The following is a 57,671-nucleotide window of genomic DNA, read 5'->3' as shown; positions in this document are numbered from 1 at the left end:
GGGGATGTGACATGGCACCGAGGCCGTCAGGTGTGGCAATCAAGGACGCGAAGGAGTCGCTCTACGGAGCCGCTGACAGCTGGGACGACGTGAAAGACGTCCTCACCGAGGGCAAGAAGATGATCGCGTCCGTTCAGCTGCCCGAAGCGCAGATGCGATGGTTCTCCACTCTGCGCGACAACTACATCAACGTCCCTCCCCATGTTGAAGAGCTGCTCAAAGACGGGGTGGACAGTGCGGAAGGAATGTCGATTGCGCTGAGGAACGCATACAATAGCTATCAGCGCGAGGAAGAGTCGGGGCGGCACGCTTTCGAGGGATTGTACTAGGGGGAATCAATGACTAGCGATACAGGTAGTGAGCTTCAAAAGCAGGTAGACAAGATTTTCTCGAAGGAGCCCGAATTCGATTCGCTTGATAGCAAGGTGGACGATAAATTCAATGGTCTCATCCTTGCCATCAAAATCGGTGAAGTTGACCCATTCGGGTGGAGAACGGCTGGACTTCTCGAAGATAATCGAGATGAGATCAAAAAATGGGTAAAGCACGCGCTGTATGGTGACGGTGAAAAGCCTGGCATCGTCGACTTCTTGGAAGGCATCGATCTGCCCAAAACACTCGTTGATGTAGCCAATTCGTGGAGATCGATCCAGGGAAAGATCGATAATGGAACCTTTCATCATAACGAGGCGAATCTAACGGCTCAGTGGCAGAGCCCCGGTCACGACTCTTACGAGGTAACAAGGCAGGCCCAGGGACGTGCACTGGCCGGGGCCAGCGCAGTCTGTCTAACGATTGCGCAGTCACTCGAAGACATGGCGAAGCAAATCCTCGTCTACTATGGGGAGCTGGCATCAGCTGTTGTCGACCTTGTGGTTGCGATCGTGACTGACCTCGCGGGATTGGCCAGTATGAAACTGTTCGACGGCTGCGACAACATCAAAGATTCTGTGAAGAACGCAGCAAACACAATCGTGACCGCCATCAACTCCACCAGGGAAGTTACCCAAAATATTCAGATCAATGTAAATATCATCAATCAAAACTTCACTCAGCCTGGTCTGAATGCCACCAATGATTGGCCCGTGCCTGCGTGCGCAAAATTCGACGATGCATCCATAGTCACCGATGAGAACGGCCTCGCCGGCCTGCCTTGGTCGGTTAAGACAGACAGGGCCTCCCAACCATCATGAAGCTGAGACATATCCTCGTACTAACTCTTGCTGTTTCCGGCATAGCTGCGTGTGGAACGGTATCGAATAGCGCAGATACGGGCGCGGACTCTGAACCTTCGAGCTATCCGCGGCGAGAATTTTGCGAGCGCTTCAAGAATTTCGTCAGCAATGACTTAGGGGTGCTCGACGCAAAATTCGACGACCCTTCGGAGCCTGGTAGGCAAATCGAATGGAATACCACGTGTCAGGTGACCCGCACTCCGGACAGTAGAGGTATAGGAATACTTTCCATCCATAACCCGCGCATGGATGGAACGGTAGAGCCTACCCTGTCCAGCTACCAACCCCACGAAGGGTTCGGGGAAAAGGTTTGGATGACGAATGATGATCAGTTTCGAACTCAGGTAGGCCCATGGATCGCGGAGCTGTCTTTCCGGAAGAGTAATATTCGTACGTCGAACGGTGATCTGACGTTCGGAAACGAGGAGATTCGAAAAACAGTCGAATTCCTCATACAGGTAACGCGCGCAGTCCAAGAGTGAGCGAGTAGTCATTGTGCCTTCCCGGCTGAATTCAGTGCCGGGAAGGGCCCGGTCTCAACGGTGCGTACCGGGCATCGGCTGGCTTCGTGTGCCCATCGCTGGTACGCCGGCCACGAGGGTCGTCGCCCGTGCGGAGTTGTTCGGTCGGCAATGTGCTGTGCCGCACATTCGCCTGAACCCGAATGTGGGTCACCTGTTTCATCGTACGGGCCGGGGTGATGTGGTCTGGGCTCGATCCGGGAACTGCAGGATGTTCGCGGGTTTGGGGCCGAAGTCGTCGTGGAGGCGGGCCGCGGCCGCGCGGGAGCGGGGGCAGGGGGGATCGCAGTCGCGGTGGTGGACGCGGGCCTCGATCGCTTCGGTTTGGGTCATTTCGGGTTCGGAGTCGGGGACGGCGTGTTGTTCGAGGCGTGGGATCGGCGAATCGGTGGGGCTCGGGATGGCGGGATCGGTGGGGTTGGAGTTCAGGATTCGTTTTGCCCAGTGCCAGTTGTTGCGGTCGGCGATCTCGAGGAGTTGGCGTAGGCGGGCGCAGCTGGTGGCGTGGTGGCCGGGGCCGGGGAGGCAGTTGCGGTGGGGGTGGAGGAGGGCGCGGAGGCCTTCGGGGTAGCGCAGGTCCGTGCGGTAGGACGAGACCGGGCGGTGGTCGAGGCGGGAGGAGGTGGCGGTCATCGCCGGCGCCGGGGTGCGGGGGTGGTGGCGCGGTGGCGGCCGGGGGCGGGCCTGGTCAGCATGGGATAGCTGCTGCCGGTGGACAATTCGAAGCGGAGGGTGGCCGGGCGGGGTGGGTAGGCGCCGGTGCCGCGCAGGTCCGCGGCGAGTGCGGTGATCACGGTGATGAAGCCGGGGAGGAAGAGGATGAGTAGAACCCAGGATTCCCAAAGCATTTGAGTGTCCTTTTTGTCGGGGGTGCTCTGGAGGGTGGGTGGCGGCGGCTTGGCCTTGGTCGTCGCCGGAACGTATGAGTCAAGTAGACAACGGAATTGACTTCCGTAATACGACCACGGCGAAAGTGTTGCGAACTACGATGGAAGTCCGCGACGATAGCTCCCCGGATTGTGAGGCTAACGAAATGGCCGGAGTGACAGTTTCCAGCAGGGCATTTGGCGGATTCTTGCGGCGGCTCCGCGACGACGCGCGAGTCACCAGGCTTACCGCGGGACTGGAAATCGAAGTCTCACCGCAGGTTCTGCTACGGCTGGAGCGTGGCCAGCCTACGAAGGTGACGACACTTCAACTCAAGCAGCTACTGGACACCTACGGCACATCCGAAGATCAGCGAGCTGAAGCGTTGAGGCTCTGGCAGGGAGTTCGGGAGCAGGAGAAGAGTGCTCGGCTGCAAGGGAATTCGAAAGCGTTCTGGCAGTCGTACGCAGACCAGGTAGCTCCGCACTTCCCGCACTACCTTCGCCTGGAAGGGACGGCGAATCGCCTTACCGCGCACCAACTCGTACTGGTCCCCGGGCTACTGCAAACGGCTGACTACCGGCGGGCGCTCGCTCGCCTGGATGTTCCCGGACTGTCGGCCGTCAATGTCGAGCGGCGGATCGAGCTGGCCGAACGACGGCAAGCCAGGCTGAATGACAGCGGGTTCCGAACCGACGCTCTCTTGTCGGAAGCGGTGCTGCGGCACCGCCCCGGTACGCCTGCGGTTATGGCGGACCAAATGCGCTGGCTGGCGGAGGTCGGCAAGCGTGACAACGTCAGCGTGCGGGTGGTGCCCTTCGGGGTCGGACCGCACCAGGGGCTGTCGATCCAGTCGTTCCACATGCTCGAATTCCCGCGCCTGGAGGGCGGTTTGGTGGAGCCGACTGTCGTCTACCTCGAAGGAGCGGTCGGCGCGCTGTATCACGAGCAAGCTGACATCGTGGCCCGGTATCAGGAAGCGATCTCGGCGTTGCGAGCGGTAGCGTTGTCAGAAGATGACACCCGGGATCTGGTGTTGCAAGTTGCGAAGGAGTACGAGGCGTGAAGACTCAACCGCCTGTTCGGCAGTGGTACAAGTCCAGCCGATCTTCGAATGCCGCCGATTGTGTTGAGGTGTACCAGGGGCACGAGCGGGTCGGAGTTCGCGACTCGAAGGATCCCGGTGGTCCGGAGCTGTGGTTCTCGGGTGAGGCGTGGGATGTGTTCCTGACCAGTGGGGTCTGGGAATCCTGATGGTTGTCTCTCGGTGCCCCTGACAGCGAAAGGTCAGGGGCACCGGGCCGGTCGCATCATGGCGGCGGTGTTTGGCGAGGGGAGGGTATCTGTCGTCAGGCCGATGAGCCCGTGCGCTGTTTCTCGGCCAGCAGGGCGGAGAAGTGCTCGTGGGCGAGCTTCATGTCGCGCTCGCGATCGACGCCGACGAACGGCTCCTGGTAGGTCACGCCGTCGACGGTGAGTTCGGTCGGTGGGATGGAGCCCTCCTTTCGGAACTCGGAAGCGAGTCTTGTTGGAAGCTGGCGGCCGTTGGCATCGTAGAGCGCTTCGCGTTCGTGCTTTTGGAGTACCGGGAACTGGGTCTGGTATACGGCCGCCAGCTCCTCGGAAGTGATATTCAACATGACGGCAATCAATGCATCGATTTCAACAAGTGCGCAGCGGCGTTCAAGAGCGCGGCGAAGCGGGGTGTTCCGGTCCCACTTGAATTGTACTTCACCGAGCGGAGTGGCATCGGGACTGCCTATTTTGACGGGCAGCGCCCATGAGTCATGTCGCCATGCAGGCACATACAGTTCTTCCCACAGCGGCGAGTATGCTTTGGTCAGACAATTCAAGCGCAGGGTGCGTAAGATTAGATGCTCGCTCAATGGGTGTTTCTTCGGAAAGGGTAGCCGCTGCCACGTCGAGGCTTTGATGTGTAGACTGCCGATCACCTTGATCATGAAATCGGCGATCAGTGAGTGACTTACTCCGGCAAGTAGCGTGAGGTCTCGGTTGCCAGCGCCTAGGGTCAGCGAATGCACGGCGTGGATGTGCGTTGCCCCTGGCGGAATTATCGCAGAGTGAAGTGTTCGAAGATTTGTTGAAACACACATCTCGCGCCATGCCAGGCGAAAAAATGATGAGCTCGGCTCTCCGTTCCATTTCGAATACGATGCCCGATACTCGGGGAGTGGTTTGGCGATTTGATAGCTGGTTCGCGGTATGAAGCTGTCCGATATCAACTCATGATTGATTGCAGTATTATCTTTATTGCTTCGCATTGTGGGGTTAAGTTGCTGATACAGCGGGCAAGCGACCGAGATGTGTGGGCCTTGAAGGATTACCTCCTCCCAGCTGTCGGGAACAGCAGAGCGAGACTCAAAATAGCCGAGCTTTCGATCTCCGGACTCGTGCCAACCACCTGTCCATTCGAACCCAACATCCCCCAGTCGCGGCGACGCCGCGATCTTCTCCAGCACTTCGGCACTTGCTCGATTGACCGGATACAGCATTCGAGCCTCGGCAGCGGGTGTACCGGGTTCATCGATGAGCGCTGCCCAGCCAGCCAGTTCTGCTTCGGTTACCGTGATGATGCGTTCGGGATGGGGACGAACGTCCCAGTTGCCGTCCGGGTCTTTGATGCCGGGGGCCGAACCGGCACCTGATGAGCGTTTCAACGAACGTGTGGGCACGTCGGGGTGGTACAGCGACGAAGCCTGAAGGAATTGGACTTCACTGTCGCTCCCGTACACGTGCACGCCGTATACGACGCCATTGTCGACTTCGAAGAGTTTGAAGGCGTTTCGGAACTGCCAGTGTCGACGGAGCCTAAGGTATGTTGCACGCCGCAGTCCGCTCGCTCGTGCCTCGGTGAAATGGCTTTCCGGATGGATGAGCGACACAATTCCTCGGGGCGCCGCAGACCGCCAGGTTCGCTCCATGAAGCAGCGATACAGGTCCGGCTGGAGCCCAGTCAAGACCGGCCGATCGATAGCGGACCCGAGGTGTGTATTCTGCCCAGCCTGGTCGGCTCGTTCGTCGAGAAGGGCCGAACGGACTTCAGCTGTCGCAAGCAGTTCAGTCGCCTTCGCACGCTTGATTGTCTCGGCCGGTTTGTTCGTCAGCTGCCACCAGGGATCGAACTCCGCGAGCACCCCCGCCTCATCCCAATCCGGCCGTACCCATGGCGGATTACCCACCTGAAGGTCGAAACCGCCTCGTGCGAACTCCGGTGCGAAATCCAACTCCCAGTGGAAGAATCCGGCTCGATCAGAGATCTGCCGTGCGGTCACCAGCCACGGGAAAGATTGCTCGGCGCGATCGACCGGGGCGGACTGGGACAGCACCCGGTCGGTCTCCTCCGCGTAATCGAGTTCCTGCCAGCTGGTGTCGCGACCGATGCTCAATTGCCCCCGTCGTTCGGCTGCGGTCTCCTTCGGTGCGATACCGAGTACTGCCTCAAGCCCGTCGACCCACATATCCCAGTCCGGAGGCACCTGGTCCGTTGTCAGAGGCCACGACCACAGCGCACACCACGCGTCCATCACCCGCCGCAAACGCTGGTACGCGCCATTGGGATTGGTGAGAACCGCCTCGATCTCCTCCCGGGTCACCGCCGGGGTGTGCTCGACTGGCTCGGACCCCCACAGGTGGATATCGCGGCGAATCTCTGATTCGGCGATGGTGAGCCGACGCAGAGTGAAGTCCCAGAGCGTTTCCACGCGCGAAGCCAGTGCCGCGAGACGCTTCACAATCGTCTTACTCGGTGACTTGCGAATCTCGTTGCGCCACAGCCGGATTTCCTCACGCTTGTTCGGCGCGTAGGTCTTGGCCTCGGCGGTATCCACCACCGCGCCCCAGCCCTGCGCGGGCAGCAGGAAGTGGTGGATGCCCGTACCGACCTCCGTCCCAAGCGGCACATCCTTCGGAACCGTGGTCAACCACGCCTTCTTAGCCAGCTCACCCGGCATATACACCGCCCGCCGAGCCCCGATCAGCGAATTCCCCCGCCGCAGATGCAACCCGAACCAAGGCGCCTGCAACCCCGCCACCATCGTGTCCAACCACAGCGAGATTTCCGCCAGCTCCACCGCGGTGGCGTTGAGGTCCACCCCGTACACCTGGTGCAGCGCGATGTGCGCCTTCACCTTCTGCAACTCGACCGGGTACTTGTCCGCGTCGATGAGCTCGCCGAGATCCTCCTGCTTGCGCTTGAGGTATTCGGCGGCGAGCTGGCGCACCGCCTCCACGGCGAACGCGCCCGAGCCGAGGGCGGGCTCGCAGATGGTGAGCTGGAGGATGTCTTCGGGGCTGGTGCGGACGCCGTTCTGGTCGAGGAGTTCTTCCAGGGCCTGGGAGACAACGAATTTCGTCAGTACCTCGGGGGTGTAGTACGAGGCCGACTGCTGGCGTTCGCGGCCGGCGAGGCGGAAGACGAACGTGCCCTTCCGGTGGATGACCGGTTCGTTCTCGTGGGTGTCGGGGTTCTCGGAGCGGACGAAATCGGTCTTGGCGAGGTGGTCGGCGCGGGTCACCGGGACCACCCAGGATCCCTTGTCGGGGTTGCCATCCTTGGCCACCTCGTACAGGTCCTCCTCGGCGAAGAACCCGGTGTACGACATCAGGCCCTCGTACACCGCGCCCAGCTGGTTGATGCCGAGTTCGGCGTAGCTGATGAAGCCGCGGTCGGCTCCCTTGTGGCCTTTGCTCTCCTTGGTGAGCAGCAGGTGTTCCAGGACCCGCTGGACGGCCCGATTGCCCAGGCCGACATCATCGATGAGTTTCGTTGCGGCGCTGGAGAACAGGTCCGCGCGCAGCGGGTTGAACTCCAGGCCGGGGGCCGGATCGGCGGCGTTCTCGCGTGGTCGCGGGGTGTGGCCGGTGTCGACAAGGTCGAAGAGCTTCTTGAGCGACTCGTACAGGTGGGTGCCGTTCATGGCGCGCTCGGTCGCCAGTTCGGTGAGTGTCAGCTCGCGCAGGCGGTCCAGGCCGTAGCCCTCGGTGTATTCGGGTACGCCGGTGGGCAGCACCTGCATCTCGGGGGAGGCTTCGGCGAAGAGCAGGAACAGGATTCGGTACAGGAAGCGCAGGGAGTGCTTCGCGAGTTCGTTGCCGTCGATGCCCTCGATCGGCAGCTCGGCGGCGGTGCGGCGGCGCACCACCTCGTTCGCGATGATCTCGATGGACAGGCGGATGCCTTCGCGCAGATCCTTGGAGACGCCGACCGTGTGCTTGACCGAATCCTCCAGGACGCCGGTCCACCAGATATTGCCGTCGGCATCTTGTTTCAGCGCCTGCGCGCCGAATATCGCCGCGGCACGGTCGATTTCGCCGCCGCGCGCCTCATGTTTGCGTTCGGCGACGACCAGCAGGTCCAGCGCCAGGTAGCGGCCCTCCGCCCAGCGTTCGGCCTCGGCCAGCAGCAGCCACCGGCCGGCCTGCACCACGATGAAGGCGGGTGCGCTGTCGCTGTCGGTGCGGAACGCCTCCGATACCGCCTTGCGGAGCGAGGGGATCGGCCTACCGTCCTCGGTGGCGGGGGCGATGAGCCTGCCGATATCGGGGTTGAGCAGATCCTCGAGGGTGCCGGTGGGTTCGGCCTGCAGGAACAGGACTTTCGCGAACTTCGGCAACTCGGCGTCGGGGATCTCGAGGGTCGCGCCGGCGCGTTCGCCGGTGAAGATGCTCAGCTCGCCCTCGAAGCCGAGGGCGGCGCGCACCACGGCGTGCGCCTTGGGGGCCGTCTCGGGGTTCTCGGCCAGGCCCGCCAGCAGGGACTGGAGGTCACGGCAGGCCGCGAGCAGCGAGGCGCGTACCGTGCCGCGGCCTTCCTTCGCCTCGGCGTCCCAGGTCTTGCGCAGTTCCATGACCTTGCCGTGGAAGGACTCCTTCACCGAATCGGTGGTGAAGTAGTGCTCGCTGATCCAATCCTCGCCTACGACGATGGAATCGAAAGAGGCCATGGTTACTGATCCTTCTCGGGAACGATCACGAGCAACGGGCGCACCAGCTGCTGGGTGGGGGCGAGGGATTCGGCCAGGCGCTGCTCCTCGGCGATGCGCCGGGAGAGCTTGTCCACCTTGGACTTCTGGCTGCCGAACAGTTCGAGCTGTTCCGCGCCCGAGTGCCAGCGGTCGGCGCGCGCTCGCCAGCGGTCCAGGCGCTCGTTCGCCGAGACCTTCTGCTGATCCAGCACCAGGTTCATCGCCTCGCTGGCCTGGTGGACCGCGGTGGGGATCAATGCCTGGAACCGTTCCGGGTCCGGCACCGCGCCGGGATTGGCCGTGCCAGGCTTCAAACCTGTTTCGGTGGTGAGGAATTCGAGATCCTCGTGCGTTTCCACCAGGCAGAAGGAGGGGTTCGCCGAGTTCGGGAAGGTCGCGGTCGAGAACACCCGCGAGACCAGTTGCCCGCGGCGGTTCATCAGGGTGCCCATGAGCAGCACCGTCGGCGCGTCGACCGCGCCGCGAATGAGGAAGATCTGATTGCGGCCCAGCGCGCTCAACGCCCGGTCGCTCGCCCAGTCCAGGACGGGATGCTGCGGGCCGAGGAAGTGGGCCTCGGGCCAGGTCGTCTCGTTGACGCCCCGGCCCTGGCGGGCCGCCTGGAGCTGCGCGTCACCTACCGCCTTGGTAGTGGCCAGCATGAGCCGCTTGTCCACGCCCTGTTGCACATAGGACTGCGGCAGCTGGGCGAGCCGCTGGCGCAGATCGCGGGGCGGAATCAGTTCGGCGATACCGTGATTGGGGTGGATCTGCCAGCCGATGCCGCCCTTCCCGTGCTGGCCCGGGGGTGCGTGCGGGGCGTCGTGGAAGGCCGCGCGCAGGGCTTCGTCGAGAAAGCTGATGTCGTCCGGGTAGAGGCTGTGGCGCGGCTCCTCCGGCAGCTCGGCCACCGGGTCCTGGTCGTCGGTGTCGAACTGGGCGAAGAAGGCGTCCAGGTCGTCGCCGCCCAGGACGTCGTCGATGGCGCGCACTTCTTCCTCGAGCTGCGACTTACCGCTGAGGACCTTCAGGATCGCCGACTCCTCCTCGGTCACACTGTGTTTGCCCATGAGCGAGGCGACATCGCCGAGCGTGCCGTGTGCCTGGTTCTCGCGCTCGAGCAGGCGGGACAGCACCCGCAGATCGCCGGAGAACCGCGCATCGGACGGTTGCAGGATCAGCGAGGAGATGACGGGCGGGAACTTCTGCCCGTAGCGGTCGACGCGGCCGTTGCGCTGTTCGATGCGGATGAGCGACCAGGGGATGTCGTAGTGAATCAGGTTGTGGCACTGCGAGTGCAGGTTCACGCCCTCGGAGGCGACGTCGCCGGTGACCAGAACGCGAATCGGCGAGGTCGCCAGCTTGAAACTGTCGACGATCGTCTGCTGGTCCTGGTCGGAGAGTCCGCCGTGCAGCATGACGACGTTCTCGGGCTTCAGTCCGAGCGCGCCCGGCAGCAGTTCAACGAGCCATTTGAGGGTGGCGATGCGCTCGCCGAACACCACCGCGCGGGTGGCCGACTTCGGGCCGACGCCGATCTCGCGCAACCGGTGTACGAGCGCGGCCTGCTTGCCGGCCGATTCGCTGAATGCCTTGTCGTTCAACTCTTCCAGGGCCTCGAGCGCGGACAGTTCGGTGTGCTGCTCGGGGGTGTGTGGTCCGCCGTTCTCCCGCAGCCTGCCGCGGCGCTGGGAGATCGACTCCGCGAGGGCGGCGGGGGAGGACAGGAACGCCTTGGCCAGGGTCCATGGGAACAGCGCCTTGGTCTCGCCCGAATAGGGGGAGCGCCCGGACTCCGGATGCAGCCAGACCTGCGAGAGTTCGCGCGCCACAGCGTCTTCGGCCGGCGACGGGGTCACGAGGGTGTGGACCGGCTCGGCTCGCTCGGCCCAGTCGCTGCCCACCTCCGCGGCCACCTCGGAGTGGTGGCGATGCCGCCTGATCAGCAGCGTGGACACGTCCTCTTTCGTGAACGAGCCATCGGCGGCGACGGCGGTGGGGTCCAGCAACCGCAGCAGCTCGGCGAAGGACTCCTCCTTGCCGTTGTGCGGGGTCGCGGACGCAAGGATCAGCGCCTCGGTGTTCGGGGCGAGCACGCGCGCCAATTCGTTGTTCTGCGTACCGACATTGGTGAGGTTGTGCGATTCGTCGATCACCACCGCGTCCCAGGTGTGGCGCTCGAGATGCGCCTTGTAGCGCGGGCTCTTCAGGGTGTCGATCGAGATGATCGCGCGCTTGTAGTAGGTGAACGGGTTGCGCGTGGCGGGCAGCTTCTGGCGCACCTTCTGGATGCCCGCCGAGTCCAGGCGCACGAACGGCAGCGCGAACCGGCACCAGAGCTCGTGCTGCATCTGTTCGAGCACGTGCTTGGGGGTGACGATGAGGATGCGCTCGCCGCGCCCGCGCCGCACGAGCTCGGACAGGATCATCCCGATTTCCAGGGTCTTGCCGAGCCCGACGGCGTCCGCCAGCAAGATGCGCGGCCGAATGTGCTGCGGGTCAAGTGCTTTCGCGACCGCGGCGCGCTGGTAGCCGAGCGGGTCGGCCAGGATGCGGGTCGATACCGTCAGCGTCTGATCGCCGTACGGGAAAGGCGTCTTGCGCAGCAGGGATTCCAGCCACAGCCGCGACAGCCGGTAGCCCGAGGAGCCGTCGGCGACTACCTCGGCCCGCGCCGGATCGAGTACCACGATGTCGTCGAGGCTCGAATAGAACTTCGCGGTGGTGTCCGCGACCAACTCCGACAGTCCGCGTACGTGGAGCAACCAGCCGTCCGAGCCGTACTCGGCCGAAGTGACCAGCCACTCCTCGTCGCGAACCACGACTATCGAGCCGGGTGCGACATTGAGGTCGCGCTCATCGACAACGGTCATGTGCTGGTGCTCCCTGTACGTGGACGTTTTCCGGTCCAAACTTAGTACCGGCGTCGCTCGGGTTCGTGTTTCCGCTGGTGTTGGCACGATCTGTCAGCGGTGGTCACCGGGCTGACGCGGGCGGTCGGTCAGTCGCTGTGTCGGGGGCAGTAGGCGTCGATGGCGGCGTCCAGGGAGATGTACGGGTACTGCACCGTGCCGCGCGAACGCTCGGCCAGGGTGATGTGGTTACGGGCGGTGTTGCCGTTCGCGTCGAGGTAGCGGCACTGGGCCTGGGCGAGCTGAATCACGGTGTCCTGCTTGGCACAGCTCTTGTCGTCCTGGTGGGACTCGCGCAGGTACTGGCGGTCGGCGGAGGTGCGCGGCCCGCAGCCGCCGCTGCCGGACGAGCCGCTGCCGGAATCGGACGAGCCGCCGGAACCGGTGTTCGGGGCGGCGAAGGCGGCCGGTGCGGCGGCGGTGAGAGCGGCGGCGGTGGCTGCGGTGGCGATGATGGTGGAGAGGGTGCGCATGGGTGGTCCTTGGTGGTTGGGCGTGTTTGTGAACCGCGGGCCGATGTGGTCGGGCGCGGTGAAATGCGTTGAGTGATAGAACTTTCCCGGAGGCGGTCGTCAGCGATCAGCGAGCCCCGGAGGCAATGTCAAAAGTAGAACATGTTGAAAACATTGGCAATACGTTTTAGGGAATCTCTTGATTGCCGCCCGGGCCGCACGCGACACCGGCTGATGGCGGGGACCGCACGGCCTCGATCGGGCGCACTCGAACGTGATCGGTGGCGAGACGACCGTCTATCGGCAAGGTGGAGTCAGTAGTGTTGCAGGAGAACTGAATTCGTACGACACTGCAGAGCGCTTGCCAATCATTCCGCTCCGGAGGTACACATGATCGAACTCGCCGACTTCATCCAGGACCTCCGGAAGGAGCTCAGTCAGGCGATCGCGACCGGCTCGGGTCAGGATTTGAGGTTCGAGCTCGGGCCCATCGAGCTGGAGACGTCGGTGGCGGTCACCCGGGAAGCCGGAGGAGGCGGCAAGATTCGATTCTTGGTTGTCGACGCGGATGCGCAAGGCAAACTCGGTGATGCCAAGACGCAGACGGTGCGCCTGACTCTGAACCCGGTGTTGAACTCGACCGGGGCCAGTCCCTACGTGTCGGGTGGCGAGGCCCCCGGCGAGCGCTGACGGTAGATGTTCTCGGTGCGGACGGGAGGACTCGATGCCGACCGGGTAGCCCAGATCGTCAACAAGGCACGGGGGTCGGGGTATCGGATCACGACCGACCATGTCCTGACCGCGGATCACGTCGTTGCCGAACTGGAGCGAACGCTGGTCCGGTTCTGTCCCGATCAGCCGGGGGAGTGGGAAGCGGAGGGGGTGGTGATCTGGCGTAATCGTCGAATCGACGTCGCCATCCTCCGGCTGGACCTGACGGGACGGGAATCGGAGATATTGCCACCGGTCCGGTTCGGTCGGCTGCCTGAGCTGGATGTTCATCTGGAATGCAGTCTCATGGGTTATCCCCGGTTCAAGCTGCGGGAGTATCCGCGGGTCCCGGGCGCGGACAACGCCGCCTACCGGGACTCCGCACATGTACGCGGGCGCACGACCCCGTGGTCCAATCGGCGAGAGGGCACCCTCGCCGTGGTCGGGCTTCCCGAGCCGGCCGAGTCCCCGACTCGTCCCGATGGCTCACGCCCCTCCCCATGGGAAGGGATCTCCGGATCTGCGCTCTGGTCGGATGGTCTGCTGATCGGTGTAGTTCAATCACACCATCGCACTGACGGTTTGGGGCAACTGGCCGCCAGCCGTGTGGATCAGTGGCATGTGAGACTGGCCACGGACGACGCGACCGAACTGTGCAAGATCCTGGATTTGCGGTGCTTGGACGAGTTGCCGACGGTCGCCGCGCCGCGCCCCGATCACAGCCGCCTACCCGCCGAGCCAGGTCGATTGGGGGAGATGATCCTGGAATACAGGTTGGACGCCTCGATCACCAGCCTGTGCTTCGGGCCGGACCGAAGCCTGTTCGCGGCGACAAACAAGGGGCCGATTCGGCAATGGCACAGCGACACCGGTGTCGAGCTGGGTTCGGCGCTCCCGCGAACCTGGATCGGTACGCACGACGGTGTCCGTGTGGCGGCCACGGAGGAGGTCGGTTTACCGGTGCTCTACCGCTCCGGGAATTCGGTAGTGGTGGAGGAGGGGAACGGATTCCGCGAGATCGTCCGATTATTGCCTCTCGGGTTCCTCGATCGCCAGAGCAATGGCCGTTACATAATCACCAACTTGATGTGGCATTACGAGGTGCACACCGCAACGGGGCAATTCGTCGCCGGCTTCGACAACGCGGTGGCGATCGCGCTGTCCGGAGATGGCACTACACTGGCGGTGGCCAGCGGTATCTTGCGCGGCGGCAAAACGATTCGGGTGTATCAGCTGCCGGATTTGTCCGTGCGCGCGGTGGTCGAACCTGACCAGGCGGTGTGGCGCTCGATACAAATCGCGCTGTCGTACGACGGCAGCCGTCTGGGCTATGTCACCGCGCGCGCAGCGGGAGTCATCGACGTAGAGAGTGGAAATCCGATCATGCCGCGCGCCGGCGGCGGCGATCTTCTGACCCAAACCTTCCCCGCCGCCATGGGTTTGATTTGTACTCCTGGCAGCCGTCTATTGTGGCTGGGCAACGGAAAAGTGTGGCAACTGCGCGGCAATCGTAGAGACGATCGGCCCGTCCTGCCCCGCAGCTCCGGGTACGTTCGGATCGCCATCAATCGGGACGGCACCCGGATCGCGGCGAGCGATCGTGATGGCTGGGTCCGAGTGTGGGAATGGATCGACTAGCGCCGGCGGCCTCGGCCGCTACATCTCCTCGCATCACGATGTCGGGTGGCAGTTCGGTCGCCACAGCGGAGGCTGCGTGAGAAGCTTTCTCTCGCAGCGCATGTGATGCGGTGCGGATGATCAGGATGGGGAGTCACGTGGTAGCGGAGACAGGGCCCGCCGCGGCCGAGGGCGAGGAACAGGCCGGTCGTGACAGTGCGGGGTTGATGAAGCTCTTCGACAAGTCGCTTCTCGCTGCCGACAACCTCGTCGCCGTCCGGGTCGACAGGATTCGGGAGCGGCATCCCAAGGCCACCAACGAACAGCTCGTGAAGAAGCTGGAGACGAGCTTTCTCTCCGGCGTCGTCGCCTCGGGAGCCGCGACCGGTGGCGTCGCCGCCGTACCCGGCGCCGGGACCGTCGCCGCCCTCGCGACGGTGGGTGCGGACACCTCGTGGTTCCTGACCGCTTCGATCGCCCACGTGCTGTCGGTGCTGCGGGTGCACGGAATTCACCTGACCGATCTCGAACATCAGAAGGCGGTGGTGCTGACCGTTCTCGCGGGCGGCAGCGGATCCACCTTCGTCGGCAAGGCGGCGGGCAGGACGGGTGCGCATCTGGGAAGTCTGCTCACCAAGTCGGTTCCCAACTCGACCATTCAAGCCGTCAACAAGGTCCTGGGCAGGCACTTCGTCACCAAGATGGGAACCAAGTCCGGGGTTCTGGTGATCGGTAAGGCCGCCCCGTTCGGGATCGGGATGGCGATCGGCGCGGGTGGCAATCTGGTGATGGCCAAGGGGGTCATCAAGACCACGCGTATCGCCGTCGAGACGGCGATAGCGGAACTCGGTCCCGACTGTTCATTCATCACCGTCGTCACGGAGTGACGACGAGAAGATTGCCGCGGCACCGAGGCGGTAGCCGTACCGCACATGACCTTCCGCATGGCCTGCGCCGGGTGGAGCGCCGTGTCGTGTGCCGTTGGGTAGGGCCCCTTCTCTGGCCTTCATGCGCTGAATTGCTCTGAACCGCAATATTATTGCGTACAATGGTGTGTTCTCGCACTGGGGAGAGGATGCGGTGATGGGGGACTCCGACGACCGGGCCCGGATTCTGCGGTACTGGCGTGCGGTCGAGTACTTCAGCCCGGCGCGGGTGGATTCGGTGGATCACACCAAGGGGGTGCGCAGGGTTGAACGAGGGCGGCCGCTGCCGTGGGACATCCGGGCGAAACCACACGAGAAGCTGAAGAAGAACCATGTGTGGCGGCACACGGTGTACCTGGGCGTCTATGAGCTGCGCAGGATGCGGGAGGTGCTCGACGCTGTCCTGCGCTCCCCGGAAGAAGAGACGGACTTCGACGCTCGCGCCGGCGGCCAGTCGGCGATCTTGAGTTTGACGGTCAGCGAGTCCGGGCTCCTGGTTCGGGACTCGGTCAGCCTGTCCTCCTGCGCGTGGGCGATCGGGCGGACGGTGGATCCGGGGCCGGGCAGCGATCAATGGCTGGTGGGGCTCGACACGGCGCAGCGGGCGATCATGGCGGTGGCGGTCGGTATCGGTGACGGAGTTGTGCGGGTCGTCGAACCGGCGAACGAGTCGCCGTCGGCACTGGACCGGATCGTGGGCGCCGCGGCCCGGATCGGATCCGAAATTTCGCTGGGAGCGCTGGAATCCGCGCTCGAGGGCGCGCTGACACCGGTGGTAGGTTCGCTGGTCGCTCAACTGCTGGCGGGGATCGGTGTGAAGGCGACACGTGATGCCGCGCCGGGTGCGGCCGACGCCGATCTCGATGCCGAGACGCGAGACGAACCCCCGGTGCTGGGTACCAAACCCCTGGGAGCCGAGGATCTGGTGGCTCTGACGGAGTGGCTAATCGATGCCCTCGGGGTGCGAGAAGCACTGTGCCCAGCGGTGATTCGAGTGAAGAGCCGCCAGGTTCATCGTGACCACGCCGATGACGCCAGTGGTGACGAGTTCCTCAACAGCTTCTACGCCGATGATCTGTCGGCCATCGCGACGGCAGCCGAGGCCGGTGACATCGGATCGGCGCTGGCTGGATACCTGAAGGCGGACGCGGCGATCGACGTCGGCGACCGGGTCGACGTTCGCGCCGCTCCGCGTGCAGTACTGCGCGCGCTCGGCCCGACGGCGATGCCGCCGGGCCGCTGGCCCGCGGATCCTGGCAAGCCGCTGACGCTCAGCCAGCAGTTCGCGGTCAACGAGATCCATCGCACGCTGGGCGATTCAGGTGCGCGCGGACTCTTCGCGGTGAACGGGCCGCCCGGAACCGGTAAGACGACGCTGCTGCGGGACCTGATCGCCGGCATCGTGGTCGAAAGGGCGACCCGGCTGGCCGAGCTGGAGCACCCGCGAAAGGCTTTCGAAGACAAGGCTCGAACGTGGCGGACCGGGGATACCGGTGGCTATTCACGAACCCTCACGCCGCTGATCGCTGATCTGTGCGGCTTCGAGATGGTTGTGGCGTCGTCGAACAACGGTGCGGTGGAGAACATCACGCTCGAAGTTCCCTCGATCGACGCGATCGACGCCGAGGCCTTTCCCGAGGCCGAATACCTGTCCGCGCAGGCGAGTTTGCTGACCGGTGCGCCCGCCTGGGCGGGGATCGCGGCCCGTTTGGGACGGCGGAGTTTCCGGTCCGATTTCGTCAGCCGACTGTGGTGGGGCGATACCGATTCCGGCGAACCCAGTGAGGACGGTCTCAAGGACCTCCTCCAGGGATTCGCCGAATACGCGGCTGCCGGTGAGCAGCTCGAGGGCCTCCTCACCTGGGAGGAGGCAGTTGCCGAATTCGACGCGGCGCGTGCCGAGGTGGGACGGCTCGCACAAGAACGCCAGCGAATCGCCGATCTACTCGCCCGTCGTGAACAACCGGATCCGGACCTTGTGCGGCTGCGGCGGCAGATCAGCGATCGGCATGAACTCGGACAGCAGATGGCACGGCACCGTGCGAGTGTGCTAGCCCTGGCCGAGGCGGGCGCCCGGGAACACGCGCGGACACTGCGGGATCTGGCAGCGGCGCAGGATCGGCTCGGCGAGGCCGTCACCCACATCGAAAGGGCAGGGCGATGGGTGACCGCCGCGGAGCACGACCTTCGCGTATACGACCGGACCAGGCCGGGTTTCTTCAAGCGGCTGTTCAGCCGGGGATCGGACACCGAGTGGGAAGCGGAGCGGTCGCCACTGCTGGCAAAGCGTCGGGAAGCAGATGAGGCACTGCTGGCCGCCGACCGGTTCTGGTCCGGCTGCCGTGCCGCCGTGCACGAGTGTCAGCGGGCGGTCGACGAGGCTGTTCAAGCACTGCGTACCGCGCATGCGAAGTTGGCGGCGGTCGACCGTGATCTCCGGGAGGCGACCCTCGCGCTCAGCCGAGACGACAACGCCGTTCGTGCTCGCGAAGCGGTTCTGCGCCGGGAGGACGAGGAGCTGGCCGCCGCACGAGAACGGTGGACTCGCATGGTGCCCGGGCCGGAGTGGGACGCCGATCCCGGGGAACGGGCCGCCATGGAGCTCCGGGAGAAGTCTTCGCCGTGGATGGACGAGGAATTCGCCGCTGCCCGCAGCAGACTCTTTCTCGCTGCCTTGGAGCTGCACTACGCGGTGCTGACATCCGAGCCGAAACTGTTGCGCAATAGTCTTTTCGGTGTCATGGATGTAGTTCGGGGTGACGCTCCGTCCGGGCTGCCCGCCGAGACCGTGCGCGCGGCATGGCAACTGCTGTTCTTCGTCGTGCCGGTGATATCGACGACCTTCGCGTCGTTGGCGCGCATGTTCGGCAATCTGGGCCGGGAATCGCTCGGGTGGCTCTTCATCGATGAAGCCGGGCAGGCCGCTCCCCAGGAAGCGGTCGGCGCGTTGTGGCGAACCCAGCGGGCGGTCGTGGTCGGCGACCCGCGCCAGCTCGAACCCGTGGTGGCGCTGCCGTGGTCGGGTCAGCAACGATTGTGCCGGCAATTCGGGGTCGACCCGCGATGGGCGCCCACCGGTTCCTCGGTGCAGTCGATCGCCGACCGGCTCAACACCTTCGGTACCTGGCTGCCTGATCCACAGGGCCTCGGTCAGCTGTGGGTCGGTTCACCGTTGCGTGTGCATCGGCGGTGCGACCGGCTGATGTTCGAGGTCAGCAATGACATCGCTTACGACGGGCTTATGGTGTACGGCGTATCGCCACGTCATGACTTCGCCCTGCTGAACACGAACACGTGGTTGGATGTGCCCGCGCAAATGTCGGGCGAGAAGTGGAACCCCGCCGAAGGACAGTACGTCCTGGCGACGCTCAACCTCGTGCGCGGGCGGATCCGGGAGATCATGGACCAGGAACTCGCCGACTCGTTCTCGGAGGAGCCGGACTGGGCCGAATCGGACCAGAGTCGAGCCGCCGAACTGAGTAGGCGAGTGGCGGAGGCGGTGTTCATCGTCAGCCCGTTCCGGGACGTGGTCTACGGCCTGCAGAGCGCGCTCGGTTCGCGTCTCCCGCCGAAACCGAAGCGGGTCGGCACCGTGCACACCACCCAGGGAAAAGAGGCCGACATCGTCATCCTGGTGCTGGGCACCGCCACCGCCCAGGGCGGATCCAGGGATTGGGCGGCCCAGACTCCGAATCTGCTCAACGTGGCGGTCACCAGGGCCAAACAACGTCTGGTTGTTGTCGGCGACTATCGAAACTGGTCGGGGCGCAGGCATTTTCGGTCGCTCGCCCAACGCGGTGTCAAAACCGGCGACGGTCTGCTCAAGATTGTCGATGCGGCCGAGTGGTCCGTGCGCAATGCGAGCGGGGTCGATTGGAAGAGATACGACGGTTGAGAGTGCAGTTCCGTGATGGTCGAGCCTCTGGAGACGCTTGTCGGTTCCCTCCAAAGTCTGGTTTCGGGCAACGGCGATCCTGATGATGCTAGCCGGTCAGGCCAAATTCGTCCGCGAGCCCAGGCCATTTCCGCAGTAAGGCTTCTAATTCGCTGCCGGAAAAGAGGTCGATCATGGGGCGTTTTCCCGATCGGTTGTGATCATCGACCCATCTGACCGCATCCTGGGTGAAGGTACCGCTAGTTGCGAAGATCAGGCGGCGTACGGGTTCACCTTCCCAGAGGGGGAGCTTCGCATGCACCAGATCGGCTATTTCGGACGCGTTCACGCCGCGTTTGGTCCAATGTTTGGCTTGAACTATCGTTCGCTCGTACTGCTCTGGGAGGATGGCGTCTTCGATTCGACGGTATGCTTGAATGTCTCGTCCCGAGTCAGCTGCGTTCAATCGCATCGGGCGCGAGATGTTCACGTATGACGTTGATGATTCCAGTAGGCGCATTAGCAGGCGCTCGAATCCCTCTGCGTCGAGTCGGTCCCAGTGAACTATCGAATCCCTCGCTGATCCCACTTCAGCTGAAGGTGCAGCAGGAGCGCAAGCGTAGGACGGATTCATCCACGAATCTGGCATCCTAGCCGGTGGATCGAGACCGGGGGTTGCAAGAAACCCAACCGACTCCCAGGGAGAGCTCACGTGCTGGTTTTTCTGTCGCTGGCGGTGACGGCGAATGATCAAGCGAACCCAGGCGGGAACAATTCCGAATGCTGTAGAGAAAAACATGGCTGCAAGTAGGCCGTCTAGCCAAGGCGGAATCTCTCTATTCGGGCTGTCTGAGGTGGAAATCGCGAAATAGGCCAACATGGCTTGAGCAAGCGTCCACCAAAACAGCCAGTCGGCGTATATCGGCCCGTCGAACAGTCTGAGAACCCGGTTCCGGCGCCTCGGAATCGGAGGTGGCACTTCAGGTGGCACGCCGTGGACAACATTGCCCATGAAGCAACGGTAGCTGGCCGCCACGGCTTTGTGAATATCTGGGATGTCGCAGTTGTGATGTCGTCGTTGTCGCGTTCTCGGGTGAGTTGTCAGGAAGTCTTGTGTGCATCATTGCGGAGATGGTCTTTGCGTGTGCGTAACGCGATGAGAGCCTCGCCCGAGCCGACCGCTGTCCATGAACTGACAACGAGACTGTGTTCTGTAACAATAACTTTCGAGCGATTGGCGTGAGAGACGAGAGCGGGCAACAGGATTGGGATCTGTAAGCGGTGGGGGAGCGGCCCTTGACCGGGACGCGCTGGCGGGGGTTCTCGAGAAATGGCGGGAACTGCTGATCGACCTCAGTGCCCGGAACAAGTTGCTGAACTTCAAGCACACCGCCGCAGCCACGTTGGAGCTCGAGCACCCGTCGATCGATGAGCTGCTGGGCGGGCTCGGGCGGGGGATGGGGTTCGTGGCACTGCCCGAGGGCGAGCCCGGTGCGGACGCCGGCGCGCGACGGGCCCTCGCGGCCCGGAATCCGCGGGCGATTCTCACCCAGAAGACGACGGGACCGGCGTTGAACCGTGCCTTGAAGATGTTGCGTACCAAGGCGACCCAGGCGTTCAACGACTACGGCATGTGGACGTTGCAGATCGGTGTGGGAATGCTGACCTGGCGGGACGAACAGAGCGCCGGTGACCTGCACGCACCACTCGTCCTCGTGCCCGCGCTGATCGAAGTGACAGACAAGGGCGAGTACCGGCTGCGGATCAACTCCGATGACGAGCCCAGGCACAATCCCGCGTTGAGCGTGAAGCTCGAGCGGCTGCAGGTGAATTGGGCCGAGGTCGTGGCGACGGACCCGATGGACGTGTCCGCCGTCCTGGCCGCCGCCAGGAGAGCGGTCGGCCGCCGTCCGGGGTGGTCGGTCTCGGAACGAAAGGTGCTGGCGCAGTTCGCATCGCACAAGGAAGCGATGTATCAGGACCTGCTGGACAATCGGGACGCGATGGTGCGGAGCGATCTGGTGCGTGCCGTCGCGCTGGGGCCGTACGCGAACCTGGCCCCGGATCACTTCGACTTCGACGCCCTGGACCTGGACCGTATCGACGAGCTCAGCCCGCCCGAGCAGACGCCGCTGGTGCTCGACGCCGACGCGTCCCAGCACCAAGCGGTCGCGGCGGCCGTGGCGGGGCGATCCTTCGTGCTGGACGGGCCGCCGGGAACCGGTAAGAGCCAGACGATCACGAACATGATCGCGGGACTGCTGCATGCCGGGCGGACGGTGCTGTTCGTATCCGAGAAGGCCGCGGCGTTGGATGTGGTGCTGGATCGGTTGCGCGCCACCGGGCTCGATTCGTACGCGCTCGCGCTGCACAGTCACAACACCAGCCGTAAGGCGGTGGCGTACGAGCTCGGCGAGGCGCTTGTCAAAGAACCTTCCGCGCCCGAGCTCGCGGCCGAGGAGCTGTCGCAGTCGCGTGCGCGGCGCACGGCACTCAACGAGTACAGCGCCGCCATGAACGAGGTGCGCGCACCGCTGGGTGCGAGTCTGCACGATGTGATCGGCATGGTCGGGCGGTTGTCGTCACTGCCCTTCACCGGCGATCTGCTGTCCGCCGCTGGGGTGTCGAAGTCGAGCGCCGCCAACAGCTTCCGGCCGGATGAGCTGACCTCGGCGCAGGTGCGTTCGATCGTGGACGCGGCCGAGACGACAGCCACCGTATGGCCGGCCATGGTCGATCCGACGTATGTGTGGCGGGAACTGCGTCCCGACGTGCGCAATCCGCGACTCGTCGTCGAACGCGCACGGGGCGTACTCGGCGACTTGCTCGGCACGGCAGCCGAGTATCGAGAACTCACGGGCGGCAGACCCGCCGCGGACGACACCGCGCTGGAGCGGCTGGCGCAGCTGCTCGCGTTGGTGCGAACGCGTCCGATGACGCCCGAATCATGGTTGACCAGCACGGATTTCGCCGACATCGGCAAGCGCGTCGCGGGGTTCGAGCGGCGTTTGCGGGAGGTTGGCCGCCTACGGGACGTCGCACGTACCGCCGGCGGAAAGCGTTTCGACGAGATGCCCGGCCATGTGTCGGCAACGGTACCGCTCACCGAACGGTCACTGGCGAAGCTGGTTCCGGCCGGTGCGAATCCCGCGGGGCGCACCGAGCCCGGGCTGCGCAAGCTGAGCGCGGAATTCGCCGAGGCCGCCGATCGGCTCGATGACCTGCACACTGCCGTCCTCGACGCCGGACGCGCGGTCGGGAAGCAGGCGCCGGCTACCGCGGACGACGTCCGTAATCTGTGTTCACTTCTGCGGCTGACGCTGGAGCCGCACCGGCCCCTCGGCACGTGGCTGGACCCCAAGGGAATCGACGCGGTGACGACGGCGGCGAGTCGATTGCTGGCGGACCGACTAGACGAATTCTGCGCCCGGCGTGACGAAGTGCGACTCGCCCGAGATCTGGCCGTGGAACTCACGGGGACCGGCTGGTCGGCGCTGTCGCCAGAACTGAGCGGCGAGGTTCCACCCTCGGAAACGGAACTCTGCAGCTTGTCACCCGCGGGACTCGACATCTCGGGGTGGAGCCGGGACCGGATCGGCGAGATCGGGGTTCGCCTGGATGTCCTGCACCGCACCGTGAGCGGAGCCGCCGATGCGGCCGCCGAGATCGCGACCGCGCTGGGGTGCGATGAGCCGAGTACCACCGAGCAAGCCGAGGACCTGATCACACTGGTCCGTTCGGCCGCGGTGGAACATCGCGCGCTCGCCGAGTGGTTCGAACCCGGGACGTTGCTCGTGGTTCGCGACCTCATCGACGAAATCGCCGACGCGACAGCCGCATTGGATGCGGCCGAGCGAGCGGCGGAAGCGGTGTTCCGTGCCGAATCGGTGACCGGTCCCGAGATACCGGCAGCGATCGCCACGCTGGAGGCGGGGCCGCGCGGACTCGGTGGCCTTTTCACGCAGCGGGTGCGGGCGGCGCGCCGGGCCGTCGGCTCCAGCACGGTATCGGGAACCTGGCGGCGTGATCTCTACGAGCAGCTGCCGCTGGCATCGACCTGGCATGCCGCACACGACCGTTTGCAGACATTGCTGGCTGCCAACGCCGATCTGCTCGGCCATTACGTACGCGACGGACGGCCGGATATCGGCGCGCTGTACGGGGCGCGTGCACAGGGCGAGTTGATCGGACGGCTTGCCCCGCGAACGCTCGCGGACCCACTGCGCAGAGCCCGGATCGCGGGAGTGCTCGCGGCGGGGCGCGAGGTACCGGCGGAGCTGCGGCGGCGCACGGTCGAATTGGCTGACGGCGTGGCCATTTGGCGCACCGAGGCGGGCAACCCGCCGTTGGCGGACCACGCCGGCGCACTGTTGAAGCAACCGCTCACCGACGTTGCTCTGTGGCTGTGGGCCCACCTGGAACCACTGCGCCTGGCACGTGACGTGCTGGACAGGGTCGGCCTCGAACGCGGGCTGTCAGGCTCCGCCGCAGCCGCGCAAACCCCGGCACAGGCGCGCACCGCGATCCACGCGGCGCATTCGGCGCAACGGCTCGATCGCGAGTTCGATGCCCAACGTGGCGACGACCGGCGCCTGCTCGGGCCTTGGTATCGCGGTGTCGACACCGAACTGGACGAATTGACGCGGACCAAGCAACCGATCGACCCGAGCTATCGCGCGACGGAATTGCTGCGCGGCGGCATGATCGCGCGGCGCAGACCTCGTCCGTACACCGAGTACGCCGCAGTGCTCGGCCGCTACGCCACCGATCTCGATACCGACGCGCTCTGGCGCGCGGTGGACACCGCGCGGACGGCGATCCGGCTCGCTCCCGAAGCAGCGCGCGCGAATTCCGCGCAGCACGAGCATCTCGCGGCCGTCGTGGCCGACGGCGGGCAGCCGCGCACCGACCTCGTCCGGGTCGCCACCGAGATCGAGGACGGTCTGCAGTACTGGGAACGGCGGGCGTCCGCCAAGGATTTCGCGGATTTCGGCGGTGACAACCTCGCGCGGCTGGCTCCGGGAGCGGCTGCCCGCTGGCTCCGCGCGCACCTCGAACCCTTCGAGGACGCCGCCGATATGGTGCGCGATTGCGCCGGAGTTCTCGGCGCCGACCGTACCGTGGGCAAGGTACGCAAGGCGATCGTCGCGGTGACGGCCGCCCGGCACGCACGATCGGCGTTCGAGGAGCAGGAGGCCGAATGGCGAGATCTGCTCGGTCCGCTCTACGCGGGGATCGACACCGATGCCGCCGCGCTGAAAACCGCGCTGGAGTGGGTGGACAGGGTCCGTCGCACGGTGCGGGGCGGAGGCGACCGGCCGCTCTCGGAGGCCGCGGCCACGCTGATGTGCACGAGCTCGCCGGATCAGCGAATCGCAGGGCTGCACCGGGATTGGAAGCGGTGTCGTGCTGAGCTGACCGACTGCTTCGAGCCCACCCGAGCCGTGGCCGTCCGGACCGAGCTGGAGGTCTCACTGACTCGTGCCGACGCATTGCTGACCGCGCTGTGCCAGGACGAACTCGGCCCGGACGCGGCGCAGATCTACGCGCGATCTCGGGCACTGATGGGCGAATTCGGGCTGGAAACACTGGCCTTCACGCTGGCGAAGCAGGGGGTCACCCCGGGCGATCTGCCCGCGACGGTCGAACGCATGGTGTGCAACGCCTGGGTGGAACACCACCTCGCCGCCGATCCCCGGCTGCGCCCGCATCGGGCAGCGGATCGAGATCGACTGGTGGCCGGCTTCCGGACCGGCGACGAGCAACTGGTGCGGTCGGCCCATGCCACGGTCATCGCCGCGTGCAACGAGCGGCGGCCGCGGCGCATCGGGACCGGCCCGGCCGGGATCCTGCGGCAGGAAGCGCAGAAGCGCGCCAAGCACATGCCGGTCCGGGTGCTGCTCGGGCAGACGCGGGAAGTGGTCCAGCGCATCAAGCCGTGTTTCATGATGAGTCCGCTCACCGTGAGCCAGTTCCTGCCCGCGGACTTCCGCTTCGATGTCGTCATCTTCGACGAAGCCTCGCAGGTGCTGCCGCAGGACGCGGTCAACTCGATCTACCGTGGTGACGCGCTGATCGTCGCGGGCGATCAGAAGCAGCTGCCGCCGACGTCGTTCTTCACCAGTATCGGCGGGGACGAGGACACCGAGTGGAGCGAGGACGACACCACCGTCGCCTACGGATCGGTCCTCGACATGTGCAAGGGGAGCGGTGTGCTCCCCAGTCTGGGACTGCGCTGGCATTACCGAAGCCGGCACGAACACCTCATCGCCTTCAGTAATCACGAGTTCTACGACGAGTCGATGACGACGTTCCCCGGCGTGCTCGAACGCGGACCCGATATCGGGGTCGAGTTCTTCCACGCGAAAGGCGTGTACGGGCGTGGGCGCCGTCGTGACAATCCGATCGAGGCGGACGTTGTCGCGCAACGGGTCATGCATCACGCGCAGACCCGTCCGCACCTCACACTCGGTGTCGTCGCACTGTCCAAACCGCAGGCCGACGCCATCGACGACGCGGTACAGCGGGCCCGCGCCGACCGCCCCGATCTCGATCACTTCTTCACCGAGGATCGGCTCGACGGCTTCTTCGTCAAGAACCTCGAGACGGTTCAGGGTGACGAACGCGACGTCATCGTGCTCTCGGTCGGCTACGGCCGCGACGAACAGGGCACGCTGCGATCGGTGTTCGGTCCGATCAATACTGCGGGTGGGTGGCGTCGGCTCAATGTCGCGGTGACCCGGGCCCGGCGGAGGATGGAGGTGGTCGCCTCCTTCCACGGAGCAGAGCTGCCGGACAGCGCGAATGTCAGTGTGCAGCACCTCAAGCGGTACCTGATGTTCGCCGAAACCGGACCGGCGCTGTTCGACCGCGCGGACACCCATTCCGACCAGGATGACGGCGGTCCGTTCGAGAAGGACGTCATCGACGTGCTGCGGGGGTGGGGATATTCGGTGCAGCCGCGGGTCGGGGTCGCGGCCTATCGCGTCGATCTGGCCGTACGGCATCCCCGCGCGTCCGGTGTCTTCGCGCTGGGGATCGAGTGCGACGGACGGATGTACCACTCGTCGCGCGCCGCACGGGATCGAGATCGACTGCGGCAGAATATACTTCGAGATCTCGGTTGGCGGCTACACCGGATCTGGGGTACCGACTGGCACAGCAATCGTGGTGAGGCTCTGACGCGGCTGCGCAGTGCGGTCGAGGCCGCCTGTGCGATCGATCCCAACCGTCGATCGGAGATTCGGCCGCCGGCGCCCGAGTCGCGGGCTGCGCCGCCGACACTCGAATCCGCGCCGGCCACGGTGGAGTACGTGCCGGTGCAGGCGGGCCCGCCCGAATGGGTGATCCCGTACCCGGCGGTGGACACGGCACTGCTGGCCGATCTCCGTCATCGCCGTGCCAAGGAACTGCGCATACTCGGTGTTGCGCTGCAGGAGCCCGCTGCCGCACCCCTCGTCGCGGAGATCGCGATGCGGGTTGTCACCGAAGAAGGACCCGTCGAGGAAGCGGTGATCATCGCGCGATTGCGTACATCCTGGGGTGTGCAGCGCGCCAGTCGGGTCGTTCAGGACGCCATACACAACGTCCTCGACTCGATGGTCCGGGAACGTCGGATCATTCGGCTGGCGACAAGTTACAACCTGCCGGGCCGCACGGTGACGGTGGTACGTGAGCCCGCGGGCGACTATGCGCGCAGGGTCGGTGAGGTGCCACCGCTCGAGCGATGGCTCGCGCTGCGGCACATCATCGCTGACGTGCCGGGCGCGTATACCGAGGAGGTGTTGCGCGAGGTTGCCGCGGTTTTCGGCTGGACCCGGCTGGGGGCCGACATTCGGTCCACATTGACCGATGACATAGCTCATCTGGTTCGGCACGATCACGTCGAGAAGAAGCCGGACGGGAGGTTGTTCACCACCGGCCGCTGAGCCGAATACTGTCGGCGCCGGGGCTGCTGAATCGAGGTCACTCCGGGCGTGGTCCGCAATGCGGGTGCCCGAGGGTCTCCAGTCTGACTCTGGCCACACCGGACCGGGAGATCAGTCGAACGGGCTGACACGAAACTCCGTTTCCGGCTGACACATCCGGCCACTCACCGGACATCGAAGGGCGTCATATCCGAGATCCAGTGAATCGATCAATGTCCGGTGATCCGGCCAGTTCCATCGCAGCCAGCGGTCGATACATAGAACCGTAACCGTTTGGGCGCCTGCCTGTTTGAAATACTCAACGGGAACCAGCCACAGAACGCTCTGCAGAAGTTCCTGCTCGAGCCGGGAGCCGGCAGCGGAGTAAAGCACCGGCTGGTCGACGATCGGTTCGTCGTGCCTGATCGCTGGTGTTCCGCAGTCGATGGCAAGAACGTACTGATCGTGGAGGACACCTGGACTACCGGCGCCAGCGCACAGGGTGCCGCGTTCGCGGAGGACACTACCGACGACTTCGAGCTCGGGGGGAATCACGACAATGTACGCAATAACCTCGAGACCGTCAGCCGGTGATCGAGAATGCTCATGGCGCAACCGACTGCTTCTTGCGGAGAGGAGGCCACATAGACGCCGGGTTCGTTCATGAGTTTTCGTCCCCACGTGGTTGCCTGAATCACTGTCTCGTTCAGGATGACCGGTCGCCCGTGAGCTACCGCCTCGCGGGCTTGAATGCGGGTCCCGCTCTTCTCCCCGGCTTCCACGATGATCGTGGCAAACCCGTACGCGCTCATCGTCACGTTCCGTGCGGGGAAGGACCATCGAGTGGGCGCGTACTCCGGCAGGAAATGCGTCAGTAGCATCCCGCGGTCTGCTATCTCGGCCTGGAGGTCCCGATTCTCCTGCGGATAGGCACGGCTCAGACCGTTGCCGAGTACCGCGACGGTACGACCACCGGCGTCGAGCGTCGCCCGATGCGCGGCCGTATCGATCCCTTTCGCCAGCCCCGCGATCACGGTCAGGCCCTCGGAGACGAGACTTCGTGACACCGTTTGCGCGAAGGACAGACCGCGCGCAGATACCTCGCGGGACCCGACCACGCATACGCCGACGTCGTCAGTGGGCAGCGTTCCCTGTGTGAAGACCACCGGTGGCATGCGCCGGACCGAACGCAATCGTTCCGGATAGCTCGAATCCATGAAGGTGTGACAGCGGAACGACGCGGTCTTCCACGCCTGGACGTCTGCGGTCGACCTGGTGAGTAGTGCTTCATCCGCATCGTCGCCGAACAGATCCCGAGGGTGCTCGTCCTCCCATAACAGGCGTGCGCTACCTCGCTCAACCACCCGTTCGGCGATCTCGGACCATTCGCCGGCCTTCGGCTTCAGCCGCATCATCGTTATCAGCGCGGCGGAATCTCGATCGTCCCAGGGTAGGGAACCACTCGTCGTCGCGTCGTCGCTCCGGTCGATCGAACCAGTCATTCACCCTCCCCTGTTCGATATCGAACATATATTCGAATCATGTCATTGATGGGTGACAAGTTCGCGTGAATCGTATGAACCCTACGGCCTGGATGTAGTCCCGCGCGGGCGACATCGGAGACGGTGTCATGTTTGGCCGATTTGCCCAGTGTTGATCACGGCGTCGCGCTGTACGCGGTAGCTGCTGGTTGTGCTGGGCCGGTGTGAACGCGCCTCGGCTGCGGGGGTGTGGGAACCGGGGGGCAGTCGATGTCGCCATCACTCGAAGTGCACCGGATCCGTACGAATCCAACACCGTCAGCGTCGCAGGCGTGTATCGGTTGCTCACCTACGTCGCTGGATACGCACCTGATGGTGAGCAACCAGCGGCAGTGTCTACCGGACCCGGGGTGCGATCCAGCTGGAACTTTGCGGATCTCGGATCCCGTGGATTCGGTCGCGGAGGCTGTGATCGCGTGGGAGGCTTTAGTTTTGGAGATTCAGGCGGTGCTGCCGCGTATCGGGATGGGGAACTTGGTGGTTGCGGAATCCGACCCCGGATTTGTCGGGAATGAAGATCGGGCCGGGTTGGACAGCACGGGGTTGTTGAAGCTCTTCGACAGGTCGCTGTTGGCTGCGGACAACATGGTTGCCGGTCGGGTCGGGCGACTTCGGGAACGGCATCCCAACGCCACGAACGCGCAGCTGATCAAGAAGCTGGAGACGACCTACGTTTCGAGTGTGGTTGCTTCGGGCGCGGCCACCGGTGGGGCCGCCGCGGTTCCCGGTGCGGGCACGGTCGCGGCCATCGCGACTGTCGGCGCGGACACCTCATGGTTTCTGACGGCTTCGATAGCTCATGTGCTCTCGGTGGTTAGGGTGCATGGCATTCACCTCACCGATCTCGAACATCAGAAGGCCGTGGTGCTCATGGTTCTCGCGGGCGGAGGCGGTGCGAGATTCGTGGGAAAAACGGCGGGTCGAGCCGGTCCACACCTGGGAAAGTTACTCGCCAACGCGGTTCCCGCGGAGACGATCAAGACGATCAACAAGGTGCTCGGGCGGCACTTCGTCACCAGGATGGGGACCAGGTCCGGGGTCCTGGTGATCGGAAAAGCGGCTCCGTTCGGGATCGGTGTGGCGATCGGGGCGGGCGGCAACATGGTGATGGCCAAGGGAATCGTAAAGGCCACGCGAATTGCCGTCGACACCGCCATTACGGACCTGGATTCGGATGGGCCGTATATTCACGTCGTCCCTGATTGATAAGAGTTCCCGCCTAGGTCGCAACGGCCGTTCGGTGTTGTCGGCCGATCAGTCTTCGGGAGATGGTTCCGGCCATCTGTGGATTCGGGCCGGCACTGCGCCGCCGTGTTCGGCCGCCGGCTCGAGGATGGTGACGGCCACCAAGCGTTCAGCGGGAGAGCACGTCGCAACGGGCTGTGTCAGGAACCGACTGCCGAGTACGAGAACCCCTCCTGCGGGGGCGTCCAGGGCCATGCCGGTGAGAGTGAAGCGGCCGTAAGGGTTCTGGTCGAACACGGCCTCGACGAGGTCGCCGTGGTGTACCTCGGACAGGGGAGTCGTGCTCGGTATCGGCTCGACGTCGGCGTGGTCGGGCACCGGAGTGAGCGCGAACAGCTCCGGGACCGGCCGCCGTGTCCCGGTGCCGGTCTCGATTGCCTGGCCGGCAATGCCGAGGCTGCCGTGGGCGAGCGTGGTGAGGGTGCCGGTGATCACGAACGGACCGTAGACGGCATTGCGGAAGTAGGCGTTCATCCGGGTGCCGTGTTCGCAGGTACTGAGGATGTCGTTGAGCTGCTTAAGGTTTCGGCGAGCTCGTTGGACGCTGAGTACTTCGTGTGGGTGCACTGTGCTCCTCTCGATGCGTGATTGATTCGTACGGGTGGTCCGGGGGCGTGAACTCACCTGTTGGCGAGTGTCGTCCAGCGGAGAGGTGCGCCGTGGTGGACCGCCAGATCGGCGAGCGTCGTCATCCCGGTTCGGTGGGCCATCGCGATGGTTATGTCCGCGGCGGCGGCCGCGTCGCTGCCGGCATCGTGGTGTGCGCCCGAGAGCTGGACGCCCAGGGCCTGGGCAACGGTGGGGAGCCGGTACCTGTCCAGGACGAGCTGGTTTTGAGCCCAGCGCAGGGCGCAGCCGTATTGCCATGCGGGAGTGGGCACTTCGCTGTGCTCGCAGGCCTGTCGGATGGCGTTCATGTCGAACTTGCTGTTGTAGGCGACGACCGGGAGACCATCGATCAGGGTCAGGGCGTCGGTCAGGCGCCGTGCGAACCGGGGTTGTCCGGACACCATCGCGGGGGTGATGCCGTGGATGCCGACCTGGAACGGGCCGAAGGTGTCGAGGCCCACCGGTGGGCGGCACAGCAGAGTGCGAGTGGTTTCGCGGATGCCGTTGCGGACCACCGCGAGACCGATCGAGCAGATGCTGCCGTACTTCGGATTGGCGATCTCCACGTCGAGTGCGGCGAAGGACAAACCTTTGATCATCAATGCTCCTGGACGGGGTGTGGCAGGCGCGGATGGATGGGCGCGGGCACCGATTCGCAGCTCGACTATGGGTGATCCGGCCGCAGAGAGGCTGTTGATCGGGCGAGCCTGGCACGCGATGGCATATCGCGCACGCAGGAGGTCATCTGAACGTCGTCAGCTCTGATCCCCCGGGCGGTAGCCGTCGATGACCGCGTTCAGTGAGATGTACGGGTACTGCGCCGTGCTGCGAGAGCGTTCGGCCACCGAGTCGAATACTGTCGCCGGCGCGGCTCAGCGCCGGTCGTACTGCGTCCAGAACTGATGTCGCAGCCGATTTCGGATCCCCTCGTCCAGATCGAAAATCCCCAGCGCCTGTGAGGCGTCCAGCAGCAACGCGCGATCGATGTCGCGGGGAATCGACGGCCTTCCGCGGCGCAGCGCCAATCTCTCGATGGTGGAAGCGCTTTCGTGGAGTGCGGACACGACCCGGTCGACCACCTCATCGATTGTCGCGTCCATGGTGGCGTCGTAGTCGGTGTCGAAGTCGAAGTCCGGGAACACCTGCGGGGGAGAACCGGTCGACGAGCTGTAGACGGGCACGCTGCCCACGCGGGGTGCGTGGAGGCCAGGTGCGGACGTGGCGAGATCGAGCGGAGTTCGAGCAGTCGGACGTCCCGGCACGGCCGCGGCGGGACGCGGCGGGGCTGGGACCGGTGCGGCCGGCTCCGGGGCGGGTGGGCGTTCGACCTTCATGACCGCACTGTCGACCGCCGCACCATCGAGACTGGCGAGTTCGTCAGCGGCCCTGATCAGGTGCTTGCTCACGCTGTGTGGTTTGCCGTCGATCGCCGGCACCGCGAGAACTATGACCTGGACGCCGTGAACCTGTGCTTCCTCGACCGCTTCGGTGAGGTCGTCATCACCCGAGACCAGGAAGAACACATCGGACGCGCCGTTTCGGGCGTGCGCGACGAGGTCCAGCCCGATGCGGATATCGACGCCCTTCTGTTCGCCGTTGAAACCGAAGCGGCCCAGCCGGAGTTTGACCTTGGCGAGCTCACCGATTCGTTCCTGCTGTTTGTCCGGCACGCCTTTGTCCGCCGAGTCGTACCAGTGCACGCGCAGCAGCGGCAGGCCCGACCGGGCTTCCGCGGTATCGATGAGGCTGGTGATCAACGGGGCGTACTCGACGTGAATTCCCTTGCGCAGCGAGGTGCCGGTGACGCGCGTGGCGGCGGAGGCGAGTAGATAGCCCGCATCGATGTAGACGGAGCATGTCGAGCGCATGTGGTCGCTCCTAGCGTGGGTAGCCGGTATCACGGGGCGGGATGATGCCGGGGCGGGCGTGTTCCCGCCCCGGCCGGTCGTTCGGTCGTCGGGTCACAGTCCCTGCGGCGGTTTGCGGTACCAGCCGGTGATCACACCCACGAGATGAACGATGTTCTGGGTGCGCATGATCGGCGCGGACGCGTTGGGCTCGAAATCGTCGTTCGCGTTGCTGGTGCGCCACAAGCTGGTTTCGGTGACCGGAGCGGCCATGTGGCGGTCGAGGGACCGGAAGAACTCGGTGATGTCGTCGAGTTCGGCCGGGTTGTCGCCACCGCGGAGTTCGCGGAATACCCCACCGAGGACGCGGAGCATTCCCACCGAGCCGAGAAGCGAAGTGCGGCGCAGATTCTGGGAGAGCGTCGAGGCTCCGGCAGGGTGGGGCACGGACGTGTCTTCCTCGGTGATCGCGGCCAGATCGCCGAAAGCGGTGGAGATCACGTCGAGGAAGTCCTTGACCTGTTCGATGACTTCGCCGTCGGTGAGGCTCTGTTCGGCCTTCTTCGTGATGCGGCCACCGGCTCCGGCGATGACGGCTCGCGTGATGTCGGCAACGTGCTTGGCGCCCAGCAGGTTCGGGTTCTTGATGGTCATCCGGTCTTGTTCGGCGTCGACGCGACCCTTGAGCAGGGGGTGGTCGATGACGTCGGACAGGGTGCGGTTGGCGACCTTGTAGTTGTCGAAACGGGCGCGCACGGCGCTGCTGATGCCCTTGGCGTTGTCGGCCACATCGACGAACATCTGCTGTGCGCGGATCGGATCGGGTTCCACGTAGATGTCGAGGCCGACATACTCCCGCTTGAGACGGTTCATCTGCTCGACCAGCCTGTCGCGATCGGCTTGCAGGCGAGCCGCCTTGTCCACCGTGACCTTTCGTGCCAATTCGCGATCGATTCCCGAGATGGCATCGGTGATGCGCTGCTTCTCGATGGCAACGCCCAGCACCCGGTGCTGGCCGTCGATCGTCCGCAGGGTGGCGATGCCGCCGATCGCCCAGGGAACCGTGAGGTAGCCGACGCGGCCTTCGTCGTCGGCCTGCTGAAAGTCGCACCCGCCACCGTCGCGGGCCAGGAGCGCGGGGGCCACCCAATCCTGCTTGGCATCGAGGTATTCGCCGAACTGCTTGGCGTGCAGGCGATCCACCTTGCGATTGTCCTTGTCGACGTTGTTCGGGTCGGGGACCGGAAGGATGGTCGGCAGGTCGAGCAGCGGGACACGGGTCGAATACACCGAGCGCCCACCCTGGATGGTCTTGAGGGCGAGGTAGGTACTGGAATCCTGTGGCTTGGAGAGGATTCGGGGGTCGATGGCGATGGTCATGTGAACTCCTGAATGGATTGAGAAGATCTCGAGACGAGCGCTGCCCGGTTGCCGATACCTATCTGTGCTGGTCAGATCGGTGTTATCGCAGGGGCGTGGCAACCGGCGTGTTGTGCGTGTCGGAGCCGATGCGGCCGGAACCCAGGTGATTCCGGCCGGGGCGAACTACTTGATCGAGACGCGGACGCCGCCGGAGAAGGCCGAGTCGTGGAATTCGACGGCGGCGGGAGCGGTGCCCACGGGAAGGTCGAAGACCAGGACGGCGGAGATCCGGTTGCCCGGGTTGATCTCGGCGATCAGATCCTCGTTCACATTGATCGACGCGGCGGTGTCGTGGGAGTACTCGCGGCCCTGGTCGTCCACCAGCTTCTGGTTCTCGCCGAAGTAGGTCTGGGCCTGATCGCCGGTGTTGGTGACATCGACGTACACCAGCACGTATTCGCCCTGCGCCTGCTTCTCGAGGTACTCGTTGGTGCCGACCTTGGCGACCGGGGGATCGACGCGGGTCACCTGGAAAGCGAACTTGCCATCACGCACCTCGGTACCGAGCGGCTCCGCGATCGAGCGCTTCTCCTCCTGCTTGGCGACTTCGTTTGCGGCGCTGCCGATCAGGAGCGTGCAGCCGCCGAACAGCACCAGGATGCAGAGGAAGAAGCCACCGAGAACCCAGGGCCAGACGCGGCGCTTCTTCGGCGGCTGGGGGTGGGGGTGAACCGGAGGCTGGGTTGGCCAGGGCTGCTGCGGAAACTGGGGATTGGTCATTTTCTGGCTCCAGAGGGCGTGTTTCGGAAGGCCACCGGCGGTACGCCGATGGCCTAATGCGTGGGTATGGAAGGGGCCCGGTTGTAACGGCTTTCGTGAGCCGGACGCCGTTGGGCCCGAGGAACGCCGTTCGCGGACCGCGTGTCGTGGTGGAAACCTCGCTGTGGCCCGTCATCCGGTGTCGATGTAAAACGTAGCTCAGCGTGAAAACATTCGCAACAGCATTTCAATGATTGATTTTTGGTTATGCATCAAGCAAGGTGGGGGAACGTACACGAGAGGAGAGGCATGTCGAAGCCGACATCGAGGGTCAACGCCGCGGAGATCTCCCGGCTCACCGGCCGCACACGCGCCACGGTCAGCAACTGGCGCCGACGGCACGCCGACTTCCCGAAGCCGACTCCCGGAAGTAGCGAGACGCGTCCCACCTTCGATCTGAACGAAGTGCAGGAATGGCTGGTCGCGCACGGTGTCGAGGCCACGGAATCGCCTGCGACCGAACTGCGGACCCTGGTGCGTTCGCAGGCGACGCCGGATGTGGCCGCACAGCTCATGGCGTCCCTGCGCCGGGCTGACGATGGCTGGTCATCGGTCGGCCTGGGCGCGGATCAGGTGGGGCTGGCCGTCGCGGCAGCCGACGCATTCCGGCGCGCGGTCGCCGCGGGGGATACGCGCGCGGCGGTAGACGCGCTGGCAGAGCGGGCCCTCGAAGGTGCACAGGCGACGGGTGTGTACATCACGCCCGAACCGGTAGCCGCGCTGATCGTCGCCCTGATGGCATCCCCGGGCAGTTCGGATGTACACGGCGTTCTCGATCCTGCCTGCGGCAGCGGTTCCCTGCTGCTGGCTGCGGAGCGTGCAGGTGCGACCGAGATCTACGGTCAGGACGTGCTGCCGGTCCAGGTGCATCGAACCAGGCTCCTGTTGGAAGCGGACGGTGAACTCGAGCCGGTAGTGCAACTCGGCGACAGCATCGCCGCCGACGCCTTCCCTGATCTGCGTGTGGACGCGGTGCTGTGCAATCCGCCTTACGGCCAGCGTGATTGGGGATCGGAGAATCTAGGTTTCGACGCACGCTGGGACTACGGCCTGCCCCCTCGAAACGAATCGGAACTGGCCTGGGTGCAGCACGCGGTGGCTCATCTGAGTCCGGGTGGAACAGCTGTGCTCCTCTTACCGCCGGCCGTCGCATCCCGTCCGTCCGGGCGGAAGATCCGCGCGAATCTGGTGCGGTCCGGAGTCTTACGCGCGGTCATCGGCCTGGCCCCGGGCGCGGCGCAGCCCTGGCACGTGGGTCTGCAAATTTGGATGCTACGACGGCAACAGTCCGCGGTCGACTCCATGCTCTTCGTGGATACGACAGGTTTGACGGTCAAAGTGGACGGCGAAGACCGTATCGATTGGGAAGCGGTTTCCGATGCGGCCGTGCGGTCGTGGCGTGTGTTCGATGGTTCGACACCTGATGACGCATCCGTCTCCGGGCGTACGGCGGTCGTCCGACTGGTCGATGTCCTCGACGAGGAAGTAGACCTCACACCGGCTCGGTACGTTCGATCCTCGCTGGACGCCGGCACCGTCGCGGACGAGGTGGACGCTTCGATTCGTCAGCTCACCACCGCGACGACCGAGTTGAACTCGGTTACCGCTCAGCTTGCGGGCTGGTCGGAGTCGGCAGGTAGGAATTGGCGGTTCGCCACGATCGCCGACCTGTGGAAAAGCGGACAGCTGGAATGGATTCGAAGTGATCCGCCCTCGTCGGAACGACCGGAACCGGGTGACGATCGCCCGGTGCTCACCGCCCCGGATGTGGCGACAGGCAACCCCGCCTCGGGAACATGGGCGACAGCTTCGTCCGTCGAGCAGCGCTTCATAGAGTCGGGTGACGTGCTGATCCCGGCCGTGCGTAGCGACCGGTCCGGCGGGCGCAGCGCCCGCGTCGCCGATGCGGATGACGCGGGTGCGATTCGCGGACCGCACGTGCACACGCTCCGGGCCGATCGTGCGCGCTTCGATCCCTGGTTCCTCGCGGGTTTTCTCACCGGAGCCGAGAACATCTCCGCCACCAGGACTTCCACCATTCGGTTCGATCCGAGTCGGCTGCGGATACCTGTACTCCCGCTCGACGAGCAGCAACGCTACGGGACGCTCTTTCGTCGGTTGTTCCAGTTGCGCACCGCTGCCCGCCGGGCGGGCTACGCGGCCGAGCAGGTAGCGGAACTGGTGACCACCGGTCTCACCGCCGGAGCGTTGATTCCCGGTGATGCGCCGGACGGCGCCGGACACAGCCGATGAACCCTTCCCTCCGGAAGTGTTCGTGCGCGCCGAATACCATGGCACTGCTACCGTTAGCGCAATCCGCAGTATCATTGCGTGCGGTAATGCTCGGGGGAGGGATACCGCGATGACTGCTGACATCGCAGACAATCCTGCCTATCGGTCGCTCGCAGAGCGTGAGTTCGACGCTGTTGTTTGCGATCCAGGTCATTTCGGTCGCGCCGGTGAACGGCGCTGGTCGACCGCCGAGAGCGCCGCGAAATGGATTCGGCACTGCCTCGGGCACGCCGAATCCGGGAGCCTCGTCGCGGTTTCCATGCCCGCGAATGCCGCCGCGGCACCCGATGCCCGCATCCTGCGAGACACGTTGCTTCGTAGCGGTGTGTTGCGAGCAATCATCACCGGGATCCCGGCTTCGCCGGATTTGTGGCTGTTGCGTGAGAGCGACACCCGATCGACCCATGTTCTTCTCATTGACGCGACCGGCGAACCGTCCTACGCCCTGCGGGCGTGGCGGGCATTCGAAGAGGACCCGATGCAACCCGATGCCGAGCCCCACGCCGTACCCATTGTCGAATTGCTCGACGGTGAAGTCGATCTGACTCCGCGTGGACACCATACGGATCCGCAGGAGTTGTATCTCGCGCTGCATGCCGAGATCGCCACGAACCCGACCGCAGCTCCTCCGGTCCTCGAGCTCGGGACCGCCACTCCCGGAAGCGTTTCGGTAGAGGAACTGGTGGAGGCGGGGACGATGACGGTGTATCAGGCTCCACCGACGGTCGCTTCCGCTGCCGGCCTGCCCATGCTGTCGGCAAAGGACATTCGACTTGGACGCTCGCCCTCGAGCGTCGGGAACGCCGACGTCCCCGGTGCGGTGACGATTCAGCGGGGTGACGTGGCGGTCGTGATCGGCCCCGAGTCGGCTGTTCGGGTTTGCGCCGATGAAGGGGTGTTGCTCGGCCCCGACATACATTTGGTGCGTGCCAACGCGAAGGCCGTCGACCCGCGATTTCTCGCCGGTGTGCTGCGCGCGGCCGTCGACGCGGGGGAGAACGGTCCCATCGACCTGTATCAGGTGTCGGTGCCGCGTATCTCGCCGGTGGAACAGCATCGGTACGGGCAGGCATTCGAGCAGCTCCTCGGATTCGAGGCTGAAGCGAATCAGCGTCAGGCGCAGATTGAGAACCTCGTGCGAGCGGGATTTCGAGGCCTGGCACACGTACGGCTGCGTCCTGCCGACACCGACAAGTAATTCGGCGGGTCGGTTCTCATGAATTCACGGAGGTAGGGCGGTGGGACCGCAGATCATCGATGGCCGGTACGAGCTGACCGAGAAGATCGGCGAGGGCGGAATGGGGCAGGTCTTCAGCGGCTACGACCGCAATCTGAAGCGCCGAATCGCGGTGAAGCTCACCCACTCCAACCTTGATCAGGATCCGGACTGGACGAACCGGTTCCTGCGGGAAGCCCAGTTGATGGCCTCGCTGCGGCATCCGGGGCTGCCGACGATCCACGACGTCGGTACTGCACCCGGCTCGCCCGCTAGGCCGTACCTGGTCATGGAATTCGTCAAGGGCATCACGTTCGAGAAGCTGCTGAAGAGGCACACCATCCTGCCCATCGGCGTGGTCGCCGCACTCGGTGCGCAGGCGGCCGCGGTGCTCGCGGCCACGCACCGCAGCAAGATCTTTCACCGTGACCTCAAGCCATCGAATCTGATGCTCTGCGACGACGGGACGGTCAAGGTTCTCGATTTCGGCCTCGCGGTGGCGCCGGAGTCCAATCTCACGCGGTACACCCGGACGGGCCATACGCTCGGCACCCCGGCGTATATGGCGCCGGAGCAGATCGAGGGCAAATCGATTGTGCCCCAGACCGACCTGTACTCGATGGGTTTGGTGCTCTACGAACTTCTCACCGGCTCGCAGGTGATGACGGGCAGCAACCAGTACCAGGTGTGGACCAACCAGATTCAGACTGCTCCGCCACACATTCGCGGCGAATTACCCGACATCCCCGCGGAGCTGGCCAACTTGATCATGAGCATGCTCGCCAAAACGCCTGACGAACGGCCAGACAGTGCGGCCACGGTCCATTCGGTGCTGCGGCGCTACGCCACCGGGCTGGGGCATCTGCCGGAGATTCACGATACGCACAGTCCGGCACAGATGTACGCGCTCGCGGTAGCCGCGGCGGCCTCCACACGGACCGCGCGTACCGTGGTGGCACCGACGCGGGTACTGATGGGCCGCGCCGACGCCGCAGTGCCGGCGAATCCCATCGACTTCAGCCGTGGCGATCTGCAGCGGGCCATGCGGCACGCGCGCGGAGTGGCCGACGATTCGCGCTACGGCCCCGCCATCCACGAGCTCGAGACCGTAGTGGAAAAGGCTGTCCCACTATTCGGTTCGCGGGATGCGGATGTCGTTGACGCCCGATTGCGTTTGGCCGAAATCAGATTCGAAAGCACCGACTACCTCGGGGCGGTGGAACTCTATCGCGCACTCATCGATGATCTGACCGCCGAGCGTGGCCCGTACGACGATCAAGTGATGTACTGCCAGCGCCGATTGGCCAACTGCCACGTGTATCTCGGTGATACCCGGGCCGCTCTGACTCGACTCAAGCGCTTACACAGTCAAATGGCGGTGCGCTACGGCGAACAGGACAGACGGGTCATCGATCTGGCGGAGCAGATCAGCCAGATCAAGTCCGCCTGACAATTTCCGGGCGAACCCGGCATACCGCCTCGAAGGCGGTTCGGTGACGTAGCGGATGTAGTCTGCGGCCCGATAGCATTTTTGTGGCCGCAGGGTTCGAACACATGGAGGAATGGGTGCCGAGTAGCGCCGGTAGCCGGACACCCGGCATCGATGATCTCGCCGATCGCGGCGCTCGGTTGTTCGAATACCTGGAGCGGGTACAGGGACAACGCGTCAAGCGAATTCGTGACATCGCCACGTATCAGCGTGAAGGCGAGGTCATTTGGTTCGGTGGTTTGCCCGACCATTCAGCCGTCACCGTCAAGCGTGCCGAACCGGGCAGCCCATTTCTCATGGTGCAGAAGGTCTCCGTACCCGCCGTGCCCGAGCCGGATCCGCTCGTGCGACCCTGGCTCGAAAAGGGCTGGGAACAACCGGACTCGGAACCCACCCTGCGGACCGACCTGGTGGTCGCGGCGGGTGAGATCGTGCGGTTGACCGAAAGGGCCGACATCACCGCGGCCTTCGGCGAGTGGCTGCCGGTGTGGCGGGAATGGGCGGAACGGGCGGCGCCACAGCTTGCTGTCCAGCGTCTTTATCAAAAGATGTACGACATGTACACCAGATACGAACGAGCGACCGAGGCATTCGAAGTCGTTCTCGCACTGGGCTTTCTGACGTGGAAGGCGCCTGAGATCGGGGCGGTGGGACGGCATGTTCTGACCATGCCGGTGACGCTGGCCTTCGATACCTACGAGGGCGGTATCTCGGTCGCCATCGACCCGGGAGCCACCGGCTACACCCCGGAAATCGAGGAGATTCTCGACTCGGCTCAGCTGTCGGCGGGCAGTGAACTGAGTCGTGCCGAGAGCGAGGCGCGCAACGGTGATATCGATCCGTTCGACCGGGAGAACGTCGGCGCTCTGGTGCGGATGTTCATCAACTGCATCAATTCCGACGCCGAGTACTTCGACGAGATGGCGCCGGGCAATCCGGCTACACACCCGATTGCGCACTATGCCCCGGCCGTCGTGCTGCGCAATCGCACCAACCGCGGCATGATGCGCGCGCTGCGCCGCATCGCAAGCACCATCCGTGAGACCGGCGAATTGCCCGCCGGCATCCACAATCTCGTCGATCCGGATTATCGAGATCGCCCGACTCCGCCCGAGAGTTCCGGTGCGATCGTCGCCGACGGTGCGGACAAGTTCCTGCCGCTGCCACTCAATGATGTCCAGCTGCGGATTCTCGACCATGTCGACCACAATGCGCACACCCTGGTGCAGGGGCCGCCGGGCACCGGAAAGACGCATACCGCGGCCGCGCTCATCTCCCACCTGCTCGCACAGGGCAAGCGGGTGCTGATCACAGCGCATACCGACCGCGCATTGCACGAGGTCCGGAACAAGCTGCCCGAGAGCATCAAACAGCTCTGCGTATCGGTGGTCGGTGATTCGCGGCAGGAGCTCGAGGAGCTGAAGACCTCGGTACATCGGATCTCGACCGAAGCCGCCGACTTCGATGCATGGCGAAGTCGCGCAATCGTCGACAAGGCCGAAGTCGCCGTCGACCGGTTGCGTTCGCGGCGTGCGGAATTGAACCACGAGCTGATGCGGCTGCGGGAACGAGACGTGATCGAGCAGACGGTTGGGGACTACACCGGCACACTGGTGGACATTGCCACCCGGTGGCGTGCGGACCGGATGGCGTACTCCTGGATCGCCGATTTGGTGTCGCCGGCGCCGGGGCAGCCGATCCCCGTTGGAGCAGCGGACATCTCCGAATGGCGGCGGCTGCTGCTCGATGAGCGGCTGGCCGATCCGGAAGCGGCGACCCCCGATCTCGTCACCGTCGGAGAACTTCCCGACACCGAGCGGTTTGCGGAACTGTGCGCCGCCGAGCTTGCGGCACGTCGGCGGCGAGACGACTTCGCCCGGTATCACGGCGATCCGGTAGCCGTACGCATTCCGCACCTGGAGCCACCGGACCGTGCCCAGGTGCGCACCGTGCTGCGCGATATCCACAACATCACCGGTGAACTGCGCCGCCACCCTGAACCCTGGGTCGCGACGGCCCTCAACGACGCGCAGGCCGGGAACGTGTTGCCCTGGCGCACGCGGAGTTCGACCTTGGCCGCGTTGATCGAGCAGACGGATCAAACGCTCGTCGCGCTCGGCTTCGCCGATGTCCGGGTACAGACGCAGGATTCTGGGTCGTTGCTTGCGCTTGCCGAAAACCTGCTGGCGCATATCGATTCGCATGGACCGATCAAGACCAGGCCGGACGGCAGTCCCAAGGTGGGGATGACGTCGGCCCGTGTGATCAAGGACGCCGCGCCGCTGTTCCAGGCGGTGCGGGTCGACGGCCGAATTCCGGTCACCGCTGAGCATCTCACCCTGTTCCTGCGCGCCGAAGAGGCGCGACGCCTGCTCGGCAAGCTCGATTCGGCGTGGGCGGGAAAGCGTTCCGCGCCGTCCGAGGTGCTGCTGTCGGAACATCTCGATCTGCATCGCATGTCGCACGCCCTGCTCGACCGCGTGCTGGAGTTCGCCGGGCGGCTGGAGTACGCGGGCGCACGGCTGCGTGAGCTGGAACTGCCGGTGCCGAACTGGAGTGACACGATCGGCGTTCAGGGGCTGCTCGAAGCGTTCGACGCCGTGGATGCGGAGGAGGCCTGGCAGTGCGCGCAGGCCCCGTTGCTCGAATTGCTCGAGAGTTTGAACCGCTTACCTCTCGATCCGCGAGCAACGGAGAATGCGCACCGGTTGCACCGCGCGGTCGTGGACCGGGACACGCTCGCGTACCAGCGCGCAGTAGCACGGTTGGCGGAATTGCACGGCCTGCGCCGGGCACACGCACGGCGCGAGGAGCTGACCCGGTCGCTGAGCGCACTGCCGCTGGTGCGAGACGCTGTTCGCGCCCAACCCGGCGCGAGTGATTGGGAGGGGCGGCTCGCACAGTTCGATGCGGCGTGGACCTGGGCGGGAGCGGGGCGCTGGCTCGCGGGCCACACCGCGGGCGACGTGAACGAGCTGTGCCGGGAGCTCGACGTGGTCGAAGCCGGTCTGCGCGAGCAGGCGACAATTTTGGCGGCTACCCGAGCATGGGATCAAGCCGTCCAGCGGCTGACGATCGGCGCGCAGGCGGATCTTCGGCAGTACGCCCAGCTGGTCAAGAAGCTGGGCAAGGGCACCGGCCAATACGCGGACGGCAAGCGCGCCGCCATCTCCAGGGCGCTGGCCAAATGCAGGACTTCGGTTCCGGTGTGGATCATGCCGATCTATCGGGTCGTCGAGCAGTTCGACATCACGGCCGACATGTTCGATGTCGTGGTTGTCGACGAGGCGTCCCAGGCCGGTGTCGAGTCGGTTTTTCTGCAGTATCTCGCTCCTCGCATCGTGGTGATCGGTGACAACAAGCAGGTATCGCCCGCCGCGGTCGCGGTGAACAAGGCGGAAATAGAACAGCTTGCGTTGCGGTTCCTGACACGCGACAAGTACCGAGACACGTGGAAGGACCCGCAGCGCAGTCTGTTCGACGAAGCCGAGATGCGGTTCCCGTCGCGCCTGACGCTCGTAGAGCACCGTCGGTGCGTGCCGGAGATCATCGGATTCTCGAATCTGATCGCGTACGCGGACCAGGGCGTGCGACTGATTCCGGTGCGCCGCTTCGGGAGTACGCGACTCGCGCCGATTCGCACGGTGTTCGTCCCGGACGCCGTCAACACGGCGAGGGGCGAGAACCACGCGGAAGCGGAGCGCGTCGTCGATGAGATCGAGCGGTGCCTGTCCGATGTCGACTACGAAGGCAAGACATTCGGGGTCATCTCACTGCAGGGCGCTGCCCAGGCCAAATACATTCAGCGCCAACTCATGCTGCGCATCCCGCCCGAAGAGATCGAACGCCGGCGCCTGCACTGCGGTGATGCGGCCGATTTCCAAGGGGCCGAGCGTGATGTCATCTTTCTGTCCATGGTCGCGACGGGGGGTCCCGCGCAAACTGTCGAAGCCACCATGCAGCGCTACAACGTAGCGGTGTCGCGGGCCCGGGACCAGCTGTGGCTGTTCCATTCGGTGGCGGTCGAGAACCTGCGGAACAGTGAGGACCTGCGTTTCAGGCTGCTGGACTACTGCCTCGGGATCGAGCGGCAGCTCGGAAGCGAAGACGAACCGGTGCAACAAGTTTCGGAGAATCAACGGGTCGAACCGTTCGAGAACCTCTTCGAACAGCAGATCTACAACAGGCTGGTGGAACGTGGCTACCGGGTCACGCCGCAGCACACCGGCACCGGCTATCCCATCGACCTGGTGGTGAGCGGTAGCGGTGGGCAGATTGCCATCGAGTGCCTCGGGGACCGATGGGACGGCAGTGAGCAGTACCGGCTGGAACTCGCCCGCCAGCGCGACCTCGAGCGCTGCGGCTGGCCCTTTCATCGGATTCGGCACGCAGAATATGTTGCGGATGCCGATCGGTGTTTGGGCGAGCTCTGGGAGCTGTTGGAGCGCAACGGAATTCATACCCGCGACGTCGAAGAGCGGCTGCGCGTGGAGCGGTTGTTCGCCGCGGCCGGCGTTCCGGTGCTCGGTGATTCTCATGCCGAGGCGTTGCGCCGTCGGGTAGCGAGAGTCCTGGCGGAATCAACAGCCGTCGAAGAGGATTCAGCGGAATCCAGGCTCTCGGTACGTGCCGGCGAGGTCGAGGATGACCTGATCCTGGACTCTGACGAGGATGACGGGGCGGGCGACGCCGATCACGAGCAACTCGAGACTTCGGACTGGACAACGGACGTTTCGCCGCTGTCGGCTGTCGATGAGCTGCCGGAGCCGGAACCGCCTGTAGCCGTGCCGGTGCACGCGGGCACGGTCGTGGCGAACGGAGCCGAGTCGCCGGCGGCGCCTGTCGAATCGCCCGTGACGCCGGAGCCCGCCGTCGGGGATCGTGACGCGGTCGCGCCCTACGTGAGTTTCACGGGCCACCTCGAGAGTCCGACGACCGCCGAACACCCCACCATCGTGGCGGACTTTCTCCGCATCGTCGCGGTGGAGGGACCGGTGACCGGAGCTCGGCTGCGGGCCGCCTACGTGACCGCCGCGCGCACCCGTGAACGAGACCTGGTGCGCAGGAAGCTCGACATCGCACTGCAAGCTGCGGTCGTCACGGGCAAATTGCTGGCCGAGGATCCCCTCGAAATCGACGATCCAGCGCTGTGGACCTACCGGCTGCCCGACCAACCGCTCAGCAGTCGACGGCAACTGGGGCCGCGCAAGGTCGAGCAGATGCCGCCGCGCGAGCTTGCGGAGATCATGGCATCGCAGGCCGCCGTGCACGGTTGGTCGGACAGGGACGCTCTGTTCAGAGCGGCTATCAATGTGATCGGGCAGATTCGCTTGACCGAGAACACGATCACCGCGTTGGCGCTGGTGCTCCGGCTCGCGCGGGGGCTGGCGGTGCGGGAATGAGATGGCCCGCACCGCAGCCTGCGGACCCGGCTACAGCAGGTCGACCAGTTCGACCCCGCGCAGGTCGGCCGCGAACTTGAGCAGTTCGGTTCGGGTGTTCGCGCCCCGGCGCAATACCTTTGCGACATCGATGAATTCGTCGAGCGGGTCGGACGAGCTCATCGCCCAGTTGTTGACCGCGCGCATGGTGAGCTGCCAGCGAATGACGTCGTCATCGGTGGGGCGAGACAGTTCATAGAGGCATTCGGCGAGCCATTCCATCCGCCAGCCGGCATCGTCCGTACTCATCCACGCTCCGATCCGGGTGCTCGTCGACCACAGGGTAGTGAGATCGCCGAGGTCCAACACGCGGCTCGCCCGTTCCAGATATGTGGTTTCCGATGAGACCGGAACGCCGGCTCGTGCATCCGAGAATTGCGGCGAGAACGCTTGATTCGTCGGAACGGCGGCTTCGAGGCCGGGGGTGATCGACGGTTTCGGGACGTCGTACTCGGGGTGAGGTTCCTCCCGGCGGGGCTCCGAGTGAGTTGTGGTCCCAGGAGAAGACGCGGCAGTGGCCGCGGGTTCGGCGGGCGCGTCGGGTAGCTGTTCGTGCGGAACGGGAACCGGGTGCTCGTGCGTCGGGATTCGAGCCGCCACGTCCGCCGGGGTCGGTAGCGACGGGGATCGGGGAGCCGGAACCGGTGCGATCGGGGAGGGGAAAGCGCCGAGGGGAGGGGCCGGAGTGGTCTGCACGGGAGCGACCGCTCGCGGTGCGGCTTCGAGCCACGATCGCAGGAGCGGAACGAGCTCGGTGGTCACCACCGTTTCGCGTTGATCGGCGATCGCGGTGAGGTCTTCCAGAAACGCCTCGTGTGCGCCGAGCGCCGGGTCCTCGGGGGTGTCGTAGACGTACGCGACGACGAATATGGCGGTGCGCCCGTCGGATTTGGGGCGTACCACCCGGCCCATCCGCTGGACCATCTGCCGCCGGGTGCGACTGGCGGCCAATACGAGCCCCACCTGAGCGTCCGGAACGTCGATGCCCTCGTCGAGCACACGTGGGGCTGCCAGCGCGCGCAGCGTACCGGTACGGAAGCGGTCGAGCACTCCGGCACGATCTTCCGGCTTCAAGGTGGAACCGATGTAGCCGCAAGGCAGGCCGGCCTGTTCGAGGATCGAACTCACCTGTCCCGCGGTCGAGGTTCGCTCGGTGAACAGAATCGACTTGGTCGCGGTCAATTCCGGGATCGGCAGGGTGCGAACCAGGCCCAGCTTTCCCTCGCAATCTGCCAGTACCCGGCGGCGTTCCGCGAAGTTCTTCAGGTAACGCTGCGCTGTTCGGCCACTTTCACCCCTGCCCTCCTTCGCGAGTTGAGCGGTGAAGCTCATGAAGGCGCCGAAAGAATCTTCGGGGGCGCCGTAGCTGTCGATGAGAATGGTCTTGGCCTTGCTGGCCACATCGTTGGCACGGTCGTACAGCGCGCGTTCACGAGCGGTGAAATGAACGCCGACCAAGGCCATTTTCACCGGTGCGAGAATGCCGTCGGCCTGCGCGCGGGCGTAGTCGCAGCCTGGAACCAGTCGGCCGAAATAGGGTAGGAGTACTTCTTCGACGGCGTCGTCCGAGCGCTCCAACGTGGCTGTCAGTCCCAGGCGCCACTCGTAGGAGTCCGTCAGGGCTTTGGCGAATGTGCCCGCACCGTAGCGGTGCACCTCATCCGCGACCAGCAGCGAACCCGCAGCGGCCGGAATCGGTGTGCGGGCGGCCGTGTTCACGACCGCGACCAGAACATCCCACCGCGCGGGTGGACGGGACAGTCCGGTGCCGCCGAGTCGATCGATCCGGTAACTCGGTATCGCTGTGCGAAGGGCCTCGAACCACTGATTCTGCAGGTCTATGCCGGGCACCAGCACCACGGACTGACGGCCTTCGTCGAGTGCCATCGCGACCGCTCGAATGCCGACGGCGGTCTTGCCGGATCCGGTGACGGCCTCGACGAGCCCGTGGTGGCGGTGGGCGGACCAGGTATCGAGTGACTCGATCTGCCAGGCACGCAGTGGCGGGCCGGTGTAGCACGAATCCGGTGTCCGATGGCCCTCGGACGATTGCCGATCCTCGCTGCCGACAGGCGTTTCGGGGCGTTCGGGCACGTCGTCCCGCCACGACGCAACCAATTCCTCGGCTTCCGGACGTATGCCCCAGATCGATGGCTGCTCGGGCCCTAGGACTTCGAAAACCGCGACTTCGCCGTACAGCAGTCGGGCTACAACGGCGGGGGTTACGTCGGGAATCGCCAACCGGGCGCTGAGCTGCTGGGCCGATTGGCAAGGGGTCTCCAACAGGACACCGGCTATCCGGCGGAGCAGCGCAGCCCTGGGACTGGACTCGTTCGCTATTCGTAATTGGAATCCAGCCACGGTCGACCTCTCAGCGCGCTGTGTAACGGGAGAAATCCTAGTGGGTAGGGAAGTTGACCGATACAGCCACAGATTCGGATGATCCTCTGGTCTAGGACTTCACGAATTCGGCGTGGGTACTCGTTTCGTCTTCGTCAACCACGATGCCGGAGTCGGCTCAATGGTGCTGTCCGATCTACGGCTGCGGACGTGATGAGTCCCGACCGCGGACAACGTGGTTCGGTAGCCGTTGAATGCTGGCGGATCGGGCTTGTCCGGTAGAGGGCGATTGCCGACGCGGCTGCGGGCTGGCTCGAGCCCGGCTTCCTTCGAGGTCTATGCACCTCTCTGACAACGATTTCTACCCCGCAGTGGGCCGAAAGTCGTTGACCTGTCGGACCTATGCTCTACGGTGGCCCGTGCAGACCATCCGCGGCGAATTCGGAGCGTCATGAGCATCGCTGACCAGAGTGTGTTGTCCCTCGTGGTTGTGCTTTCCCAAACGAACGACCGGTTGGTTGTCTGGCATGTGAATGTCGGTCGAGGGATGGGGCTTTCGCGGCTATCGGGCGCTTGGGTCGTTGATGCCGGGGATGGGGAGACCGTGGAGCGGCTCACGGGTGGGCATCGGCGGCTGTGGTGTGACGAGGTTGCCGGGGACGCCGCGGACGTCGTTGATCTGGCGGGTACGGTGGCGGCGGTCGAGGCGGAGGTGGAGGCTGTGGACGGGGTGTTCACGCGGCATCAGGAAACGTTGGCGGGGAAGTTGATTCGGCCGGTGTGGCCGGAGATGGTGCATCCCGCCGCGGCCCGGCAGCCGCTGCATGACGTCGATCCGGAGGTTCGGCCCGTGCTGGCCATGGCGTGGGGGCTGGCCGGGCTCGCCGATGCCTGGGCGGAGTTCGAGTCGTTGCGGGTGGCGCGGCCGTTTCTGGTGGAGCACGGTGGGCGGACGCCGCGGGCGCTGCCGGTGCGGGTGCGGTGACGATGGGATTGTCGTTCGCGGCCATCGACGTGGAGACGGCCAACTCGGCGCGGGGAAGCATTTGCGCCGTTGGTGTTTCGGTGGTGCGGGACGGGCGGCGGGTCGATACCCGGTCGTGGTTGTGCCGGCCGCCGCGGGCCGTGGATTTCTTCAATCAGCACAACATTCGGGTGCACGGGATCTCGGCCGCGACGGTCGCGGACGAGCCGGGGTTCGCGCAGCGGTGGCCCGAGGTTGCCGCGCTGGTGGGTGACCTGCCGCTGGTCGCGCACAACGCTAGTTTCGACAGCGGGGCGTTGAGCGAAGCGTGTACGCGCAGCGGGATCACCATGCCCGCATGGGAATTCAGCTGCAGTCTGGCGATGTCGCGACGGCATCTGGATCTGGAGAGTTACCGGCTGCCGGATGTGGCTGCGGCGCTGGATATTCCGGTGTTCGCCCATCACGAGGCCGGGGCCGACGCGATGGCGGCGGCTGACATCGTGCTGGCGCTGGCGGCTCGGACGGGCGTCGGCTCGCTGTTCGAACTCGAAACCACCGGCGTCGACCGGCCCTACCGCAGCAGGCGCGCGGCCCGCCCCGTCGACCTGGATCGGCCCGAGGCCGAGCGCTCGGAGCGGTCCCACCGTCGCTCCTTCTACGATCGCCCCCAACTGGTGATGCCCGAGGTAACCGGCGCCGACCCGACCCACCCGCTACACGGCCGCGTGGTGGTCTTCACCGGCGAGCTGGCGTCCATGACCCGCCAGCAGGCATGGGACGCAATAGCAATCCACGGCGCGACCCCCGCAAAGAACGTCACCCGCCGCACGACGGCGTTGGTCATCGGCGACAGGTTCACCGGCGACGACCCGTCCGCGTTCAGCACCACGAAGGCGGCTCGGGTCGCCGAACTTCGTTCGCGCGGACAGCACATCGAGGTTCTCGACGAGGGGCGGTTGCGTGCCTACCTCGGCGCACACGCCGCTCAACCGGCGGAGCTCTCCGGCCGATGAGTCGGTCCGCGCGATTGAACCGAGGCAGGATCTTCGGCCAGGTACGTGCGCGGCATGGTTGCTGCGCACCAACTCTGGACAGAGCGCCACGATCGGCGACAGCGTTTGCCCATGCGGTGCTCGCGTTCGACGCGGGCGTAGGCCTGGGCGGCGGCTTCACCGGTCCAGCCGCCGTTGGCGATTTCGTCGGCTTCGTGCCGGGCGGATTCGAGGGTGTGCGTGATGTATTCGGCGCCGGCGGCGAGGATCGCGGCGCGTTCGGCCAGGGATTCGGGACGCCAGTGGGTGACAGCCGAGACCGTGTACGTCACTCGCGGGCCATCGTTGCGAGCCGGCTCGCCCAGAACTCGTCGGTGACGACGTACGTGTCCTTCGCGCCGCGAGTCAGGGTTTCGAGGGCATCGAAGTGGTAGGCGACTTCGAGGTAGGACTCGTAGACGTCGGTGCCCAGGTCGCGGAGGGCGGCTTCGGCGCGGGAGCCGGGCAGCTCGCCCTCTAGGTCGGCTATACCCTCGCGGGGGACCGTTTTCATCTCGCGGGAGGTCGTGAGCCACGCCCGGTGCAGGCGGTGCAGCAGGTCGATGTCCACATACATCGGGCGGTTCCTCCTCGGGGCGTGCTCGTGGATGCCGCTGCGCCGTGGGTGCCCGCTAACTTCTGGCAGGCACTACCTCGGGGAGCTGCGGCGATAGGCTGCCGTCATAGGTATCGACGCTGGTGGGGTGGGTTCGGTTCCGGGTGTGGCGGGGGCCGTCGGGTACGTGGCGAATTGCCCGCATCGGCGGGGCTCGCGGTGGGCGATAAGCTTCCTCGGGTGACCGACGAGAAGCTGTTGCAGGGGCCGATCCATGCCGTCCACGTCGAGTTGGGCGCCACCTTCGCGCCTTTCGGGGGGTGGGAGATGCCGGTGTCGTACGCGGGGACGGTGGGGGAGCACACCGCCGTGCGGACCGCCGTGGGCGTGTTCGACGTCAGCCATCTGGGAAAGGCCACGGTCAAGGGGGCGGGGGCCGCGGCGTTCGTGAACTCCGCGCTGACCAACGACCTCGGGCGGATTCGGCCGGGGAAGGCGCAGTACACGCTGTGCTGCACCGCCGAGGGCGGGGTTATCGACGACCTCATCGCGTACTACGTGAGTGACGACGAGATCTTCCTCGTGCCGAACGCCGCCAATACCGCGGCCGTGGTTGCCGAGATGCGGAAGGTCGCGCCCGAGGGGATCACCATCACCGACGAGCATCGGTCGTACGCGGTGTTCGCGGTGCAGGGGCCGAAGTCGGCGGAGGTGCTGACCAAGCTCGGGCTGCCCACCGACATGGAGTACATGGCGTACGAGGACGCCGAATGGGACGGGCGGCCGGTGCGGGTGTGCCGGACCGGGTACACCGGTGAGCACGGGTACGAGCTGCTGCCGAAGTGGGACGACGCGGAAGCGGTGTTCCGGGCGCTCGTGGCCGAGGTCGAGGCCGCGGGCGGGCAGGCCGCCGGGTTGGGTGCGCGGGACACGTTGCGCACCGAGATGGGGTACCCGCTGCACGGACACGAACTGTCGCTGGAGATTTCGCCATTGCAGGCGCGGACCGGGTGGGCCGTCGGGTGGAAGAAGGACGACTTCTGGGGGAAAGAGGCGCTGGTTCGGGAGAAGGCCGACGGGCCGCGGCGACTGCTGCTCGGGCTGAAGGCGATCGACCGGGGCGTGCTGCGGCAGGGGCAGGGCGTGTTCCAGGGGGATGCGCAGGTCGGTGAAACCACCTCGGGGACTTTCTCGCCCACGCTGAAGGTGGGAATCGCGTTGGCGCTCATCGATACCGCGTCGGGGATCGAGCCGGGCGCCCAGGTCGAGGTGGACGTGCGGGGGCGGCGGATCAAGTGCGAGGTCGTCAAGCCGCCGTTCGTGGAGCCGCATACCGCGTGAGGTGAGTGCCGAAAGACATGCACTGTCGGGGCTCAGGGGGCGGGTTCCTGCCTTTTGGGGCGTGATAGTGCACGGAAATTGGCGGTCACGCCCGTACGGACCTCCGGCGGATATGTCCCACCTCCGGGCCACACCGCCGGTGCCCGAGTAGTTTCGGTCCACCGGCGGAACACCGGTCCCGTGAATCAACACCAAGTCCCGACTACGGCGACCGGAATGGTCGTCTGGGGGTAAGCCGCCCAGGGCCGGAGTCGGGCGACGGCGTCGGAAGCCGTAGGCGCTCAGGGGTTCCGGAGTCCTCGGAGCGAGCCCAGGGAGCGGGCGAGCAGCGACCGAAGGTCTTTCAGGCCATCCTCGCCGAGGTCGGCGCTCAGGCGCCGCTCGATCGCGGCGATCCGTTCGCCCGCGAGAGTCACCGCGGCGCGGCCGGACTCGGTGGCGACGACCACGCGGGCGCGGCGGTCGGCGGGGTCGACGGTGCGTTCGACGTAGCCGTGGCGTTCCAGGTGCGTGATCAGCTCACCCATCGACTGCTGGGTCATGCCCGCCGACTCGGCGAGGGCGGTGACGCGGGAACCCTCGGGGGACAGGTGGCGGAACACCGCGTAGTGGGCGGGGCGCAGGGTGTCGTGGAGCTCGGCGCGGAGGTCGTCGTCCAGGGTCTGTTCGAAGACGTGGGTGACCTGAACGAGGAGCTTCAGCAGGGTGGGGTCGGGTGTTGACACGATAGGAAGGTTACCTTTATATATTGGAAATGGACAAAGCGACCCTCACGTTTCGCAGTGGGCACGAAGTGACCTTCGTCGAGGAGGGTGTGGACGAGGGCGGGGCGTTCCTGCGGCTTCGGCACCGACTGCCCATGCCCGGGCGGCAGGCTGGGCCGCATTGGCATCCGGTGCTGGGTGAGCGGTGGACCGTGCGGTCGGGGCGGCTGCGTTTCAAGATCGACGGTGTGGAAAAGGTTGTGGGCGCGGGTGATTCGCTCGCTGCCGGTGCCAACGTCGTGCACGAATTCTGGAGCGAGACCGACGACGTGGTGCTGGATCACGAGATCCGGCCGCCGCTGCGGCACTGGGAGATGTTCCGGCTGTGGCAGGCCCTCGACGCGGCCGGGCGCACCACGAAAGCGGGCGTCCCGCGCAACCCGCTGGCCCTGGCCCTGCTGTGGGAGTACCAGGACGGCTATTTGGCCGGGATTCCGGCGGGCGTGCAGCGGCTGGTACTGGGCGGGCTCGCTCGGACAGCGCGCCGCCTCGGCTACGAGCGTAGGTGGCTGGCGAGCTGAGGTGGCCCGTGTGATTCGGCATTCCGCCCGGTCGGGATCACCGGCCGCGTCCACCGGATCCGGCAAACAGGACACGGCGCGGGTGGACCGGGTCCCCGTTCCGGACGCGGGCGATTTAGACTCCACGTCATGACAGTTGCCGCACCATTCACCCGCATCTCGCATCCCGCCCCGACCCCGGCGGAGCGACGGCAGGAGATTCTCGCGGCCCCCGGATTCGGGCGGTACTTCACCGACCACATGGTCTCCCTCGACTACCGCGACGGCGAATGGACCAACGGCAAGGTCGAGCCCTACGGGCCGCTGTCGATGGACCCGGCGACCATGGTGTTCCACTACGGTCAGGCCATCTTCGAGGGGCTCAAGGCGTACCGGCAGGCCGACGGCAGCATCGCGACGTTCCGCGTCGACGCCAACGCCGCGCGCTTCCAGCGCTCGGCCGCGCGCATGGCCATGGCCGAGCTGCCCCAGGAGCTGTTCATCGAGTCCGTGCGGCAGCTGCTCGAGGTCGACGCCGACTGGGTGCCGCCCGCCGGTGGCGAGGAATCGCTGTACCTGCGGCCGTTCATGTTCGCGACCGAGGCCGGGCTGGGCGTCAAGCCCGCTTCCGCCTACAAGTACCTGCTGCTCGGCTCGCCGGCGGGCGCGTACTTCCCGCGCGGCGTGAAGCCGGTGCGGGTGTGGCTGTCGACCGAATTCGTGCGCGCGGCTCCCGGCGGCACCGGCGAGGCCAAGGTCGCCGGTAACTACGCGTCCTCCCTGCTCGCCCAGAAGCAGGCCACCGAACAGGGCTGCGACCAGGTCGTGTGGCTGGACGCAGTGGAGCGCAAGAACGTCGAGGAGATGGGGACCAACAACCTCTTCTTCGTCTACGGGACCGGCTCGGACGCCCGCCTGGTGACCCCGTCGCTGTCCGGTTCGCTGCTCCCGGGCATCACCCGCGACTCGCTGCTGACCCTGGCCGCCGACTCGGGCTACCCGGTCGAGGAGCGCACCATCTCCATCGACGAATGGCGCAAGGGCGCGGAGTCCGGCGAGATCTCCGAGGTCTTCGCCTGCGGGACCGCCGCGGTCATCACCCCGGTCGGCTGGGTCAAGGATGCCGACGGCGAGTTCACCATCGGCGGCGGCGAGCCGGGCGAGGTGACCATGGCCCTGCGCGACACCCTCACCGGGATCCAGCGCGGCACCTTCGCCGACAACCACTCTTGGATGCGCGCCATGGCTTGATGCCGAAACGCTGAAACGTGCCCGCCCCGACAGTGTTCGGGGCGGGCACGTTTTTCTGCGTCGGCGGACAGGTTTCGGCACCGGACCGTTGCAGGCCGCTGCGGTGACTGTGCGGCCGGCGACCGTCTGGGTGTGATGGGCGCAGCGCGACACCCTTGCCGGGATCCAGCGCGGCACCTTCGCCGACAACCACGGCTGGATGCGCACTTACGCCTGACGGCTTCGAGTACTCGAAAAGTGCCCGCCCCGAACATATTCGGGGCGGGTACGTTCGTTGCGGGGAATCACGGCACGCCGCGTCCACCGTGCACGATGACTCGTGCGCGCGCCGGGTTCGACGCCTACAGCGGGCGGATCTCCGCTATGCGGCCGTAGCTGGTGTCCTCCGTGTCGTCCGGGGTCTCCGCCGGGAGCTCCGAAACCGGAGGCGGCTGGGCTCCGATCTCCCTGTTGGCCAGGGAGTTTCGGATTTCTTCGGCGTAGGCGCCCTGCCACCATGGGAGTGCCCGGGTCAGAGCGGGGCGGGCGTCGGCGGGGATGACCAGGAAGCGGTCGCGAGGGAGTAGGAGCAGGTCGGTGGGGGTGAATTGGTTGCGGCCGGGGCGGGCGGTTCGAAGGCGGGGGTGCAGGAAGTCGATGTCGTCGAGGCCGCTGCCGACCACTCGGATGTCGGCCGCGGACCAGAGGTCGGCCATGCCGTCGGGGCCCCAGCAGTGGGCGCCCTGGGACCAGGACTGGAGCATGGTCATGGCGGTGATGCCGCGCGGGCCGAGGCGGGGGTAGAGGGCGGGGAGGTCGCGGCGGCGGGCGGTGCAGGCGGCGTCGTCGAAGATGGCCAGCAGGGGGACGGCCAGGTGGCCGTGGGGGGAGCGGTCGGCTTCGCGGATCGCCACGTCGATGATGGCGTCGGCCAGCGCGCTCACCAGGGGTGCGGCGCTGCCGCGCTCGTGCGGGGTGAGGGCGTAGAGGGTGCCGTTGTCGCGCAGGAATGCCAGTTCGTCGAAGAGCGGGCGGGAACCGGGCACGATCCAGGGGTGAATTTCGGGGTTGCGGAGGCAGCTGACCATCCGCAGGGCGGTGCCGAACAGGCGTTCCTGGCTGCGGTAATCGAGTTGGTACTGCGAGGCCACGAAGGTTGCGGCCCAGTGCTTTCCACTGCGGCGCAGCAGTTCGATCGGTTCGGCGCTGCGCGGGCTGGCGATCCAGTCCACCACTTCGACAATGGTGCGGCAGGCCACCGCGGCGGCGAGCAGGAGTCCCGCGAGCAGGTCTTCGGCGGTGGTCAGATAGTCCGGATCCGAACCGGCGACGGCGATGTCCGCGCCGCAGGCGAAGTGGGCAGCCAGTTTCGCCGCGCGCGCCTCCGCACCGGGGCGCTCGGGGTCGATCCAGGCCAGCGGATCCCAGCAGAAGGCGGCTTCTGCCTCCGGTTCGGGCTCGGCGACGCCCTGCGGATCGAAGACGAAAACGGGGCTGCCCTTGGCTTCTCGCACGTCACGGGTCGCGTCCACGGCATCGCGTTTGGTGGAGGTGAGCAGCACCGGGCCGATGGCCTCGACCACCGCCGGAATCACCCGGGAGGTGGTCTTGCCGCGGCGCGGACCCCAGATGTCGACGTGCGACTGCAGCAGCGAACCGTAGAGCTTGCCGCCGCGGCGCACCGGCCGGCCGATCGAGATCCCCGGCTGATCCTGGCTGCCCAGCCGGTAGCCGTGCTGCCGCGCCTCGGATCTGACCGATGCCTCACTCAGCCAGGCTATTTCGCGGCGATGCGCCAGTGACCTGGCCTTGGCGTCCACGGGCAGCCGCTGCCCCGGTGTGCGGCCGAATCCAAACATAGTGTTGTGCCCCCCTTGTCCGGAAAGTGCCCGGAAATGGTTGTAGTTCAGCCTAGTTCGATCTTCCCCCGGAAATGAAGTAACGCGCCCGCCCCGAAATCATTCGGCACGAGCGCGTTTCGTGTAAGGGAATCAGCTCGGCATGAACATCTGCCACTGCTCCAGGGTCTGCGGGCGCATGACGTAGTTCTTCTCGCGGATGTGCGAGAGGGTCGCGCTCGGCTCCTCGGAGTACCAGTGGCCGGGGTAGACGACCGGGTTGCCGGGCAGGTCGGCGAGGTTGCGGAGGCTGTGGAACATGGCCTCGGAATCCCCGCCGGGGAAGTCGGTGCGGCCGCAGCCGTCCACGAAGAGGGTGTCGCCGGCGATCAGGCGATTGTCGAACAGGAAGCACTGGCTGCCGGGGGTGTGGCCGGGGGTGTGCAGGAGTTCGATGTCGAACGCGCCGACCGAGACCTTGTCGCCGTGGGCGTGACCGGTCAGGGCGCTGGGCGCGATCCCGGTGACGTTGGCGACCCAGGGCAGTTCCTCGGCGTTGACGTGCACGGGGACGTCGACGTTCTCCAGGAGTTCCTTCACGCCGTTGAGGGTGAAGCCGAGCATGGTGCCGCCGACGTGGTCGGGGTGGTGGTGGGTGGCGAGCACACCGCTCAGGCGCATGCCGTCGTCCTCGGCGATGGCGACCAGGTCGGCCGCGGCGTAGGCCGGGTCGACCACCACGCACTCACCGGTGTCGCGGTCGCCGATCAGGTACGCGAAATTGCGCATCTGGGTGGCGATGGGATCACCGACCGCCCAGTCGCGTCCGGCCAGCAGCTGACGAAAGTACAAACGGTCCGAACCCATGGGGCACAGCCTATTGCCCCCGATCGCGGGAAGCGCAGCCGGACCACCGTCGCGTTTGAGCGGCGGCGGCGACCATGACAGGTGGGCCCGCCCTGCGCCCCGGGCAGTTGCCGCCGTAGTGGCGGAGTCGTCATTACGCCGACAGGAGTTCGCGTTCGGCGCGAGCCTCTTCGACCGAGCGCAGCCAGTTGCCGAAGAACAGGCGGGAGTGGGACGCCCAGTCGGCGGCCACGCCGGCGCCGTCCAGCGGCAGCGGGAAGTTCTCCAGCAGCACCGGATCACGCTGGGCGCGAACGAGTTCGGCGTGGGCGAGCAGCCGGGTGTAGATCTCGTCCGGGAAGTAGCCGAGCGGGACGTCCGGGAACGGCAGGGTCGGGTTCGCCAGCCAGCGGCGAAGGTCCCGGCGGTACTCGCGGGCCATCGTGTCGTGGAAGTACTCGGGGTGCCCCTGCAGGAAGACGTGGCGCAGGCCGTCGGCGGAGCAGGCCAGCTGCCACTGGGCGGCGTCGGAATCGAGCAGGATGGGGACCGCGGCCGCGCGCAGATCCGCGGAGGTCATGACGTTCCAGCGCGAGTGCGGGATGGGGACCGAGCCGGTCAGGCCCGCGGTGAGGCGTTCGATGCCGTTGCCCGCCAAGCCGATCGGGGTGACCTGGTCGGCGTCGGCGCCCAGGTCGGGGTAGACGGTGTGCGCGAAGACGCCGTGCTGTCTGCGGGACAGGCGGTGTCTGTCCACCCCGTGCAGCAGATGCAGCGCGGCATGGGCGGACTGGCAGGAGAACAGCAGCGAGGTCGCCTCCGCGCACTCGGCGAGCAGGCGGGCGACGACGGCGGTGCACGGTTCGGCGGCGATGGGGGCGGCGGTCGGTTCGCTGCCGCTGACGATGAGCGCGTCCATCTCGGCCAGCGCGGACCAGTCCACGAGGTCGGCGGATTCACGCGGGTCTATGCCGAAAACCGTTGTTTCGAAACGGTTCTCGTTCGGCATCCCGGTGAGGTCGAGCTGGGCGGCCGCTCCCGCGACCGCTTCGAGGAACACCCGTCGCGTCATGCTGTCGGGCGACATCGAGAGCAGATCGACGACGCCGATCCGTACCACCATCATCAGGTCCTTCGCTGAGTGCCGAGGGGGGAGGGAAACTACCGTGACCGGGTGCGGGTCCGGCGCAAGAAGAACCGCACGCCGATCACATGATCAGCGTGCGGTATGAAAAAGTCCGGCAGGTGTCAGCGAAGAATCGCTTCGATGTCGGAAGCGGCATCGGGGCCGTACGCCTCACGCAGGCGCTTCAGGGCGACATCCTTGTCCAGGGTCCACTCCTGGGTGCCGACGGTTTCCAGGATCAGCACCGCGATGAGCGAGCCGAGCT

Annotated in this window: 41 protein-coding genes (2 of these 41 running past the window's edge); 20 read left to right on the top strand and 21 right to left on the bottom strand. The window is 65.6% G+C overall.

All coding sequences use genetic code 11. The features are described 5' to 3' along the window. The 3 genes in view from ACFVBH_RS37970 to ACFVBH_RS37960 are tightly spaced (at most 22 nt apart) and all read left to right on the top strand, a layout consistent with a single transcriptional unit that may run on beyond the window. A protein-coding gene (locus ACFVBH_RS37970; protein WP_379009682.1) for a hypothetical protein crosses the window boundary here: on the top strand, positions 1-10 show its final stretch. The gene continues 557 nt to the left of window position 1, outside the view; 10 of the gene's 567 nt are visible here — the last part of the coding sequence; the start codon falls outside the window, past its left edge; its stop codon occupies positions 8-10. Between the two features lie 22 nt (positions 11-32). Beyond that, positions 33-329 (top strand): hypothetical protein, encoded by a 297-nt coding sequence (locus tag ACFVBH_RS37965; RefSeq protein ID WP_379009679.1) that lies wholly within the window; start codon positions 33-35, stop codon positions 327-329. A gap of 9 nt (positions 330-338) precedes the next feature. Then, positions 339-1,193, top strand: coding sequence for a hypothetical protein (locus ACFVBH_RS37960; RefSeq protein WP_379009676.1), 855 nt, complete (start codon positions 339-341; stop codon positions 1,191-1,193). A 722-nt stretch (positions 1,194-1,915) separates the two neighbouring features. On the opposite strand, the gene ACFVBH_RS37955 is transcribed toward ACFVBH_RS37960, so the two are convergent. Continuing rightward, positions 1,916-2,389: a hypothetical protein gene (locus tag ACFVBH_RS37955; RefSeq protein ID WP_379009670.1), complete on the bottom strand. Its 474-nt coding sequence runs from the start codon at positions 2,387-2,389 to the stop codon at positions 1,916-1,918. Continuing rightward, the gene (locus tag ACFVBH_RS37950) at positions 2,386-2,604 is read right to left on the bottom strand and encodes a hypothetical protein (protein ID WP_379009665.1); all 219 of its coding nucleotides are present in this window, start codon (positions 2,602-2,604) and stop codon (positions 2,386-2,388) included. The genes ACFVBH_RS37955 and ACFVBH_RS37950 overlap by 4 nt, the downstream gene beginning before the upstream one ends. A gap of 74 nt (positions 2,605-2,678) precedes the next feature. On the opposite strand from ACFVBH_RS37950, the gene ACFVBH_RS37945 reads away from it, so the two are divergent. Both ACFVBH_RS37945 and ACFVBH_RS37940 read left to right on the top strand, forming a co-directional pair. Then, positions 2,679-3,689, top strand: a complete 1,011-nt coding sequence (locus ACFVBH_RS37945; protein WP_379009661.1) for a helix-turn-helix domain-containing protein — start codon at positions 2,679-2,681, stop codon at positions 3,687-3,689. After that, positions 3,686-3,877 carry a DUF397 domain-containing protein gene (locus tag ACFVBH_RS37940; RefSeq protein WP_379009653.1) on the top strand — a complete coding sequence of 64 codons (192 nt, stop codon included), beginning with the start codon at positions 3,686-3,688 and terminating at the stop codon, positions 3,875-3,877. Before ACFVBH_RS37945 ends, ACFVBH_RS37940 begins: the two co-directional genes overlap by 4 nt. Before the next feature lie 95 nt (positions 3,878-3,972). Here the strand turns inward: ACFVBH_RS37940 and ACFVBH_RS37935 are convergent, their stop codons facing one another. From ACFVBH_RS37935 to ACFVBH_RS37925, 3 genes are all read right to left on the bottom strand, one after another. Continuing rightward, the gene (locus ACFVBH_RS37935) at positions 3,973-8,586 is read right to left on the bottom strand and encodes an Eco57I restriction-modification methylase domain-containing protein (protein WP_379009648.1); all 4,614 of its coding nucleotides are present in this window, start codon (positions 8,584-8,586) and stop codon (positions 3,973-3,975) included. A gap of 2 nt (positions 8,587-8,588) precedes the next feature. Continuing rightward, positions 8,589-11,480 (bottom strand): helicase-related protein, encoded by a 2,892-nt coding sequence (locus tag ACFVBH_RS37930; RefSeq protein ID WP_379009644.1) that lies wholly within the window; start codon positions 11,478-11,480, stop codon positions 8,589-8,591. Between the two features lie 128 nt (positions 11,481-11,608). After that, positions 11,609-11,992: a DUF732 domain-containing protein gene (locus ACFVBH_RS37925; RefSeq protein ID WP_379009640.1), complete on the bottom strand. Its 384-nt coding sequence runs from the start codon at positions 11,990-11,992 to the stop codon at positions 11,609-11,611. Between the two features lie 369 nt (positions 11,993-12,361). Here ACFVBH_RS37925 and ACFVBH_RS37920 point away from each other — a divergent pair, with 369 nt between their 5' ends. The 4 genes from ACFVBH_RS37920 to ACFVBH_RS37905 all read left to right on the top strand — a co-directional run bounded on the left by ACFVBH_RS37920 (position 12,362) and on the right by ACFVBH_RS37905 (position 19,120). Continuing rightward, positions 12,362-12,661, top strand: coding sequence for a trypco2 family protein (locus ACFVBH_RS37920; RefSeq protein WP_379009634.1), 300 nt, complete (start codon positions 12,362-12,364; stop codon positions 12,659-12,661). A 15-nt stretch (positions 12,662-12,676) separates the two neighbouring features. Next, positions 12,677-14,320, top strand: a complete 1,644-nt coding sequence (locus ACFVBH_RS37915; RefSeq protein ID WP_379009629.1) for a trypsin-like peptidase domain-containing protein — start codon at positions 12,677-12,679, stop codon at positions 14,318-14,320. Positions 14,321-14,457: 137 nt separating this feature from the next. Beyond that, positions 14,458-15,186: a hypothetical protein gene (locus ACFVBH_RS37910; protein ID WP_379009624.1), complete on the top strand. Its 729-nt coding sequence runs from the start codon at positions 14,458-14,460 to the stop codon at positions 15,184-15,186. Positions 15,187-15,382: 196 nt separating this feature from the next. After that, entirely contained in the window at positions 15,383-19,120 is a 3,738-nt protein-coding gene (locus ACFVBH_RS37905) for an AAA domain-containing protein (protein WP_379009619.1), read from the top strand. Positions 19,121-19,208: 88 nt separating this feature from the next. Here the strand turns inward: ACFVBH_RS37905 and ACFVBH_RS37900 are convergent, their stop codons facing one another. Further along, the gene (locus tag ACFVBH_RS37900) at positions 19,209-20,111 is read right to left on the bottom strand and encodes a restriction endonuclease (protein WP_379009614.1); all 903 of its coding nucleotides are present in this window, start codon (positions 20,109-20,111) and stop codon (positions 19,209-19,211) included. Positions 20,112-20,364: 253 nt separating this feature from the next. Here ACFVBH_RS37900 and ACFVBH_RS37895 point away from each other — a divergent pair, with 253 nt between their 5' ends. Beyond that, positions 20,365-27,027, top strand: coding sequence for a DUF3320 domain-containing protein (locus ACFVBH_RS37895; RefSeq protein WP_379009607.1), 6,663 nt, complete (start codon positions 20,365-20,367; stop codon positions 27,025-27,027). Between the two features lie 111 nt (positions 27,028-27,138). Here ACFVBH_RS37895 and ACFVBH_RS37890 read toward each other — a convergent pair whose 3' ends face one another. Together ACFVBH_RS37890 and ACFVBH_RS37885 are read right to left on the bottom strand one after the other, a co-directional pair. Then, positions 27,139-27,561 (bottom strand): hypothetical protein, encoded by a 423-nt coding sequence (locus ACFVBH_RS37890; protein WP_379009603.1) that lies wholly within the window; start codon positions 27,559-27,561, stop codon positions 27,139-27,141. Next, the gene (locus tag ACFVBH_RS37885) at positions 27,558-28,508 is read right to left on the bottom strand and encodes a DNA-processing protein DprA (RefSeq protein ID WP_379009597.1); all 951 of its coding nucleotides are present in this window, start codon (positions 28,506-28,508) and stop codon (positions 27,558-27,560) included. Before ACFVBH_RS37885 ends, ACFVBH_RS37890 begins: the two co-directional genes overlap by 4 nt. A 426-nt stretch (positions 28,509-28,934) precedes the next feature. Here ACFVBH_RS37885 and ACFVBH_RS37880 point away from each other — a divergent pair, with 426 nt between their 5' ends. Beyond that, positions 28,935-29,753: a hypothetical protein gene (locus ACFVBH_RS37880; protein ID WP_379009594.1), complete on the top strand. Its 819-nt coding sequence runs from the start codon at positions 28,935-28,937 to the stop codon at positions 29,751-29,753. Positions 29,754-29,801: 48 nt separating this feature from the next. Here ACFVBH_RS37880 and ACFVBH_RS37875 read toward each other — a convergent pair whose 3' ends face one another. The 5 genes from ACFVBH_RS37875 to ACFVBH_RS37855 all read right to left on the bottom strand — a co-directional run bounded on the left by ACFVBH_RS37875 (position 29,802) and on the right by ACFVBH_RS37855 (position 34,390). Further along, positions 29,802-30,266, bottom strand: coding sequence for a hypothetical protein (locus ACFVBH_RS37875; RefSeq protein WP_379009589.1), 465 nt, complete (start codon positions 30,264-30,266; stop codon positions 29,802-29,804). 146 nt (positions 30,267-30,412) lie between these two features. After that, positions 30,413-31,000, bottom strand: a complete 588-nt coding sequence (locus ACFVBH_RS37870) for an exonuclease domain-containing protein (RefSeq protein ID WP_379009585.1) — start codon at positions 30,998-31,000, stop codon at positions 30,413-30,415. Between the two features lie 273 nt (positions 31,001-31,273). Beyond that, positions 31,274-32,269: an NYN domain-containing protein gene (locus ACFVBH_RS37865; protein WP_379009575.1), complete on the bottom strand. Its 996-nt coding sequence runs from the start codon at positions 32,267-32,269 to the stop codon at positions 31,274-31,276. Between the two features lie 93 nt (positions 32,270-32,362). Continuing rightward, entirely contained in the window at positions 32,363-33,628 is a 1,266-nt protein-coding gene (locus ACFVBH_RS37860) for a DNA sulfur modification protein DndB (protein WP_379009571.1), read from the bottom strand. A gap of 165 nt (positions 33,629-33,793) precedes the next feature. After that, the gene (locus ACFVBH_RS37855) at positions 33,794-34,390 is read right to left on the bottom strand and encodes a DUF4352 domain-containing protein (protein WP_379009567.1); all 597 of its coding nucleotides are present in this window, start codon (positions 34,388-34,390) and stop codon (positions 33,794-33,796) included. 288 nt (positions 34,391-34,678) lie between these two features. On the opposite strand from ACFVBH_RS37855, the gene ACFVBH_RS37850 reads away from it, so the two are divergent. The 4 genes from ACFVBH_RS37850 (at position 34,679) to ACFVBH_RS37835 (ending at position 44,828) form a co-directional block, all read left to right on the top strand. Then, a complete protein-coding gene (locus tag ACFVBH_RS37850) occupies positions 34,679-36,682 on the top strand; it encodes an N-6 DNA methylase (RefSeq protein ID WP_379009563.1) in 2,004 nt (667 codons plus the stop codon). Positions 36,683-36,791: 109 nt separating this feature from the next. Beyond that, entirely contained in the window at positions 36,792-37,919 is a 1,128-nt protein-coding gene (locus ACFVBH_RS37845; protein WP_379009559.1) for a hypothetical protein, read from the top strand. Between the two features lie 40 nt (positions 37,920-37,959). Then, positions 37,960-39,387, top strand: a complete 1,428-nt coding sequence (locus ACFVBH_RS37840; RefSeq protein WP_379009555.1) for a protein kinase — start codon at positions 37,960-37,962, stop codon at positions 39,385-39,387. A 116-nt stretch (positions 39,388-39,503) separates the two neighbouring features. Further along, entirely contained in the window at positions 39,504-44,828 is a 5,325-nt protein-coding gene (locus ACFVBH_RS37835) for an AAA domain-containing protein (protein WP_379009549.1), read from the top strand. Between the two features lie 30 nt (positions 44,829-44,858). Here ACFVBH_RS37835 and ACFVBH_RS37830 read toward each other — a convergent pair whose 3' ends face one another. After that, positions 44,859-47,150: a DEAD/DEAH box helicase family protein gene (locus tag ACFVBH_RS37830; RefSeq protein WP_379009547.1), complete on the bottom strand. Its 2,292-nt coding sequence runs from the start codon at positions 47,148-47,150 to the stop codon at positions 44,859-44,861. A 508-nt stretch (positions 47,151-47,658) separates the two neighbouring features. Here ACFVBH_RS37830 and ACFVBH_RS37825 point away from each other — a divergent pair. Both ACFVBH_RS37825 and ACFVBH_RS37820 read left to right on the top strand, forming a co-directional pair. Then, entirely contained in the window at positions 47,659-48,192 is a 534-nt protein-coding gene (locus ACFVBH_RS37825; RefSeq protein ID WP_379009541.1) for a hypothetical protein, read from the top strand. A gap of 2 nt (positions 48,193-48,194) precedes the next feature. Beyond that, complete coding sequence (locus ACFVBH_RS37820) at positions 48,195-49,187, top strand: exonuclease domain-containing protein (RefSeq protein ID WP_379009537.1); 993 nt, start codon at positions 48,195-48,197, stop codon at positions 49,185-49,187. On the opposite strand, the gene ACFVBH_RS37815 is transcribed toward ACFVBH_RS37820, so the two are convergent. Then, positions 49,160-49,498, bottom strand: a complete 339-nt coding sequence (locus ACFVBH_RS37815) for a hypothetical protein (RefSeq protein WP_379009529.1) — start codon at positions 49,496-49,498, stop codon at positions 49,160-49,162. The genes ACFVBH_RS37820 and ACFVBH_RS37815 overlap by 28 nt on opposite strands. Beyond that, entirely contained in the window at positions 49,495-49,782 is a 288-nt protein-coding gene (locus ACFVBH_RS37810) for a hypothetical protein (protein WP_379009522.1), read from the bottom strand. The genes ACFVBH_RS37815 and ACFVBH_RS37810 overlap by 4 nt, the downstream gene beginning before the upstream one ends. 219 nt (positions 49,783-50,001) lie before the next feature. On the opposite strand from ACFVBH_RS37810, the gene gcvT reads away from it, so the two are divergent. Then, a complete protein-coding gene (gene gcvT / locus ACFVBH_RS37805) occupies positions 50,002-51,102 on the top strand; it encodes a glycine cleavage system aminomethyltransferase GcvT (RefSeq protein ID WP_354991183.1) in 1,101 nt (366 codons plus the stop codon). Positions 51,103-51,383: 281 nt separating this feature from the next. Here gcvT and ACFVBH_RS37800 read toward each other — a convergent pair whose 3' ends face one another. Beyond that, entirely contained in the window at positions 51,384-51,827 is a 444-nt protein-coding gene (locus ACFVBH_RS37800; protein ID WP_379009509.1) for a MarR family winged helix-turn-helix transcriptional regulator, read from the bottom strand. A gap of 29 nt (positions 51,828-51,856) precedes the next feature. On the opposite strand from ACFVBH_RS37800, the gene ACFVBH_RS37795 reads away from it, so the two are divergent. Then, a complete protein-coding gene (locus tag ACFVBH_RS37795) occupies positions 51,857-52,387 on the top strand; it encodes a cupin domain-containing protein (protein ID WP_379009499.1) in 531 nt (176 codons plus the stop codon). A gap of 129 nt (positions 52,388-52,516) precedes the next feature. Beyond that, entirely contained in the window at positions 52,517-53,617 is a 1,101-nt protein-coding gene (locus tag ACFVBH_RS37790) for a branched-chain amino acid aminotransferase (protein WP_379009493.1), read from the top strand. Positions 53,618-53,958: 341 nt separating this feature from the next. Here ACFVBH_RS37790 and ACFVBH_RS37785 read toward each other — a convergent pair whose 3' ends face one another. From ACFVBH_RS37785 to ACFVBH_RS37770, 4 genes are all read right to left on the bottom strand, one after another. Further along, the gene (locus tag ACFVBH_RS37785; RefSeq protein ID WP_379009488.1) at positions 53,959-55,455 is read right to left on the bottom strand and encodes a type IV secretory system conjugative DNA transfer family protein; all 1,497 of its coding nucleotides are present in this window, start codon (positions 55,453-55,455) and stop codon (positions 53,959-53,961) included. Positions 55,456-55,587: 132 nt separating this feature from the next. Next, complete coding sequence (locus tag ACFVBH_RS37780; RefSeq protein WP_354991178.1) at positions 55,588-56,301, bottom strand: MBL fold metallo-hydrolase; 714 nt, start codon at positions 56,299-56,301, stop codon at positions 55,588-55,590. A gap of 133 nt (positions 56,302-56,434) precedes the next feature. Then, entirely contained in the window at positions 56,435-57,403 is a 969-nt protein-coding gene (locus ACFVBH_RS37775) for a homoserine O-succinyltransferase (protein WP_379009481.1), read from the bottom strand. A gap of 125 nt (positions 57,404-57,528) precedes the next feature. Further along, positions 57,529-57,671, bottom strand: the end of a protein-coding gene (locus tag ACFVBH_RS37770; RefSeq protein WP_354991176.1) for a carbohydrate kinase family protein. 829 nt of this gene lie beyond the right edge of the window; only the last 143 of its 972 coding nucleotides appear in the window; its start codon lies beyond the right edge, outside the window; it ends in the stop codon at positions 57,529-57,531.

This window comes from Nocardia sp. NPDC057668 (genome assembly GCF_042799795.1).
Lineage (GTDB): Bacteria > Actinomycetota > Actinomycetes > Mycobacteriales > Mycobacteriaceae > Nocardia.
The sequence above is the reverse complement of the archived record's forward strand: the minus strand, read 5'-3'. Positions and strand labels throughout refer to the sequence as shown.

Excerpts from the sequence above, each read along its gene's own strand:
- ACFVBH_RS37860 (WP_379009571.1), bottom strand. The coding sequence starts at position 33,628 with ATGACCATCGCCATCGACCCCCGAATCCTCTCCAAGCCACAGGATTCC.
- ACFVBH_RS37870 (WP_379009585.1), bottom strand. The coding sequence starts at position 31,000 with ATGATCAAAGGTTTGTCCTTCGCCGCACTCGACGTGGAGATCGCCAAT.
- ACFVBH_RS37955 (WP_379009670.1), bottom strand. The coding sequence starts at position 2,389 with ATGACCGCCACCTCCTCCCGCCTCGACCACCGCCCGGTCTCGTCCTAC.
- ACFVBH_RS37875 (WP_379009589.1), bottom strand. The coding sequence starts at position 30,266 with ATGAACGCCTACTTCCGCAATGCCGTCTACGGTCCGTTCGTGATCACC.
- ACFVBH_RS37905 (WP_379009619.1), top strand. The coding sequence starts at position 15,383 with ATGGGGGACTCCGACGACCGGGCCCGGATTCTGCGGTACTGGCGTGCG.
- ACFVBH_RS37945 (WP_379009661.1), top strand. The coding sequence starts at position 2,679 with ATGAGTCAAGTAGACAACGGAATTGACTTCCGTAATACGACCACGGCG.
- ACFVBH_RS37855 (WP_379009567.1), bottom strand. The coding sequence starts at position 34,390 with ATGACCAATCCCCAGTTTCCGCAGCAGCCCTGGCCAACCCAGCCTCCG.
- ACFVBH_RS37780 (WP_354991178.1), bottom strand. The coding sequence starts at position 56,301 with ATGGGTTCGGACCGTTTGTACTTTCGTCAGCTGCTGGCCGGACGCGAC.
- ACFVBH_RS37795 (WP_379009499.1), top strand. The coding sequence starts at position 51,857 with ATGGACAAAGCGACCCTCACGTTTCGCAGTGGGCACGAAGTGACCTTC.
- ACFVBH_RS37950 (WP_379009665.1), bottom strand. The coding sequence starts at position 2,604 with ATGCTTTGGGAATCCTGGGTTCTACTCATCCTCTTCCTCCCCGGCTTC.
- ACFVBH_RS37850 (WP_379009563.1), top strand. The coding sequence starts at position 34,679 with ATGTCGAAGCCGACATCGAGGGTCAACGCCGCGGAGATCTCCCGGCTC.
- ACFVBH_RS37845 (WP_379009559.1), top strand. The coding sequence starts at position 36,792 with ATGACTGCTGACATCGCAGACAATCCTGCCTATCGGTCGCTCGCAGAG.
- ACFVBH_RS37885 (WP_379009597.1), bottom strand. The coding sequence starts at position 28,508 with ATGACTGGTTCGATCGACCGGAGCGACGACGCGACGACGAGTGGTTCC.
- ACFVBH_RS37920 (WP_379009634.1), top strand. The coding sequence starts at position 12,362 with ATGATCGAACTCGCCGACTTCATCCAGGACCTCCGGAAGGAGCTCAGT.
- ACFVBH_RS37820 (WP_379009537.1), top strand. The coding sequence starts at position 48,195 with ATGGGATTGTCGTTCGCGGCCATCGACGTGGAGACGGCCAACTCGGCG.
- ACFVBH_RS37925 (WP_379009640.1), bottom strand. The coding sequence starts at position 11,992 with ATGCGCACCCTCTCCACCATCATCGCCACCGCAGCCACCGCCGCCGCT.
- ACFVBH_RS37790 (WP_379009493.1), top strand. The coding sequence starts at position 52,517 with ATGACAGTTGCCGCACCATTCACCCGCATCTCGCATCCCGCCCCGACC.
- ACFVBH_RS37930 (WP_379009644.1), bottom strand. The coding sequence starts at position 11,480 with ATGACCGTTGTCGATGAGCGCGACCTCAATGTCGCACCCGGCTCGATA.
- ACFVBH_RS37900 (WP_379009614.1), bottom strand. The coding sequence starts at position 20,111 with ATGGGCAATGTTGTCCACGGCGTGCCACCTGAAGTGCCACCTCCGATT.
- ACFVBH_RS37825 (WP_379009541.1), top strand. The coding sequence starts at position 47,659 with ATGAGCATCGCTGACCAGAGTGTGTTGTCCCTCGTGGTTGTGCTTTCC.
- ACFVBH_RS37960 (WP_379009676.1), top strand. The coding sequence starts at position 339 with ATGACTAGCGATACAGGTAGTGAGCTTCAAAAGCAGGTAGACAAGATT.
- ACFVBH_RS37935 (WP_379009648.1), bottom strand. The coding sequence starts at position 8,586 with ATGGCCTCTTTCGATTCCATCGTCGTAGGCGAGGATTGGATCAGCGAG.
- ACFVBH_RS37810 (WP_379009522.1), bottom strand. The coding sequence starts at position 49,782 with ATGTATGTGGACATCGACCTGCTGCACCGCCTGCACCGGGCGTGGCTC.
- ACFVBH_RS37785 (WP_379009488.1), bottom strand. The coding sequence starts at position 55,455 with ATGTTTGGATTCGGCCGCACACCGGGGCAGCGGCTGCCCGTGGACGCC.
- ACFVBH_RS37865 (WP_379009575.1), bottom strand. The coding sequence starts at position 32,269 with ATGCGCTCGACATGCTCCGTCTACATCGATGCGGGCTATCTACTCGCC.
- ACFVBH_RS37775 (WP_379009481.1), bottom strand. The coding sequence starts at position 57,403 with ATGGTGGTACGGATCGGCGTCGTCGATCTGCTCTCGATGTCGCCCGAC.